The organism is Corynebacterium vitaeruminis DSM 20294 (assembly GCF_000550805.1).
GTDB lineage: Bacteria > Actinomycetota > Actinomycetes > Mycobacteriales > Mycobacteriaceae > Corynebacterium > Corynebacterium vitaeruminis.
On record NZ_CP004353.1, the window covers coordinates 1,362,337 to 1,420,007 of the forward strand.

Here is a 57,671-nt window from a genome sequence, read left to right on the forward strand (position 1 = left end):
GCAGCATCGGCACGAGCAGCTCCGCCTGGCGTCGGCCCTTGCGGTCGAGCGGGCGCTTGTTGTCATTGCCCGCCCAGCTGGCGCGCTTGTGGGCGTGCGCGTGACGGACGTAGAGGATCCGCGAGGTCGCGGGCAGGCGGAAGCGCTTCTCCGCCTTGTCTAGGACGCTGCGGTCGACGTCGTAACTTAGGAGCGAGCGGGCCTCGGAGAGCGGAAGCCAGCGGATCTCGTCGACCTCGTGGTTGGGGGTGAACTCGCCGCCTAAGACCTCGCCGGTCCAGTAGTAGACCACCTTCATGCGGTCGAGGACGGGGTAGTTGACCTTGCCCAGGAGCTTGCCCAGGCGCACGTCGTAGCCGGTCTCCTCCTTGATCTCCCTCGCGGCGGTGGTGGGCAGGGACTCGCCCGGGTCGACCTTGCCCTTGGCCAGGGACCAGTCGTCGTAGTGCGGGCGGTGGATGACGGCGACCTCGATGGAGTCGACGTCCTCGAGGCTACCGCGCCACAGGACGGCGCCGGCGGCCAGCGTGGAGCGCTTGAATTCCTTCGCCGGCTGGGCGCCGATGACCTGGTGTCGCCCCACGAGCTCGAGCTCAGAGCCCTGATCCTTGTTGTTTTCGTGAGGTTTCTTGGACATCGACGTGGCCTTTCCGTCCGCTCTACTAGTTCTTTGCTTGTTTATTGACGATAATCCACCCGGGGGCAATTTGCCCGTCGCCTCGGTGCGTGTGTCGGCCGGGAAGCGTTTTCCCCCACATGCGTGCAGTGGCTCCCCGCTGGGAGCCAGCTGAACGTAAGATGGACGAACCGGGGGTTGCCCATGCCGTAGGCGTCGAAAAGCCCCAGCAAACAAACGCGCAAGGAGTGCAGAGTGAAGGTTGCCGTGATGGGAGCGGGCTCGTGGGGGACGACCCTCGCGAAGGTTTTTTCGGACGCTGGCTGCCGCGTCACGCTCTGGGCGCGCCGGGCCGAGGTGGCAGACGCGATCAACGCCGAGCGCCACAATCCCGACTACTTGAGCGATATCACGCTGCCGGTGGCCCTGGGGGCGACCCACGACCCGGCCGAGGCGATGCGGGAGGCGGAGATCATCGTCCTCGCCGTGCCGTCGCAGACGCTGCGTGAGAACCTCGCCCGCTGGACCGACCTCATCCCGCAGGGCGCCACGCTCGTGAGCTTGGCCAAGGGCATCGAGAAGGGGTCCTTCCTGCGCATGAGCCAGGTCATCACCGAGGTGACCGGCGTCGACGAGCAACGCATCGCCGTGCTGTCCGGGCCGAACCTCGCCCGCGAGATCGCCGAGGAACAGCCCGCGGCCACCGTCATTGCGTGCAAGGACGAAAACCGCGCCAAGCTTGTCCAAGCGGCGCTGGCCTCGCCGTACTTTAGGCCGTACACCAACTCCGACGTCATCGGCTGCGAGGTCGGCGGCGCCAGCAAGAACGTCATCGCGCTCGCCTGCGGCATGGCCTCCGGCCGGGGGTTGGGGGAGAACACCATCGCCACCGTGATCACCAGGGGGCTTGCCGAGATCACCCGCCTGGGGATCGCGATGGGCGCGGACGCCCGCACCTTCTCCGGGCTCGCGGGCCTGGGCGACCTGGTGGCCACCTGTTCCTCGCCGCTGTCGCGCAACCGCTCCTTCGGCGCTCGCCTCGGCGAGGGCGGCACCTTGGAGGAGGCCAAGGCCGCCACCAACGGCCAGGTGGCCGAGGGGGTCATCAGCTCCCAGTCGATCTTCCAGCTCGCGCAGAAGCACAAGGTGGACATGCCGATCACGCAGGCCGTCTACGGCGTGTGCCACAAGGGTGCGGACGTGGGGGCGATGGTCGCGGCGCTCATGGGGCGCTCCAAGAAGGCGGAGTAAGAAGCGGGCCCGCGGCCCGCCGCCTAGGCGTTAAGTCCGCCGAGGAAAAAGGTGGGCGTCGAAAAGCAAAGCGATGAAAGCGACAAGGTAGAGTGAGCAACCGTGACTGCTAACTCGAACGCCAAAATCAAGGTCGCCGTCGTCTACGGTGGCCGCAGCTCTGAACACAACGTCTCCTGCGTGTCCGCGGGCGCGATCATGAGCCACCTCGACCCCGAGCGCTACGAGGTGTACCCCGTGGGCATCACCAAGGACGGCGCCTGGACCGTCGGCGAGTCCGACCCGGACAAGCTCAAGCTGGTCGACCGCGTCATGCCCGAGGTCGAGTTCGTGCGCGAGGTCGCGCTGTCGCTCAACCCCGCCACCAAGGGACAGTTCCGCTTCGAGGACGGCAGCCTGTACGCGCAGGTCGACGTCATCTTCCCCGTGCTCCACGGCCGCTTCGGCGAGGACGGCACCATCCAGGGCATGTTCGAGCTCTCCGGCGTGCCGTACGTGGGCACCGGCGTCTTAAGCTCCGCCTGCGGCATGGACAAGGAATACACCAAGAAGCTCCTGGCGGCCGAGGGCCTGCCGGTGGGCAAGGAGGTCATCCTCCGCGGCGCCGAGCAGCTCACCGAAGCAGACAAGAAGCTGCTGGGACTTCCGGTGTTCGTCAAGCCCGCCCGGGGCGGCTCCTCCATCGGCATCTCGCGCGTGGCCAGCTGGGACGACATCGACGCGGCCATCTCCCTTGCCCGCGAGCACGACTCCAAGGTCATCGTCGAGTCCGAGATCATTGGCGCCGAGGTCGAGTGCGGCGTGCTCGACCAGCCGGGCGTGGGGCTGGTGGCCTCGCTGCCGGCGCAGCTCATCGACACCGACGAGGGCGACGAGGGCTTCTACGGCTTCGACACCAAGTACTTGGACGACGTGGTCACCGCCCACATCCCGGCCCCGCAGCCGGAGGAGACCATCGAGCTGATCCGCTCCCTCTCGCTCGAGGCCTTCCAGGCGCTCAACTGCGAGGGGCTGGCTCGCGTGGACTTCTTCGTCACCGCCAACGGCCCCGTCATCAACGAGATCAACACCATGCCGGGCTTCACCCCGATCTCCATGTACCCGCAGGTCTTCGCCGCGACCGGCATCAAGTACGAGGAGCTTCTCGACGACCTTGTCACGAACGCCCTGAACCGGCAGTAGCCACGCATTTTGTTGTTGCCCTTCTGCGTTTGCGGGTATCCGGTTGTGGGTAGCCACCCACAACCGTAAAGGGAGCAGGCCCGCCGCGATGCGCACCACGCGCCGCGGCGGGCCAGTTGCGTTGTGGCCGGGTTGTGACCTGGTTTGTGGCGTTTCGGCGGGGTGGAAACGGGCGCTCTCCGGGCCGTGGGCGGGGTAGCCTGGCAGGTGTACACCAAGCTTGGACTGCGCCGACGAGTGCGGTTGGGCTTAGCGGAGCGAGATTCTCAAGGGAGCGATGATGAGCACTCCAGGGATGGCGAGCGGCGAACACATCTACGACGTCATCGTCGTCGGCGGCGGCCAGTCAGGCCTTGCCACCGGCTACTACCTGCGCCGGCACAAGCTGGACTTCCTCATCCTCGACGACCAGGATTCGCCAGGCGGCGGGTGGCGGCACGTGTGGGACTCGATGACGCTGTTTTCCACCGCCGAGTTCTCCAACCTGCCCGGCATCCCGATGCCGCACTACGACGGGTTCCCGCCCGCGAGCCACGTCATCGACTACCTCGCGGCCTACGAGGCCCGCTACGAGCTGCCGGTGAGAAGGCCGGTGAGGGTCGAGCGGGTCGGCCACGAGGGCGGCCTGTTCGTCGTTGAGACCGACCAAGGCGTGCTGCGCGCCCGCTGCGTCATCGCCGCCACGGGGACGTGGTCGGCGCCGTTCGTGCCCACCTACCCGGGACGCTTCCACGGCAGGCAGTGGCACTCGGCCAACTATCCGGGCCCCGCGCCCTTTAAGAGGCAGTCCGTCGCGGTAGTCGGCGGCGCGAACTCCGGGGCGCAGATCGCCGCGGAGCTGGCCAACTCGCCGGAGGTCGGGCCGGTCCTCTGGTACACGCTCGAGCCGCCGAGGTGGATGCCCGACGACATCGACGGCCGCGAGCTCTTCCGCCGCAACCGCGGGCGCGCGTTGGCGATCCTGCGCGGCGAACCCGATCCCGGCCCGGACTCGCTCCTCGGCGACATCGTCATGCTCCCGTCCGTGAAGGAGGCGAGGGATTTGGGGCGGCTGCGCGCCCGCCCGATGTTCGCATCGCTCAAGGAGGTCTACGCCGACAACCTCATCTGGTGCACGGGCTTCCGCCCGGCGCTAGGGCCCTTCCGCCGGCTCGTGCGCGGGCGCGCCCCGCTGGTTCAGGGGCTGTACTTCGTGGGCTACGGCGACTGGGTGGGGCCCGGGGCCGCGACCATCACGGGGGTCGGTCCCTACGCAAAGAAGGCAGCCGCTGACGCGGCCGCCTTCGTGAGGATGAAGCGATAAGAAGCACTGGGGCTATTCGGTCGAGGCGATCGTCTGCTCGATGGCCTTGGTGAACTCCACCAGCGCCGCGTCGCCGCTGGCCTGGGGAACCGACACGGCCACCACGTTGGTGCGGTTGACCGAGTAGTAGGTGGCCGCGGTCGTGCCGTTGCCCACCGTGGTGTCCTCGAACCACGCAACGCCGTTGATCTGCTGCAGCTTCGCGCCGGCCTGGTAGGCGGCGGGGAAGGCCACGCCGCAGCGAAGCGCCACCGGCTCGTAGCCGTCGACGGTCCACGCGGCGGTGAGGTTGCCCAGCTGGTCGCCGGTGTAGCGGGAGTACGTCGGATCGGTGCCGAATTCATCCGGCAGGGCGTCGGCCAGCGCGGAGCAGCTGCCTGACTCACCCGCGGCGAGGTCGGTCAGCGGGGTGGGCTGCGGCTGCGCCTGCGTGGTGTCGAGGTTGCTCAGCGCGTCGTTGAGCGCGGCCGAGGTGAAATCGTTGTCGCCCAAACCCTCCTCGTCGGTGGAGATGGCCACGACGGGGGAGCGGTTGACCGTGTACCACGTCTGCAGCGTCGACTGCGGGGTGGTATCGACCACGCGCAGCCACTCGGTGCCGTCGATCGTGGTCGTCGGGGACAGAGCCGTGTACTGCAGCGGGAGATTCACGCCGCAGCGCAGGGTGATCTGCTGCTGGCTGTTGGACTGCCAGGCCGCCGCGCCGTCCGGCTTCGGCTCCACGAGCTCGGCGCGCTTGTGGCCGAGGAACTTCGCCGGCAGGGCGTCGACAAGCTGCGAACACTGCTCGGAGCTGGCCAGCGGCGCGTCGATCACCGACATCCCCACCGGCTGGTTCGCCGCCTTCTGATACACGAGCTTCGCGCCGACCATCACGCCGACCACGAGAACGAGTGCCAAGATGAGCGCCAGCAGAATCGGCGTTCGTTTAAAGCTGTTGTCTTGTCGTGCATCCATGCTTTTGAGAGTACGCGGCGCCCGATTCCCCGATCAATTCACCGTTTTTTTCGTTTGCTTGTCGACGCCTGCCGCTCCGCCGCCGCCCCTCCCACGAAGGGAGGAAGCCCCCTCCTTGATTGTCCAATCCGTGCGCCGGGCATTACTCTCGGGGGTGATATGAAGCCACCGAAGAACCCCACCCTGGCCGAGGTCGGCGAGCAGGCCGCCATCAACGTCATCATCGCCCACGCCCCCAGCTCCCGCAACGGCGACGACGCGGCCGTCCTGCCGCACGCGGCCCCCAACTCGCGCATGGTGGTGACCACGGACATGCTGGTGGAAAACCGTCACTTCAGCCTCGACTGGTCCACGCCCGCGGAGATCGGGCGCAAGGCCATCACCCAGAACTTCGCCGACGTCGAGGCCATGGGCGCGCGCCCCATCGCGGCGCTCCTAGGGCTCAGCGTCCCAAGCTACACCCGCCTTGGCTTCGTCTCCGACCTGGCACGCGGCATCGCCCAGCGCGTCGGCGACTACGGCGCGGAGCTGGTCGGTGGCGACATCACCGACGGCGAGGCCATCGTCATCTCCGTGACCGCCATCGGCCAGCTCGGCGGCTCGATCCCGGCGCTCACCCTGGACGCCGCCCGCCCCGGCCAGATCCTCATCGCCTCCGGCGAGATCGGCGCCTCGGCCGCGGGCTACGCGCTGCTCAAGCGCTTCGGACGCGACGGGGTGCCCAGGGAGTTCATGCCGCTCATCCAGTCCCACTGCGCGACCAAGATCCCGCGGGGCCGCGGCTTCGTGGCACGTACCGCCGGCGTGACCGCCATGACCGACAACTCCGACGGCCTCGTCCACGACCTCGAGACCATGGCGCGCCGGTCCGGGGTGACCATCAACGTCGACTCCGCGGGCATTTCCCCCTCGCCGCTCATGCGCAAGGCCGCCGAGCTGCTTAGCGCTGACCCGTGGGAGTGGGTGCTCTCCGGCGGGGAGGACCATACCCTTCTCGCCACCACCAACTGCGCGCCGCCGGTGGGCTTCCGCAGGATCGGGCTGGTCAACAAGCAGCACTTCCACCGGCTGGTCACCGTCGACCACAAGACCCCGGACTACACCGCGGGGTGGAATAGCTTCTAGCCGCCAACCGCACCCGCCGACCGCTTCTCATAAGGACCCCCATGACCGACACCCGCCCGCTTCCCGTCCACCCCACCTGGCTAGAGCCGCTCGCCCCCGTGGCCGAGCAGATCCACCAGATGGGCGACTTCCTCCGCGCCGAGAACGCCGCCGGTCGCGGCTACCTCCCGGCGGGCACCGACGTGCTGCGGGCGTTTACCTACCCCTTCGACGAGGTCAAGGTCCTGATCGTGGGCCAGGACCCGTACCCGACCCCGGGGCACGCGATGGGCCTGAGCTTTTCCACCCAGCCGGGCGTGCGCCCGCTGCCGCGCAGCCTGGCCAACATCTTCAAGGAGCTGTCCACCGACCTGGGCATCCCGGCACCCCAGGACGGCGACCTCACCGGCTGGTCCCGCCAGGGCGTGGCACTGTTCAACCGGGTGCTCAGCGTGAGTCCGGGGCGCGCCGGGAGCCACCGGGGCAAGGGCTGGGAGATCGTCACGGAGACCGCCATCCGCGCGCTCGCCGCGCGCCCGCAGCCGCTCGTGGCTATCCTGTGGGGCCGCGACGCGCAGAACACCCAGGCCTTCTTGGGTGATACCCCGTGCATCACCTCGCCGCACCCGTCGCCGCTGTCTGCCAGCCGCGGGTTCTTTGGCTCGCACCCGTTTAGCCGCGCTAACCAGCTGTTGGTTGACCTCGGCGCGCAGCCTGTCGACTGGCGCCTGTAGAATACGTGTTCATGCCAGCCACTGACGTTCTCGACGGCGCTGGCCTGCTTTCTTGGGCGAGGCAGGCAGTCGCCGAGCTCGTGGCACGCCGAGCGGAGATCAACGCGCTCAACGTGTTCCCGGTGCCGGACTCGGACACCGGGTCCAACATGGCCCACACGATGGAGGCCGCGCTGAAAAACGCCGAGGCTCTCGTGGAGAAGAAGCCGGAGTCCGTGGACAACGCAGCCTCCATCGCGGCGGCGCTCGCGGCGGGCTCGGTCAAGGGCGCCCGCGGCAACTCCGGGGTGGTCCTCAGCCAGGTGCTGCGCGGGATCGCGCAGTCGGCGGAGAAGGGCGTGATCACCGGGGAGGGGATCACCAACTCGCTCTCGCTGGCGCTGAGCTTCGTCAACAAGGCCATCACCGATCCGGTCGAGGGCACCGTCATCACCGTCCTGCGGGCCGCCAGCATCGCCGCCGCCCAGGACGAGGAGGGCACGCTTACCTCGATCGTGGAGTCGGCCACCCAGGCGGCGCGCATCGCGCTCGCCAACACCCCCTCCCAGCTTGCGGCCCTGCGCGAGGCGGGCGTCGTCGACGCCGGGGGCCGGGGATTCGTTATCCTGCTCGACGCGCTGCTCAGCGTGGTCACCGGCGAGCCCATCGCGGGAGAGGGCGTCGAGCTGGCCGAGCGAATCGCCGGGCTGGGATCCGAGCTCTCGGAGGGGGCCAACGCAGGTGAGGCGAGCCGCCGCGAGGCGTCGGCAAGCGAAGGCGTAAGCGAACACGGCCATGGCGCGGCAGGCTACCTCGAGGTGATGTTCTACATCTCCGGGTGCTCGCTGGACGACGTGCGCGACGCGCTGGCGCCGCTGGGGGATAGCCTCAACATCGCGCAGCTCGACGGCGACGCGGGCACGGTGCACATCCACAGCCGCGAGGCGGGCACGGTCATCGAGACGGCCTTCGGGCTCGGCCAGGTCAGCGACCTGCGCCTCGAGGTGCTTCCCGACAGCCCGGCGCAGATGCCGCCGACCGCGGGTAAACGCGTCGTCGTGGCGATCACGCCGCCGGGTGCACTCGCCCAGCTCTACGCGGAGTCCGGGGCGCTCGTCGTGCCGCGCACGGGGGAGGATCAGGACATCGTCGTCGACGTGGTCTCCCAGGCGAGGCTCAGCCGCGCGAGCGAGATCATCCTCCTTCCCAACGGGATGCTCGACAAGTACGAGCTGGCCTCCATCGAGCGCTCGAGCCTCGCTTTCGAGCAGTCGATCACGATCGTTCCCGCCAGCAAGCTGGTGCGCGGGCTCGCGGCGCTGAGCGTCCACGACCCCGAGCAGCCCCTGGCCATGGACACCTACGCCATGGTGGAGGCCACCACCGCGATGCGCACCGCGCGGCTGAAGGTGGCGACCAAGGCGCGGCTGACGCCCGCCGGGCCGTGCGCGAAGGGCGACATCCTCGCCGTCGCGGGCGGGGTGACCATCGTCGTGGGAGAGGACGTGCTCGGCACCGTCATCGACGCCTGCAGGCGGATGCTGGAGGTCGGCGGCGAGCAGATCACGCTCCTGGTCGAGGGCGAGCTCATCGCAGACATCACCGCGGAGGCGGTGCAAGACGGCCTGCCCAAGCACCGTCGCGTGGACGTGGCCGTCTACCCGGCCGACAACCTGGGAAGCCTCGTCGAGATCGGGGTGGAATAACCCATGCTGGGCTGGCACGATTCGACGGCGCTGAAGAGCGTGCTCCCGACGAAGGAGGCGGCCGCCTTCAAGAAGCACTTCGGTTTCACCACCGTCGAGCAGCTCCTGCGCCAATACCCGCGCGTGCACACCCCGCACGGGGTCAACCTCAGCGCGGGGCTCGGCGTGGAGGGCGACATCATCACCGTCATCGGCACGATCATCGCCACCAACGAGCGCCTGGACCGCCGCGGCAACAAGATGTACACCATCGTCATCGAGGACCAGCCGCACTTGATCAGCGCCACCTTCTTCCGCGCCTCGTGGATCTCCAAGGTGCTCACCCAGGGCACGCGCGCGATGTTCACGGGCAAGCTCAAGTTCTTCCGCGGGGTGCCGCAGCTCCAGCACCCGGACTACCTCATCCTCCCGCGCATCGGGGAGAAGAAGCGCTCGACCGGCGCGCTCAAGGGGCTGACCACCTACGGCGACGTCGCCGAGGTCACCGAGCTGCTCAGCGAGCTCGACTACATCCCGATCTACCCGGCGAAGGCGGCCATGCCCACCTGGCGCATCTTCGGCGCCATCCACGAGGTCCTGCGCACCACCGAGCCCTACGCCGATCCGCTGGGGGGCTACGCGCCGAAGGACCTGCCCAGCTTCGACGAGGCCATCCGCGGCATCCACGAGCCCGGCCCTGAGGGACCCGGCCCCGCCATCGACCGCCTGCGCTACGACGAGGCCATGCAGATCGCGCTGGTCATGGCCGTGCGCCGCGCCGACAGCGCGCACCGGCAGGCGGTCGCCCTCGAGCCGATCCCCGGCGGCCAGCGCCAGCGGCTGCTCGATGGCTTGCGCTTTCCGCTTACCGACGGCCAAAGGCGGGTCATCGCCGAGATCTCCGAGGAGCTCAACAAGCCGCGGCCCATGCAGCGCCTCCTGCAGGGCGAGGTGGGCTCGGGCAAGACCATTGTCTCGGTCATCTCCATGCTCCAGGCCGTGGACCAGCGCAAGCAGTGCGCGCTCTTGGCCCCGACCGAGGTGCTCGCCACCCAGCACGCCCGGAGCATCCAGGAGACCCTCACTCATGCGGGCGTGGACGCCAAGGTCGTGGTGCTCACCGGTTCGCTCAACACCAAGCAGCGGAAACAGGCCCTACTCGACATCGTCTCCGGCGAGGCCGACATCATCGTGGGCACCCACGCGATCATCCAGGAGGGCGTGGACTTCTTCGACCTTGCCTTCTGCGTGGTTGACGAGCAGCACCGCTTCGGCGTCGAGCAGCGCAACCACCTGCGCGGCAAGGGGCGCGACGGCACGACCCCGCACCTTTTGGTCATGACCGCCACCCCGATCCCGCGCACCATCGCCATGACCGCCTTCGGCGACCTGTCGATGTCGGTGCTCACCGAGCTGCCCGGCGGACGGCGTCCCATCGAGAGCTTCGTCGTCGCCGAGATCAACCGCCGCTGGGTCGAGCGCGCCTTCCAGCGCATGCGCGAGGAGATCGAGGCTGGCCGCCAGGTCTACGTCGTCTGCCCGCGCATCCAGGGCGAGGGCGGCGTCGAGGAGACCTTCGCCTACTTCCGTGAGCAGGTCTTCCCGGACCTGCGGGTGGGCATGCTGCACGGCAAAATGCCCGCCGACGCCAAGGAGGAGGTCATGCTCGCCTTCGCCGCGGGTGAGCTGGACCTGCTCGTGGCCACCACGGTCATCGAGGTCGGCATCGACGTGCCCAACGCCACCATCATGATGATCCGCGAGTCGGAGCGCTTCGGCGTCTCCCAGCTGCACCAGCTGCGCGGCCGCGTGGGCCGCGGCGGCAACGCGTCGATCTGCTTCTTCCACACCGGGCTGGAGGCGGGCGAGGAGGCCGTCAAGCGCGTGCAGGCGGTCGCCGCCACGACCAACGGCTTCGACCTCGCCGAGATCGACCTCGAGCAGCGCCAGGAGGGCGACGTGCTGGGGGCGAGGCAGTCGGGCACGACCAACCTCAAGCTGCTCAGCCTCGTCCGCGATCGCGAGGTCATCGAGCGCGCCAATCGGGATGCCGCCTACCTCGTCTCCCGCGACCCGGAGCTCGCGCAGAAGCTCATCGTCGACGTGGACGACGATTCGCAGGGCTTCATCGAGAAGTCCTAACATCGGTGTGGCCCCGGCGTCCCGCGGCGGCACCCGGCTGCGATAAGGTAAGGGCATGAAAATTTGTGCGCCATTCGCGGGCATCGTCCACTTCCACGTGGCGGTCGGGGACACCGTGGAGACGGGACAGGAACTCGCCAGCGTGGAGGCGGTCAAGTTGGAGGCGCCGGTATTCGCGCCGGGGCCGGGCCGGGTGCGCGCCCTGTTGGCGGACGACTTCGCGGACTGCGTGGGCGGCGACCCGCTCATCGACCTGGCGGAGGTAAGTTAAGCCCATGGGATTGACCCGCATCATCTCCGGCGAGGCCCGCGGCCGCAAGATCAAGGTCCCGCCGTCGGGCACCCGCCCGACCTCCGACCGCGCCCGCGAGGGGCTGTTCTCCTCGCTGCAGGTGCGCTTCGGCTTCACCGACGCCAACGTGCTCGACCTCTTCGCAGGTTCTGGCGCGCTCGGCCTGGAGGCCGCCAGCCGCGGCGCCGCCCACGTGGTGCTGGTGGAGTCCAACCCGCAGGCGGCGGCCATCATCCGCCAGAACGCGCAGGTGGTGGGCCACCCGCACGTGAGCGTCGAGGAGATGAAGGCCTCCACCTACGTCGCCGGCGCCCCGCGGGAGTACTTCGACATGGTGCTCGCGGACCCGCCCTACGATCTCGCAGACGCGGCGGTCGTGGAGATGCTCGAGGCGCTCAAGCCCGCGCTCGTCGACGGCGCGGCCGTCGTGGTCGAGCGCCATGTGGATTCGCCCAACACCGCCTGGCCCCGCGGCTACGTGCCCACCACCCAGAAGCTGAAGAAGCGCACCTTCGGCATCGCGCGGATGGACATGGCCGTCTTCGATCGAGAGCTGGCCGAAGCATCCGAGGACGCTGAGGAGGCCGAGGCCACCGCGAACACCGCCGATACCTCCAACGCCGCATCCCAGCCCTAACCGATCCCGCCGCCACGACCGACGCGCTAGAATCGCACCCCATAAGCAGCCAGCAATTCAAAGAAATCAGGCAAGCATGACCATCACCGCAGTGTGCCCAGGCTCCTTCGACCCCATCACGATGGGGCACATGGACATCATCACCCGCGCCTCCTCGCAGTTCGACGAGGTGACCGTGGTCGTCACCGGCAACCCGCACAAGAGCTCCGGCATGTTCACCATCGAGGAGCGCAAGGAGCTCATCCGCGAGGCCGTGAAGTCGCTGCCCAACGTCAAGGTCGACCACTGGGCGGGCCTTCTGGTGGACTACACCACCGCGCACGGCATCAACATCCTGGTCAAGGGCCTGCGCACCTCGCTGGACTACGAGTACGAGCTGCCGATGGCGCAGATGAACCGCAGGCTCACGGGCATCGACACCGCCTTCTTCATGACCGACCCCAAGTACGGCTACATCAGCTCGACGCTGTGCAAGGAGGTCACCATCTACGGCGGCGACGTCTCCGACATGCTGCCCGAGCACGTGGCCGAGGCCATGCGCGAGAAGCTCACGGCACGGCCGAAGTAGCGCCACCTCCCACGAAGGGATCTGTGGCCGCGCAGGCCCCTTTCGTCGCCCTCAAAACAAGTTCCCTCAGCAACAGAATCCCCGAAGCCCGTGACCCTCGTCCTCATCGTCTTCTTCGTCGTCTTAATCGGCTCGCTCATGCAACGCATCTCGGGCATGGGCATGGGTCTGGTCGGCGGCCCCGTCCTGAGCATCCTCTTGGGCCCGGTCCAGGGCATCCTGGTGGTCAACGTCCTAGCCGTCATCAACGCGATCCTGACCACCTACTCGGTGCGCAAGGGCGTGGACTGGAGGAAGTTCGCCACCATCGCCTCGCCGATGATCATCGGCGCGCTGCCAGGGGCTTTGCTCATCAAGGTGATCTCCGGCTCGCTGCTGCAGGTCATCGTGGGCGGCCTGCTGCTTATCGCGCTCGCGGTGGTCACGTTCAGCCAGAACCGCATCCCGAAGGTTCACGGCACCGGCCCCGCGGTCACGGCGGGCGTGATCGGCGGCTTCATGAACACCCTCGCTGGCATCGCCGGGCCCGCGATCACCGTCTACGCGCAGGCCTCTCGCTGGGAGCAGCGCTCCTACGCGTCGACCCTGCAGCCGATCTTTATTGTTTCCGGGTCGGTGTCGATCCTCGTCAAGACGCTCACCGGCGCGGGTTCCATCTCGCACCTTAGCCCGCTCGTGTGGGTCTTCGGCATTGCTGCGATGTTCGTGGGTATCTTCGTCGGCGCGCGCATCTCGGACCGCGTCCCGCGCGACAAGGCCCGCACGATGGCGCTCATCCTCGCCAGCCTGGGCGGCGTGTCCGCGCTCGTTCGCGGCGCCATGGGGCTTTTCTAGCAGGCTTGTCGACGCCTACGGTACGCGTCGACAAGCAACAGAAAACGCACGATCCTTCGCAATCGGATCGTGCGTTTTCGCGATTCTTCGTTCCTACAGCAGGCTGGACAAGAACGCCTGCGTGCGTTCGTGCTGCGGGTTCTCGATGACCTGGCGGGCGGGGCCGCGCTCGACGATGTAGCCGTCGGCCATGAAGACGACCTCGTCGGCGACCTCGCGGGCAAAGCCCATCTCGTGGGTGACCACCATCATGGTCATGCCGTCGTTTGCCAGCTGGCGCATGACGTTCAAGACCTCGCCGACCAGCTCCGGGTCGAGGGCGGAGGTGGGCTCGTCGAAGAGCATGAGCTTCGGCTTCATCGCCACCGCGCGGGCGATCGCCACGCGCTGCTGCTGGCCGCCGGACAGCTGCGCCGGGTAGGCGTCGGCCTTGTGGGCCAGCCCCACCTGCTCGAGCAGCTTCATGCCCTCGGCGCGGGCCTCGGCGGGCTTCATCCCCTTCACGTGCACCGGGGCCTCGATGATGTTCTCGATCGCGGTGCGGTGGGGGAAGAGGTTGAAGGACTGGAACACCATGCCGATGTCCGAGCGCTGGCGGGCGGCGTCCTCCTCGGAGATCTCGTAGAGCACGCCGTTCTTCTCGCGGTAGCCGATCAGCTCGCCGTCGACGTAGAGGCGCCCGGCGGTGATCTTCTCCAGGTGGTTCACGCAGCGAAGGAAGGTGGACTTTCCGGAGCCGGACGGGCCGATCAGGCAGGTGACCTGCCCCTTTTTCACCTGGATGTCGATGCCCTTGAGCACCTCGATGGAGCCGTAGGACTTGCACACCTGCTGGGCGTCGATCATCAGATCCTGTGATTGAGTCATGATCAATTTTCTCCTTGTCTGATCCAGGACCTAGGCGTTGCGCTCGGTGGATTCGTTGACCACGTCGACGTTTCTAGGCAGCGCACCCTCGGCGTCGGCAAGCGCGGCAAGCTGGCGGGCGGTCAGCTCGCGGCGGGCGCCCTTGGCGAAGTAACGCTCGAGGTAGTACTGGCCGACCATGAGCACCGAGGTGACCACGAGGTACCAGGTGGCGGCGACCAGCAGCATCGGGATGGGCTCGAACAGGGCGTTGGCGATGTCCATCGAGCGGCCGTAGAGCTCCTCGGAGTAGGGGATGGCCACGACCAGCGAGGTGGTCTTCAGCAGCGAGATGAACTCGTTGCCGGTCGGCGGGATGATGATCCGCATCGCCTGCGGGAGCACGGTGCGGCGGATGGTCATCCACCAGCTCATGCCCAGCGCCTTGGAGGCCTCGGTCTGGCCCTCGGGCACGGCCTGGATGCCGGAGCGGACGATCTCGGCCATGTAGGCGGCCTCGTTAAGGCCTAGGCCGATGACGGCGAGGAAGAAGAGGTTTTTCAGCAGGCTCTGCAGATCGATCTCGGCGAAGCCGACGTTGATCGACTTGAAGATGGTGCCCGCCAGGCCCCAGAAGACCAGCTGGACGTAGACCGGGGTCCCGCGGAAGATCCACAGGTACGCCCAGGAGATTGCGCTGAGCACCGGGTTGGGGGACATGCGCAGGACGGCGACAATGGAACCCAAGACCACGCCGATCGTCATGGCGAGCACGGTGAGCAGGATGGTGCGCACGGTGGCCGCCGCGATGCGGGTGTCGAAGAGATACTTCATGTACGTATCCCAGCGGAAGGCCTCGTTCTGGCTCGCGGAGATGAGGAACCAAGCCAAAAGCGCGAGCAGGATGATGGCGGTGATCCACCGTCCCGGGTGAGGCAGAGATTTGGCCTCGATCGGCTTGGGAGTAGGGGTAGTACTCATAGTGTGTTCTTTCAAATTCCAAAGAGCCTCCCTCGCGCCCCTCCCGCGGCCAAGCGGAGTTGGACCGCGAGAGATTTTTTCGGCGAGGAAAGCTCTCTTTAACGGATACGAAGAATTACTTTACCGGCTGGCCGTTGATCATGGCCTCGGTGACTGCGCCCTCCTGCAGACCCCACTGGTTGAGGATCTTGGCGTAGTCGCCGGAATCGATGAGCTGCTGCAGCGCCGCGGCGACGGCCTTGCTCAGCTCGGAGCCCTTCTTGACCGGCCAACCGTAGTGGGCGGCGTCGAAGATCTCGCCGGTGGTCTCCAGGCGGTTGTTAGAGCGCTCGACGGCCCAGGCGGTGACCGGGGAGTCGGCGGAGACGGCGTCGGCGCGGCCGAGGATCACGGCGTTGGCGGCGGCGTCGGAGGAGTCGAAGGCGAGGACGTTGATGGCGGACTTGCCCTCGTCCTGGCACTTCTGGGAGCGGCCGGCGACGTCGTCGGTCTCGGAGACGGTGGTGCGCTGGACGGCGACGGTCAGGCCGCAGGCGTCATCCGGGTTGACGGACTTGCCGGTGGGCTGTGCCCACTGGATGCCGGCGTTGAAGTAGTTGACGAAGTCGTAGTTCTGGCGGCGCTCCTCGTTGTCGGTGAAGCCAGACACGCCCATCTCGTCGGTGCCGCCGGACACGGCCGGGAGGATGAGGGAGAAGTCCTGCTCGTTGACCTTGAGCTCGAGGCCCATGATGGAGGCCACGGCGCGGGCGAGGTCGATGTCGAAGCCGATGATGTTGCCCTGCGGGTCCTTGAACTCGGCGGGCGCGAACGGCGGGTTGGAACCCACGGTGAGGGTGCCGTCGGCGGCGATGTCGGCGGGGACCATCGCGGCGATGGAGTCGACCTTGGCCGGCTTGATCTCGGTCCAGCCGGACGGCAGGCCGCCCTCGTTGGACAGCTCGGAGCCGTCCGCGGAGGCGGAATCGGAGGAGGACGAGCCGCCCTCGGAGTTGGTCACGCAGCCGGTGAGCAGGGTTGCGGAGGTAAGAAGCGCGGCGAGTCCGACCGCCTGTCGCTTGGAGAGGAACTTGGGAAGAATCATGTGCATAAACCTAACATATTTCTTGCCCGATTAAGCGCCCCCGCCGCGGGTTAACGCCGATTAAATAGGTGCCCATAACGAGGGCGTTTTCGCCACAGAAAATAATATGTGCCCCGTTTCATGCTTGCCGACGCCTACGGCACCGAACCTATCCGTCGTGGGAGTCGCTGAACCGCTCGAGAATCATGATCGCGCCCGCGATGATCCCGCCGAGGACGATCATGCCCACCAGCCAGCCCACGTTGCCGCTGGGGGCTGCAAGGGTGGTGCCGTCGCCCCGCCACGGCCACAGTGCGCGCAGTGAGCCGAGCATGAGGCCCGCCATGGTGGCCATGGTCAGCGTGTGGTGCTGGTTGACCAGGTAGTCGAGGGTGCGGATAAACAGCGCGATGCCGGTGAGCGCCCCGGCGATGAACACCGCCATGACGGTGAGGTTTCGGTCGGCCACGGCCCCCATGATCGGCTGGTAGAGGCCCATCGCCAGCAGCACGAAGGAACCCGACACGCCCGGCAGCACGAGCGCGCACACGGCGACGGCGGCGGCGAGGAACACCACGACGAGCGACGGGTGAGGCTTTTCCGCGGCGGTGAACCCGGTGAGGAAGAAGATGAGGACGGCCGCGCCCACGAACAACGCCGCGGCGGGAAGCCACCGTGTGGCCAGGTCCCGCTTGTCGATCATCTTGATCGGGACGATAAGGGATACCGCTACCATTCCCAGAAACAACGCGCGGGAGGTCTCGGGCGAATTCTCAACGAAGGAGTGCATCACCTTCGACAGCGCCAGCACCGTGCCGACCATGCCCGCCCCCACGGCGGCGAGGAACCCCCACTCGACCTGCGGCGCGGCACCCTGGGCGTCGGAACGCCTCGAGAAAAGGCCGCGGACCAGATGCAAAAGCCCACGTCCGTTGTGGATCGCGCGTTCGTAGATGCCGGTGACCAGCGCCACCGTTCCGCCGGAGACCCCCGGCACCATCTCCGCCAGGCCGATGAGCCCGCCGATGATGAGGTTGATGAGTACGGACAGGGGAGTGGTCTTCGGGCGGGCGTTCATGGTGGCCGTCATGAGGAAGTGCGATGCTTTCTTTGAGCTGTGAACCGAAATGTAAAACGATAGTCGGATCCAGCATACCCAGAAAGTTTGTGGCCGCCACCCGCCACGACACGGCCGGATCAACCCCAGCCAGGCGCCACCCCCAGCGCGCGCCCGCCGCCGCACCCCGCATGAACTGGCGATTACCGGGAACCGCTCACACTGGTTTAGTATTTTTGAGGAACGCCCCAGTAGCCCAATTGGCAGAGGCAACGGATTCAAAACCCGTCCAGTGTGAGTTCGAGTCTCACCTGGGGCACCACACACCCCGTTTCTTTTCCGTCGGTTTGGCGAAGGGAAGCGGGGTTCTTGCATTTTCGAAAGTTGACACTTTTCCTTACCTCGCTACACATTGAAAAATGTGTTGCCTCCCCACAGCTTCAATTTTTTTGCGAGGAGAGTTTCATGTTTGAGGCTTTTGTTGGCGTGTGATCCGGATGCAATCAAGACCTTTCGGGGCGCTTAAGACCTTTCGTCACCCAGAGGATCCAAAATAGAAAGCAATTTCGAAGCCCCTGAACGCCGCGGGGCAGCGTCTCGATAGACTACTTTGCAGCAATTCTTTTTGAGTTTCACTAACAAATGGAGCGACTTTATGGCTAGCAGTTCCTTGTACCAAGCGGTGTGGGGCACCGCAGATACCTATTTGCGTGGCGTAGTTTCTCGCCAGAACTACGGCGACTACATTCTCCCCTTCACGGTGCTTCGCCGCATGGAGTGTTCGCTAAAAAACACGAAGCAGGGCGTGCTGGAAACGGTGAAACGCTGTCAGCACATGCCGGAACACCTCATTGACGCAATGGTCTTTTCGGAGCACGGTCTACCGTTCTACTCGTCGTCGCCTTTGTCGTTGGAGACCATTGCAGCCTCGGACGATAACGTCTTGTCTGGTCTTTTGACGTACCTCGACTCGTTCAACGACGTGGTGCGCGATGTGTGGAAGGCGTTCAAGTTCCCAGAGCTTCTTGAGACGTTGGAGGAGAACAATGTGCTGTGGGGCGTGGTCGGCCACTTCGCGGGCATTGACCTCTCGGACTCCGTGCTCGAGGTTGAGGGCAACGGTTCCGCCGAGAATGTCATGGGTGACCTCTTCGAGGACTTGATGTTCCGCTCCTTTAGCGAGAATGGGCAAGTTGCCGGTGAGTACTACACTCCGCGCGAAGTTATTCGCCTCATGGTGGACATTCTGCTCAATTCCGACGACGACGGCTTGCAGGGCGCGAACCCAGCTCGTACCGTCTACGACCCGGCTGCGGGTACGGCTGGTATGTTGCTCGTTGCGAAGAACGCCATGAAGGAACTCAACGCCAACATTGAGGTTGGCCTGTTCGGTCAAGAAAGCATGTCCAAGTCCTACGCCTTGGGTCGCTCCGACCTCATTGTTGCAGGTGCCGACCCGAACAATTTGAAGCAGGGCGACACTCTCGCCGACGACAAGTACACCGGCGAGCAGTTCGACTATGTGCTGTCGAACCCGCCGTATGGCTCGGACTGGAAGAAGTCAAAGGACGCGGTGGTCGCGGAGTCGAAGCTCGAAGGCTCACGTTTCAGCCACGGCTTGCCCGCCGTGTCGGACGGACAAATGTTGTTTCTGTGCCACGTCGTTGACAAGCTCAAGGACGCAGAACCGGGCACGACGAAGGGCGGTCGTGGCGGCGTGGTCACCAACGGCTCTCCTCTATTTACTGGTTCCGCCGGATCGGGTCCCGACTTGATTCGCGCGCGGTTGATCGAGAACGACCTCATTGACGCGATCATCGCCCTGCCAACAGACATGTTCTACAACACCGGCATTGCCACCTACATCTGGATCGTGGACAAAAACAAGGAACCTCGACGCGCGGGCAAGATACAGTTGATCGACGCAACGGCAAAGTGGTCGCCGATGCGTAAGAGCATGGGCAACAAGCGCCGGTTCTTCTCTGACGATGACCGCAAGTGGGTGTCCGACCTCTACGGGGCGTTTGAGGACGCGGACGAAGAGTTCTCCAAGGTTGTTGAGCCGGAAGACTTGAGCTTCTACGACGTACCCATGTACCGTCCGAAGCGCTACGCCACAAGTGTCACCGACGAGACAGTCGCACGGGCCATGTCACACAAGCAGGCACTCACTGGGCACGAGGCGGTCATTCGCTCCTGCGCAGGGATTGCGTGGAACGACCTGCCGAACCACCTCAAGACGCAAGCGAAGGCACATGGCCTCAAGATGGGCGTAGGGTTGCTGGGGCATGTCATGGAATGCCTTGCGGTGGACGACGCGGATGCACCGGCGGCGGTAGACCACAGGGGAAACATGGTCATAGACACTGCCTCGAAGATTGTCGAGCGCGTCCCGCGCCGCGAGGACATAGGCGCGCACATGGAGCGCGAAGTGTTTCCCTTCGCTCCTGACCTCATGTGGAACGCCGAGGACGTGAAGATCGGCTACGAGATCCCCATGACCAGGCTGTTCTACAAGCCGGAAGAAGTGGAGTCCCTAGAAGAGCTCGACGCGGCAATTGAGGAAAAGCTGGCGCTGATTCGGAGCCTGTTCGAGGAGGTGAAGAAGTAGTGAGTGCCTTCATGGGTCCGAAGGATTCATCTTTTCGGGATTCTCGTTTTCCCCTTGTCTTGGCCGGAAGCATTTTTCCCCAGAGCACGGCTAAAGGTTCGGTAGCAGATTACGAGCCACTGTCCGTTGGACAGGCTGGAGTCACGCAACAGCTCGAAGGAGTTGCGAAACAGCAAGGAGATGCCGACCGGAAGGTGGTCTTTCCCGGAGATATTGTCATTAACTCGCGCTCGGATCGGCGCGGAGCAAGCGGGCTTTCTCGATTGACCGGTCTAGTGTCGGTTGTTTACACCGTACTCAAGCCGCGCGTCGAATATGTTGAATCTCGGTTTGCTGAATACCTGTTGAAAAGTAAGGCATTTCAGGACGAATACTATCGCTGGGGCACCGGAATAGTAGATGACCTTTGGAGTACGCGGTATGACCGGTTCGCAAGTATCCGTATTCCGCTGCCCGACCTCGCCACGCAGCGTCGTATCGCTGACCGTCTCGACCGCGAGACGGGGGAGATCGACTCGTCGGTCAAAGAACTGGACGAGTATGTGGGGTTGTTGGAGAAGCGGAAAAGGTCGCTTTACTCTGGCCTTTTTGCCAAGCCGGAAACGTGTAAGAATGTTTCTCTCGGCATGATTTCCTCCATTCTCTTGGGAAAAATGCTTGACCAAGGCAAGAACTACGGCGAACAAACACCCTATCTGCGAAATACAAACGTCCGCCCCGAAGGTGTCGTGGACTTTAACGACCTCAAAGAAATGCGCATGACCGAAGGCGAGAGAGTAAAACTCGATCTACGAAAGAATGACATTCTCATGTGTGAAGGTGGAGACGCTGGTAGATGTGCATTTCTTCGGGAAGACGCACCGGGAGTTTCTTTCCAAAAGGCACTCTTGCGAATTCGCGTCAACAACCGGATTGCCCTCCCAGAGTACGTATTTCACGCATTAAGGGAGGCTCATTTTTCTGGCCGCATTGCTCTGGATTATTCGGTGTCAACAATTCCCCATTTCACGGCAGAAAAAGCCGAAAAACTCAAGATTTACTTGCCTGATCTTGAGCGCCAAAAAGAAATTGTCTTGGCGATCAATCGCTACTTGGATTTCTCACGAAGCATAATCACGGAATGCACCGCATTGAAGGAACTGTTGTTGAAGCGTCGCCAGGTGCTTATCACGGACATGGTGACCGGGAAGGTTGAGGTGTAGCGGTTATGGCTAACGAGGTGAAGAAACTGCCCTCTGACACAGCTGTCGAAGCTGCTGTGGCTGACTACCTTGAGAGCGGGTTTGAAACGTCCATTGTGGAGTCGCTGGTGTCCTCGGGCTGGCTGCATACGCCGTCCAACGAGGGCTGGGACGTGGGGCGCGCGCTCTATGTGCCAGACGTGCTTTCTTGGTTGGAGTCGCAGTTCCCCGAGGAGTTTGAGAAGGCCATTCCAGGCTCGCTGGAAGGTACTGCGCGCCAGGTGGCGGCGAACAAGCTCCTTGACCGGCTTGTCGAGCTTTTGGGCAAGACCCCGACGCTGGCTGCGAGGACGAAGAAGGTGTCCGGCGGGCTGTTGGGAGTGCTGCGCTACGGGTTCTCGCACTCCCAGCGGGGTCGCCAGAAGGCGACGTTTAAGAACTTGGTGCAGTTCTTTCCCGAGAACCCCTTGTACGAGAATGTCACGAAGGTCGCACGGGAGAACCGCTTGCGGGTGCTGCGGCAGGTGCGTTTCGATACTGGTTCCACCGAGACTCTTGACCTCGTGCTGACGGTGAACGGTATTCCCGTGGTGACTATGGAGCTGAAAACTGACAACACGCAGGCTGTACAGGATGCGAAGAGGCAGTACCGCCAAGACCGCAAGCCGTCGAAGAACCGTCCGCTGCTGGCACCGGGGCGCGCGCTCGTGCATTTCGCAGTGTCGAACCAAGAGGTCTACATGACCACTGTTCTCGCGGGAGCGGAGACAGTGTTCTTGCCGTTCAACAAGGGCAATGGTGACCACGCCGGGAATCCTGTGAACCCGAACGGTTCGGACACGTCCTACCTGTGGGAAGAAGTGTTTGCACCCGAGTTGTTCCTGCGTGTCTTGCGGGACTATGCGTTGTGGGAGCCTGCGAAAAAGGGCAACGACGGCAGGCTGGTGTTCCCGCGTTACCACCAGCTGCGGGCGACGGAGCGGGTTATCTCCTCGATGGTCGCTCATGGCTCAGGCGAGCGATTCTTGATCCAGCACTCGGCAGGTTCCGGCAAGACGAAGACGATTGCATGGTTGGCGCACCGGGCGAACCGTGCGTTCACTGCTTCGGGCGAGCCTCTGTTCAATTCGGTCATCGTGGTCACCGACCGCACGGCGTTGGACGACAATATCAAAGAGGGCCTTGACCTGTTGCGTGCCTCCGAGGGCATGGTCGTCGCGGTGGACAATGAACTGGGGTCGAAGTCGAAGAAGCTGGAAAAGGCATTGAGTGAGGGCGGGCATATTATCTCCTGCACCATTCAGACCTTCCCGGCTCTGGCACGGCTCATGGAGGCCAAGCCCGACCTTGCAGGGCGAAAGTACTGTGTCATCATCGACGAAGCGCACTCCTCACAACACGGCGAAGCGGCGAAGAAGCTGCGTGAAACCCTCGTGGACGTTGACCTCGACGAAGGGGAGGAGATCACCGGCGACGACATGCTGTTGGCGGTGGACTCTGCCGTGGCGAACTCAGCGAACATTTCCTTCGTGGCGCTCACGGCCACGCCGAAGGCGAAGACTCTTGCTGCCTATGGTGTGCCGGACGAGTTCGATCCGACGAGAAACGTCCCTTTTGACCTGTACTCCATGAGTCAGGCTATCGAAGAGGGCTTCATTCTCGATGTACTGTCGAACTACTCCACCTACACCATGTTCGCGCGTATCCGCGACGAGCTGGGGCGTACCGAAACGGTGGACGAGTCCGAAGCCGTGAATGACATGGTGCGTTTCGCTCGGATGCACCCGACCTCGATCGCCCAGAAGGTTGTCGTAGCGGTAGAGCATTTTAGGCGAAACGTGATGTCGCACTTAGGCGGAACGGCAAAGGCTATGGTCGTAGCGCCGGATCGTCGATCAGCTCTGACATGGTCGCTGAAAATGAACGAGTACATTGCGAAGAAGGGCTATGGGGACATGACGACACTTGTAGCGTTCTCCGGCTCGCTCGGCATGGGCGATGACACCGTGACGGAGTACTCGCTCAACGGAGTCAAAGACACGGCACTGCACTTCCGGGAGAGCGAGGAGTGCAAGGTGCTCATTGTCGCCAACAAGTTCCAAACTGGTTTTGACGAGCCTCGGCTGTGCGCCATGTACGTCGACAAGAAGCTCTCGGGTGTCATGGCGGTGCAGACTCTTTCCCGCCTCAACCGGACGTTCCCCGGCAAGCCGTCGCCAATGGTCGTGGATTTTGTCAATGATCCGGCAGACATCGTGGACTCGTTCAAGCCCTACTTCAAGCAGGCTCACATCGACACCGACATTCCGGCGAACGCGCTGTCGGATTTGGGCGACGAACTTGATCGGGCGGAGTTCTACACAATGGACGAACTCGACGCTCTCGGCACCGCGTTCATGGAGAAGGCGACAAGTGAAAAGCTCCAAGGGCTGATTGCCCCAATTCGCGGGCGCTGGAACGAGCACATGCGCCAGGCTCGCATGACCAACGACAAGGAAGCCTATGCGGACGGAAAGACGTTCAAGGCGAATTGCGTGAAGTACACGAACGCTTGGGAGTTCTTGAGCCAAATCGTGGACTACCAGGACGTGACGTTGCACAAGCGAGCTATTGTCGCTGGGCTGTTGGCAAGCAACTTGAATATCGAGCGCCAAGAGGATGACGACGACTACACCACAGGCATTGAGCTTGTCGGTGTCTCCGTCGAGCCGGTTGAGGTGGACGCAGATCTCGGGTTGCCCAAACAGGAAATTGACGGGGCATTGCCGTTACCCGGTTTTGACGGTCGTCCGGTTTCGGAAAACTCGCCGGTGAAGACCGCGTTTGACGAGGCGGTGGAGAAGGTCAACGCGATTCTCGCTGCGGCGGGCGTTACGGCCTCTGACGAGGCGACGGCGAGTGCGATCCGAGCCTCGTATGGCAAGCTCGCCGAAGACCCACAGATTCAGGGCATGGCAAACGAGAATGATGCAAAGCAGCTTGCTTCCACCTCGGCGTTCAAGCAGAAGGGGCTACAGGCATTGCTCGGTTCCGCTCAGGAGTCGCAGGAGGTCTACACCACCCTGTCGGCGGACATGGACAATGTGGAGACGGTCTTGCAAGCGCTCGCAGGGTTGCTCGTCGCAGCGTCGAAGGACGCGGAAGTAAAAAAGCGGCTCGGGAACCACTAGGCGGAAATGTGCTGGATACCCGAGGCTGTCAGTGGCCTCGGATATCCCTCAGAGCTCCCTTGACCGGCTAGAGCATGTTGGAATGCCTTTAGACCTCACCGTGAAGTGGGCGAGTATTTCTACTTGGATGGGAATCGAAAATCATTACTCGAGTAATGGCTGATTGACGAGGTGCACGATGCCGTAGAGTTTCGCGGGAGGATGAGGAACATTTGCGCCGAGCGCACTGTGCAAATTCCTTCGGCACAAGGGAGTTTTTTCACCAATGCGCAGGACGTGAACCATTGTCTCCACCAAACTCCGCTGATAACAGGCGCTAGCGTCGTTGGAATGTGACATGAAGTAGGCGAGATTCTCGACCGACGTAGGTGCCGCGGGTCATTCGCACGTATTCTGCACATCCAGCTTGCTTAAGGCATTGTGGCGTCCTGAGCAATGGCAAGAACGGCGGAAAAATGAAAAACCAAAGCCAAAGAATCTTCACCCCGAACAGGGACATCTGCAAGCGCCGTTGTCTCCGGTGGCCCAGGTGATTGCGAAGTTTGGTGCGGGAAGCTGGACAATGGCACCCGAACTGTGCTGTCATTGAGCCAATCGTTCGGCCCGCCTTCTCACCTGTTTAGGTCAGAAGAGTGGGCTGGATCTCTATCCGGGAACGGTGGTCAGGCAGGTGAGAAATCCCTTCGGGCCTGCCACTTTTATTGTCTTGTACGTTTTGCGGTGTCTGCATCGGGTCAATGGGCTGGCCCCGTGTGAGCGGCAGCAACGGCCATCGTCTAGCGAGACACTAGGCATCACTTCGAACGCTCAGGCCTTCGCCGCCACCTTCATCGCCGCCCGCCACTCGATTCGTAACCCACGACTGACTCTAGAAGACGCCGATGCCCAGCTAGGAGGGCATGAAGTCGGTCATAGCGACTTCAGCTCAACACACGAGGTCACGTGTGTTGAGCTGAATGGGTGTCTGGAACCTCTGGCGTGCCTTGGCCGATAGGAAGAGGACGTCTACGAGGACATGAACGGCGAGTCCTGGTATCCCAGCAGGTAGCGCTCGAGGCTGATCAACGGAAGCGCAAGGGTAGAGCTGATCCAGACCGGAACGGTAGAGGAAATGATCTGCGGCAGGTACTGGCCCTCCTCGCCGGTGTTCATGTCGGCGATGTTGGGAAAGACGAACTGCTGCCAGGCATCGGAGGAAGCGGCGAAGAACTGCCCGAACGGTCCAAGTCCGGGCTCGGACTGGGTCGGCGCGGAGGACTGGGCGTTGGCGGCCGGGGCGAGGAGGGTAAGCGCCGTGGTCACGGCGAGGGCGGCGGCAAGCTTTTTCATCATGGGGCAGAGTCTAGGTGACGCATAGGGGTTGGGAAAGGATCTTCTTCCATATTTCTTAACGGCAGCCGCAGGGTTGGGGGCGGGCGCCTTGGCCGTCGGCAAGCGAAAGTGACGCAGCGACCACCGGAAAACCATTGAAAGCGGTTGTCGCGCGGCCATACAATTCAATTGTGGTTGAATCAAGAGATTTTGAAGTAGGCGACGTGGGCGAGGCTGCGGCGCTGCTGGGCGCCGTCGCGGACCCGATCCGGTTGGGCCTGGTGCGTGAGCTTGCCGCGGTGGGCGAGGAGTGCGTGTGCAACCTCAACACCACGCCGCCGATTCCGGACAACCTGCTCAGCTATCACCTCAAGGTCCTGCGCGACGCCGGGCTGGTCACGAGCGAGCGGCGCGGGCGTTGGGTGCACTATCGCCTGGCCGAGGGAGCGTTCGAGCGGCTCCACGCGGCGCTGCCGGGGAGCCCCACACCGCAGTCGAAGGGATGCGAGTGCGATGAGTAACCTAGTTAAGGCGCGAGAGAGGGCCGTCGCCGAGGTGGGGAGAATCCCGCTTGGCGTGCGCCTCGTGCTTCTGGCGATCGCGTGGTTTACGGCCTACTTCCTCAACCGGCCGTGGTGGGACTGGCTCTACGGTACGGTCTTCAGGCTTGACCTCAACGGTCGGCTGGGGTCGGCGATCCACTTCTTTAGCTACGACACCGTCAAGATCCTGCTGCTTTTGTCCGGCCTCATGTTCGTCATCGGGGTGGCCCGGGCGAGCCTCAACCTCGAGCGGGCGCGGGCGTTTCTGGAAGACAAGGGCCTGTTCGTGGGGCTGGTGCTCGCGGTGGTGCTCGGAGTGGTCACTCCGTTTTGCAGCTGCTCGTCGATCCCGCTGTTCATCGGCTTCGTCGCGGCGGGCATCCCGCTGCCGATCACGCTCACCTTCCTCATCGCCTCGCCGCTGGTGAGCGAGACCGCGGCGATCCTCATCGGAACGCAGTTCGGGTGGGGCGTGGCAGTCGCCTACGTGGCGTCGGGAAGCATCATCGCCATCGCGATCGGCTTCCTCTTTAGCCGCTTCGACCTTAAGCCGTGGGTCGAGCCGTACGTGCTCGAGACACGCGCGCCTCTCGCCGCAGCGGCGGAAGGGGAGAAGCCGACCTTGGAGGATCGCGTGCGGGCGGGTGCCGCCGAGGCCTCCGACATCTTCCGGCGCGTGTGGAAGTGGGTCATCGTGGGCGTGGCCATCGGCGCGGCCATCCACGGCTGGATCCCGGAGGACTTCTTTACCCGCTTCGCGGGCCCCGATAACCCGTTTGCCGTGCCGATCGCGACGCTCGCCGGCATCCCGCTCTACGCCAACGGCGGCGGGGTCGTGCCCATCGGCGAGGCGCTGTGGGCCAAGGGCCTGCCGCTGGGAACGGTCATGTCGCTCATGATGGGGGCCATCGCGCTGTCGATCCCGGAGGCGATCATGCTGCGACAGGTGCTCAAGCCGCGGCTGTTGGCGGCCTTCTTCGCCGCGGTGGGCGTGGGCATCATCGTCGTCGGCTATCTGTTCAATTTCATCTATGCCTAGTTGCCTTTTCTCGGCCTAGGCACTCGAACTCTCAAGGAGGAAGTCATGCTCACCATCAAGATCCTCGGACCGGGCTGTGCCAACTGCAAGAACCTGGAGAAGAACACGCGCGCGGCGCTTAAGTCGCTGGGAAAGGAGGCGGAGGTGGTCAAGGTGACGGCCTTTCCCGAGATCGCGGCGTACGGGATCATGGCCACGCCGGGGCTCGTCATCAACGAAGAGGTCGTGGCGTCCGGGCGCGTGGCCACGCCGGCGGAGATCGCGGAGCTGATCAAAGCGCGCGCCTAGCGCGGGCGATCGGTGGTGGCCGTTCGCGTCGGGTGCCTCCGCTAGACTGGCCAACGTGACTGAAGCGAACCCGAACAAGCGTCTCATGTTGGTCGATGGCCATTCGATGGCCTTCCGCGCGTTCTACGCCCTGCCCGCGGAGAACTTTGCCACCTCCGGCGGCCAGGCGACCAACGCCGTGTACGGTTTCCTTTCCATGCTGTCGTCTTTGCTTATCGACGAACAACCCAGCCACATCGCGGTGGCCTTCGACGTGGGGCGAACCACCTTCCGCACGGAGATGTTCCCGGAGTACAAGGCGCAGCGCGAGGCCGCACCCCCGGAGTTCAAGGGGCAGGTGCCGCTCATCCAGGAGGTGCTGGAGGCGCTCGGGATCACCACCATAGAAAAGGACAACTACGAGGCGGACGACATCATCGCCACGCTTGCGACCGCGGCCAAGCCGCTGGGGTTTGAGACGCTGATCGTCACCGGCGACCGCGACTCCTTCCAGCTGGTCAACGACACCACCACGGTGCTCTACCCGATGCGGGGCGTGTCCGTGCTGCACCGGTTCACGCCCGAGGCGGTGGAGGAGAAGTACGGGCTGACCCCGGCTCAGTACCCGGACTTCGCGGCGCTGCGCGGCGATCCGTCCGACAACCTGCCCTCGATCCCGAAGGTGGGCGAGAAGACGGCGACCAAGTGGATCGTCGAGTACGGGACGCTGGATAACCTCCTAGCTAACGCCGACAAGGTCAAGGGCAAGGTGGGCGAGAGCTTCCGCGAACGCCTCGACCAGGTGCGCATGAACCGCACCTTGACGGAGATGGTCAAGGACCTGGAACTGCCGTATACCCCGGAGCAGCTGGGCCTGCGTGAGGCCGACGTGACCGACGTGGCCGCCAAGTTCGACGCGCTCGAGTTCGGCACCACGCTGCGCGAGAAGGTATTGGGCGCCATCCACGCCGACGCCGCCTTCGAGGAGGACCGCGACGAGGTGGAGGTCACCTCCCACGACCTGGTCACCTGGCTCAAGGAGCACAAGGAGAACACCCCGCACGCGGGCATGGCGCTCTTCGTGGAGGGAACCGGCCGCCCGGCCGCGGGGGATGCCACACGCCTCGCGATCGTCAACCAGCAGCGCGAGGCCATCGCCGTGGACCTAGGCGAGCTGTCGCCGGAGGAGGAGAAGGCGCTGGGCGAGTGGCTCGCCAGCGACTCGCCCAAGTACCTCCACGAGGGCAAGGCCGCCTACCACATGCTCAAGGGGCGCGGTTTTGAGCTGGGCGGCATCGCTCACGACACCGCGATCGCGGCCTATCTGCTGCGTCCGGGCCAGCGCACCTACGAGCTGAAGGACGTCTACCAGCGCCACCTGCAGCGCCAGCTCGACGCCGAGCCCGCCTCGGGTCAGATGACGCTGCTCGACGTCGCCGACGCCGATTCGCTCATCAACTCCGCGGTGGCCATCCTCGAGCTGGTCGAGGAGCTCGTCGGCGCTCTCCAGGCCATCGACGCCTACGAGCTGTACGCGGACCTGGAGATCCCGCTGCTCAGCATCCTCGCGCACATGGAGGACGCCGGCATCGCCGTGGACATCGACACGCTGCAGGAGCAGCTCGACACCTTTATCGAGCAGGTCCAGGAGGAAGAAGCCCAGGCGCGCGCGCTGGCGGGGGACGATTCCCTCAACCTGTCAAGCCCGAAGCAGCTGCAGGTGGTGCTCTTCGAGACTCTCGGGCTGCCAAAGACCAAGAAGACCAAGACCGGCTACTCCACGGCGGCGAAGGAGATCGAGGCGCTCGCGGTCAATCACCCGCACCCGTTCCTCGACCACCTGCTCGCGCACCGCGAGTACCAGAAGATGAAGACCACCCTGGAGGGGCTCATCAAGTCGGTGTCCTCCGACGGGCGCATCCACACCACCTTCAACCAGACGGTGGCCTCCACCGGCCGCCTGTCGTCGACGGAGCCGAACCTGCAAAACATCCCGGTGCGCACCCCCGCAGGGCGCAAGATCCGCTCCGCATTCGTCGTGGGCCCCGGTTACGAGACCCTGCTCACGGCCGACTACTCCCAGATCGAGATGCGCGTCATGGCGCACTTGTCCGAGGACCCGGGGCTCATCGAGGCCTACCGCGAGGGCGAGGACCTGCACAACTACGTGGGCTCCAAGGTCTTCGACGTCCCGGTCGACGAGGTCACCCCGGAGCTGCGCCGCCGCGTGAAGGCCATGTCTTACGGCCTGGTCTACGGGCTGTCCGCCTTCGGCCTGTCCCAGCAGCTGGGCATCCCGGCGGGCGAGGCGCGCCAGATCATGGAGAGCTACTTCGAGCGCTTCGGCGGCGTGAAGCGCTACCTCGACGAGGTCGTGGCCCAGGCCCGCAAGGACGGCTACACCTCCACGCTCTTCGGCCGCCGCCGCTACCTGCCGGAGCTCAACTCCGACAACCGCGTTGCCCGCGAGAACGCCGAGCGCGCCGCGCTCAACGCCCCGATTCAGGGCACGGCCGCCGACATCATCAAGGTTGCCATGATCCGCGTCGACCGCGAGCTGAAGAAGGCCAAGGTCGCATCCCGGGTCCTGCTCCAGGTGCACGACGAACTCGTGGTCGAGGTCGCCCCGGGCGAGCTGGGCAAGGTCCGAGAGATCCTCGAGCGCGAGATGGACTCGGCCATCAAGCTGCGCGTCCCGCTGGAGGTCTCCGCGGGCGTGGGCACCGACTGGAACGAGGCCGGACACTAGTGTAGGACAAGTCTCTGGCCCTGACCAGGCTGGTCGCGCAGGGGCTGGTCGATCGCCCTTACGCCGGCGGCGCGGAGGCCGTCGCGGCTTTCGGGGTCATGCAGGGCCAGGACCTGGGTGTCCTCAGTTCGGTGGCGCTGCGCACGGCGTCGGGAAGCATCGACGAGGTGCTGGACCTCCTGCGGGAGCGCAGGCTCGTGCGTGGCTACCCGATGCGCGGCACGGTGTTCCTCGGCGCGGCGCGCGACCTGAGGTGGATCACCGAGCTGTGCTCGACAGGGATCGTGGCTCAGGGCCGCGCCGCCGCGGAGAAGTCCTACGGCGTGGGCGCCCGCGAGCTCGACAGCCTGCGCGAGGCGCTGCACGCCCACCCCGCCGCGCGCGGGGACGGACTCACCCGGGCCGAGTACAAGGAGCTCGCCCGGAAGGCGCTCCCGCACCTCGACCACTCGCAGACCGGGGTGATCTACCGGTCGCTCTTCCAGCTCATCATCGAGCACGACGTGGTCTACTCCGGCTGGGACGGCCGCGACCAGCGCGTGGCCTTGGCCGAGGGCATCCTCGGGCCCGGCCTCGAGGAGCTCTTCGAGGATCGAACGGCGGCCACGGCGGAGCTCATGTCCCGCTACTTCCGCACCCGCGGCCCGGCCACGCTCGCCGACTTCCGCTGGTGGAGCAAGCTCAAGGTCTCAGAGATCAAGAAGGCGCTCCCGCTCCTAGCCGATGACGTCGACGCCGTCGAGCGGGACGGCGACACCGTCTACGTGGACACCCTGCTCGCCGAGCGCCTGCCCGGGATGCTCAAGGAGGCGGAGCGCCCGCGGCTGCTGCCCGCCTTCGACGAGTTCATCCTCGGCTACCAGGACCGGCTCTTTGCCATGACGCCGAAGGTCCACGACGTTCTCGTCCCGCGGAATCGGGGAGTGTTCCGCAAGGCGGTCGTGGTCGGCGGCACCGTGCGCGGGGCGTGGACGCGCTCGGGCTCTGCGGGCAGGCGCCAGCTCTCGATGGAGGCGGTGGCCACGATCCCGAAGTCGGCCGCGGTCCCGCTGCGCAAGCGGTTCGAGGCCTACCCGTTTGCCGTCGCCTAGCCGCGGCGCGCCTGGAAGATGATGGTGCCGGGGAAGATCCTCCCGCGCAGCGGCGACCACTGCCCCCACGTCTCCTCGAGGTCCTCGGGCCACTCGGGCTCGAGCACCCGCTCGATGCGCAGGCCCGCGCCCGCAAGTGCTGCGACGTGGTCGCCGATCGTGTGCTGGAACTCGGCGTAGGTCACCTTCCCGCCGGATTCCTCCACGTAGGAGCGCTCGAAGTAGGGGATGGCGGCCACCAGCCCCTCCTCGCCGGGGTCGTCGGGGAAGACCCAGCGCATGGGGTGGTTGCACGAATAGGTCAGCGTCCCGCCAGGAGCTAGCACGCGGGCGACCTCGCGGAAGAGCGCGGGCAGGCCCTCGATGAACGGGATCGCGCCGAAGGCGGAAAATACCTGGTCGAAGGCACCGTCGCGGTAGGGAAGCGCGAGCGCGTCGGCCTGGATCAACGGCACGCCGGGGTCGGCGGCGGCCAGCATGCCGCGCGAGAGATCCATCCCCGTCACCAGCCGCGCCCCCGGGTATGCGGAGCTCAGCCAGGTTGAGCACGGGGCGCTCCCGCAGCCGATCTCTAGCACGCGCTGCCCGGTCACGTCGCCGAGCAGCCGTGCCTCGGCCTCCGCCAGCATCTCCGGGCACCAGTAGAAGCCGTCGAGGTAGTGTGCGTGCCGCGCGTGATAGTCCGCGGCGTCGTCGTCCCAGAATCGGCGGTTGGCGGCCGTCGCCGCGCGGTGAAAGTCCTCACTCATGATGCTTGGATTCTAGCTTCGCTTGTCGACGCCTTCGGTTACCGCTCCAGCGCCAAGTGGGGCTCGTGAGACTGGTGTGAAAGCCGCAGGTGGCTTCGGCGGCGACGGCGGAAGCTCAAGGGCCGGAAAAATTGCTCTGCCAGCGCAAATGCACTACTATTGAGCGGGCGTGTCTATGCCTCCATCGAATTTCTCCTCATGTAGGAGGGGAGAAACCCCTTGGAAGCGGGATCCAAGAGCGCGGTGACCTGCGTTTTTAGAGAGACACCGCCACATATTCTGTCCATTTACTATTCCTACGTTTTCGGAGCATTTAATGCCAACCAACAACGTCCCTCAGGTAGCCGTCAACGACTTCGGCTCCACTGAGGAATTCCTCGCAGCCGTCGACGCCACCATCAAGTACTTCAACGATGGTGACATCGTCGAGGGCACCGTGGTCAAGGTCGACCACGACGAGGTTCTGCTCGACATCGGATACAAGACCGAGGGTGTCATCCCGTCCCGCGAGCTTTCCATCAAGCACGACGTCGACCCCGATGAGGTCGTCGAGGTCGGCGATCAGATCGACGCACTCGTCCTCACCAAGGAGGACAAGGAAGGTCGCCTGATCCTTTCCAAGAAGCGTGCTCAGTACGAGCGCGCATGGGGCGCCATCGAGGAGCTCCAGCGCAACGAGGAGCCGGTCACCGGTACCGTCATCGAGGTCGTCAAGGGCGGCCTGATCCTGGACATCGGCCTGCGCGGCTTCCTGCCTGCTTCCCTCGTTGAGATGCGTCGCGTTCGCGATCTCGATCCGTACATCGGTCAGCAGATCGAGGCCAAGATCATCGAGCTCGACAAGCAGCGCAACAACGTTGTCCTGTCCCGCCGTGCTTGGCTCGAGCAGACCCAGTCTGAGGTCCGCTCCGAGTTCCTGCACCAGCTGCAGAAGGGCCAGGTCCGCAAGGGCGTCGTGTCCTCCATCGTCAACTTCGGCGCCTTCGTCGATCTCGGCGGTGTCGACGGCCTGGTTCACGTTTCCGAGCTGTCTTGGAAGCACATCGACCACCCGTCCGAGGTTGTCACCGTGGGTGACGAGGTCACCGTCGAGGTTCTCGACGTCGATCTCGACCGCGAGCGCGTGTCCCTGTCCCTGAAGGCTACCCAGGAAGATCCGTGGCGCGTCTTCGCCCGCACCCACGCTGTGGGCCAGATCGTTCCGGGTAAGGTCACCAAGCTCGTCCCGTTTGGCGCGTTCGTTCGCGTCGAGGAGGGCATCGAGGGCCTCGTCCACATCTCCGAGCTGGCTCAGCGCCACGTCGAGGTCCCGGACCAGGTCGTCAACGTTGGCGAGGAGGCCCTGGTCAAGGTCATCGACATCGACCTCGAGCGTCGTCGCATCTCCCTGTCCCTGAAGCAGGCCGACGAGGACTACACCGAGGAGTTCGACCCGTCGAAGTACGGCATGGCCGATTCCTACGACGAGAAGGGCAACTACATCTTCCCCGAGGGCTTCGACCCCGAGACCAACGAGTGGCTCGAGGGCTTCGAGGAGCAGCGTGCGGAGTGGGAGGCTCGCTACGCCGAGTCCGAGCGCCGCTTCAACCTGCACACCGCCCAGATCGAGCGCAACCGCGCCTCTGCAGCCGCCGCTGCAGAGGCTGGCGAGGGCGCTACCAACTACTCCTCCGAGTCCGCTGAGGCAGCTCCGGCCGCGGCGAACGAGGTCGAGGGTGGCTCCCTGGCTTCCGACGAGCAGCTCGCTGCTCTGCGCGAGAAGCTGGCTGGCAACTAGTAGCTAGCGCGGGCTTGCCGCGCACTGCGTGAGCCCTAAACCCGGCGAGAGCGTTCCCCTTCGGGGGTTCGTCCTCGCCGGGTTTATTTTTTTGTGGGGGGCCGGGTTGCCTTTTTTCGGGGCCTGTCGACGCCGAAGGTGGGCGTCGACAAAGCGAAAAAGAAAACCGGACATAATTGGGGCACGACTCTAAGGGGCTGCGGGGAAGTGAGAGAGGAAATCGGGGCACAAAACTCACTTCCGGAAACGAACTTGTGTAAAACCTTGGAGGAAAACTGTGGAATCGTTTCCACTCTCAGGTTTGTTTACGTGGGGAAGTGAAATAAAACGCAGTTTTTGTTTGCTTGGGTTTTAGCTTGGAATTTCGTACGAGTCGGAATAGGATTGTGACAGGCTGCCAAGTGGGTGTCCGAGTGTGACTGTATCCACATAGGCACAAACAAATACAGATTTTTTACGAGAAAGGTTGACTCATGGCGACTAACGTCGCGCAAACCTCTGAGTTTATCTTGGACAAGGTCGGCGGTGCATCCAACGTCGCATCGCTGACCCACTGCGCAACTCGACTTCGTTTCCAGCTCCACGATCAGTCCAAGGCTGATCAGAGCGCACTGGACAGCAACACCGACGTGCTCGGTGTCGTCCCGCAGGGCTCCACCGGCCTCCAGGTGGTTATGGGCGGCGGCGTCGCCAACTACTACCAGGAGATCGTCAAGCTGCCCGGCATGGGCGACAAGGCCGGCGCCGATGATGCCGCGCCGAAGACCAACAAGAAGGACTACGGCGGAGTCCGCGGCAAGTACTCCTGGGTGGATTACTCCTTCGAGTTCCTGTCCGACACCTTCCGCCCGATCCTGTGGGCCCTGCTCGGTGCCTCGCTGATCATCACCATGCTGGTGCTGGCAGATACCTTCGGCTGGCAGGACTTCCGTGCCCCGATGGCGGAGCAACCCCCGACGTACCAGCTGCTGCACGCCATGTGGCGCTCGGTGTTCTACTTCCTGCCCGTCATGATCGGTGCTACTGCATCGAGGAAGCTGGGCGCTAACGAGTGGGTGGGTGCCGCCATCCCGGCCGCACTGCTTACCCCTGAGTTCCTCGCCATGGGTAAGGCGGGCGACGTGGTCCACGTCTTCGGCCTCCCGCTGGTGCTGAACGACTACGGCGCACAGGTCTTCCCGCCGCTGCTGGCCGCCATCGGCCTGTACTGGGTGGAAAAGGGCCTCAAGCGCATCATTCCTGAGGCAGTCCAGATGGTCTTCGTGCCGTTCTTCTCGCTGCTTATCATGATCCCGCTGACCGCCTTCCTGCTCGGCCCCTTCGGCATCGGCATCGGTAACGGCATCTCCGACTTCCTCAAGGCAGTCAACGGCTTCTCGCCCTTCATCCTCGCGATCATCATCCCGATGCTCTACCCGTTCCTGGTCCCGCTGGGTCTGCACTGGCCGCTCAACGCCATCATGGTCCAGAACCTGGCCGTCCTCGGCTACGACTTCATTCAGGGCCCGATGGGTGCATGGAACTTCGCCTGCTTCGGCGTCGTCGCCGGCGTCATGTTCGTCTCCATGCGTGAGAAGAACGTCCAGATGCGGCAGGTCGCGCTCGGTGGCCTGCTAGCAGGTCTCCTGGGTGGTATTTCCGAACCCTCCCTCTACGGTGTCCTGCTCCGATTTAAGAAGACCTACATGCGCCTGCTGCCCGGCTGTTTCGCAGGCGGTGTCGTGATGGGCATCTTCAACGTCAAGGCTTCCGCATTCGTCTTCACCTCGCTTCTGACCATCCCGGCCATGAGCCCGATGGGTGGCTACGCCATCGGCGTGGCCGTGGCTTTCTTCACCTCCTTCTTCCTCGTGGTCTTCTTCGACTACCGCGGCAAGGAGGAAAAGGCCGAGGTTCTCGCTAACCTCGCCGCCGCCCGCGAGACCGAGGAGGAGGCTGCGCCCGCCGCAGTCGAGTCCGCCGCTCCCGCAGCCGCTGCTGCCACCGCCGCTGCTGGCGGGGTCGCAACCGCCGTCGCCGCACCGGTCAAGACCGCCCTCGAGGCCGGCGCCGTGACCACCCTGACCAGCCCGGTCGAGGGCAAGGCCGTCGCCCTGTCCGAGGTCCCGGATCCGATTTTCGCCACCGCGAAGCTGGGCGAGGGCGTAGCCATCGAGCCGACCGGCAACGTGGTCGTCGCGCCCGCCGCCGCCACCGTGCTCACCGTCCAGAAGTCCGGCCACGCCGTTGGCCTGCGCCTGGACAACGGCATCGAGCTGCTCGTCCACATCGGCATCGACACCGTCCAGCTGGGCGGCGAGGGCTTCGAGGTTCACGTGGCCAAGAAGCAGCACGTGGAGAAGGGCGACAAGCTCATCACCTTCGACCCGAGCTTCATCAAGTCCAAGGGCTACAACCTCATCACCCCGGTCCTTGTGACCAACACCCCGAAGTTCGCCTCCGTCGTCGGCCACCCGGCCGCGCAGGCTGGCTTCGACACCGAGGTCATCACCACCACCGCCAACTAATCACGGCGGTTGCGCCCCTTGCGGATTCCTTCCGCGAGGGGCATTTTGCTTTTCGACGCGTACCGCCGATCACCCGTATACGATCGTGGCTATGAAGAAGATTGGACTGACTGGCGGGATCGGAAGCGGCAAGTCGACGGTGGCGAAGCTGCTACGGGAGAAGGGGGCGCCGGTCATCGACGCGGATCAGATCGCCCGGGAGATCGTGGAGCCGGGCCAGCCCGCGCTCGCCGAGCTCGCCGAGGCGTTCGGCGAGGACATCCTCGACGCCGACGGCCGGCTCATCCGCCCCGCGCTGGCAGCGAAGGCCTTCGCGAGCGACGAGGCCCGGGCGCTGCTCAATTCCATCACCCACCCGCGCATCGAGGCGCGTACCGCGGAGCTGTTCGCGAAGGCCGAGGCCGAGGGACACCCGTTTGCAGTGTGGGACATGCCTCTGCTGGTCGACAACGGCCACGACAAGAAGATGGACTTCGTCGTCGTCGTCGACGTCGACAAGGAGACCCGCGTCGAGCGGCTGGTGAAGTTCCGGGGCCTTGACGAGCAGGACGCCCGCCGCCGCATCGCGGCCCAGGTCCCGGACGAGGTGCGGCTCGCCGCGGCAGACTTCGTCGTGGACAATAACGGAAATCTCCCAGAGCTTGTCCCGCAGGTGGACAAGCTCTGGGAGATCCTGTGCGATCTGTGAGGGGTTACTGCCCCGCGTAGTTGATCGTGTCGACGACCGTCAGGCCATCGTCGGTGGTCGGGTCGTAGGCTGCGCCCGCAGGAGAGGCCGCCGTGACGCCCGGGACCTGGGTGAGGTAGGACTCGAGCGCCACTTACGTGTTTAAGCCCGGATCGAAGGTGGCTGAGCGCTCGGAGGACGTGCCGCCGAGCATCGGCACAACCCTGTGCTTAATCTTTGTCCAGCCGGTGCCGTCCAAGTACTCGAAGACGTTGGCCTTGGCAGGCGGCCGAGAGTCGCCGAGCCGAAGGCGTCGACAAGCGAAAGCAGAAGCCACGGTGTCGTGTCGGGCGGTGTTAGTAGGATGGGCACCATGGCATTTGCGGCAGAACATCCAGAACTCCCGGAGTCCGAGTTTCGCCCGGTCGGCGAGATCGAGCGCACCGAGGGAACCTTCGAGGTCATCTCCGAGTACGAGCCCGCGGGCGACCAGCCGCAGGCGATCAAGGAGCTCGACGAGCGCCTCAACAGGGGGGAGCGTGACATCGTGCTGCTTGGTGCTACCGGCACCGGCAAGTCGGCCACGGCCGCCTGGCTGATCGAGAAGCAGCAGCGCCCCACGCTAGTCATGGCGCCGAACAAGACGCTGGCCGCGCAGCTGGCCAACGAGCTGCGCCAGCTGCTGCCCAACAACGCGGTGGAGTACTTCGTCTCGTACTACGACTACTACCAGCCGGAGGCCTACATCGCGCAGACGGATACGTACATCGAGAAGGATTCCTCGATCAACGACGACGTTGAGCGCCTTCGCCACCGCGCGACCAGCTCGCTGCTCTCAAGGCGCGACGTCGTGGTGGTCAGCTCGGTGTCCTGCATCTACGGCCTGGGTACGCCGCAGTCCTATCTCGACCGCTCCGTGCTGCTGCGGGTGGGCGAGGAGATCGAGCGCGACCGCTTCCTGCGCCTGCTCGTGGACATCCAGTACGACCGCAACGACATCGGGTTCACCCGCGGCGCCTTCCGCGTTAAGGGGGACACGGTGGACATCATCCCCGCCTACGAGGAGCTGGCCGTGCGGGTGGAGTTCTTCGGTGACGAGGTCGACGCCCTCTACTACATTCACCCGCTCACCGGCGACGTCGTGCGCCAGGTGGACGAGATCCGCATCTTCCCGGCCACCCACTACGTGGCGGGCCCCGAGCGCATGGCCAAGGCGATCGAGGCGATCAAGGAGGAGCTGGCCGAGCGGCTGGCGGACCTGGAAAACCGCGGTAAGTTGCTCGAAGCCCAGCGCCTGCGCATGCGCACCGAGTACGACCTCGAGATGATCGAGCAGGTGGGATTCTGCTCCGGCATCGAGAACTACTCCCGCCACCTAGACGGGCGCCCGGCGGGCAGCGCGCCGGCGACCCTGCTCGACTACTTCCCGGAGGACTTCCTCACCATCATCGACGAGTCCCACGTGACCGTGCCGCAGATCGGCGGCATGTTCGAAGGCGACATGTCGCGCAAGCGCAACCTCGTCGAGTTCGGCTTCCGCCTGCCCTCGGCGCTCGACAACCGCCCGCTGACCTGGGAGGAGTTCGAGCAGCGCGTGGGGCAGACCATCTACCTGTCCGCCACCCCTGGTAACTACGAGCTGGCCGCCTCCGGCGGGGAGTTCGTCGAGCAGGTTATTCGCCCCACCGGCCTGGTCGACCCGAAGGTCACGGTCAAGCCCACCAAGGGCCAGATCGACGATCTCATCGAGGAGATCCGCCAGCGCACCGCCAAGCAGGAGCGCGTCCTCGTGACCACCCTGACCAAGAAGATGGCCGAGGACCTGACCGACTACCTCCTCGACAACGGCATCCGGGTGCGCTACCTGCACTCCGATATCGACACCCTCCAGCGCGTCGAGCTGCTGCGCCAGCTGCGCCTGGGCGAGTACGACGTGCTGGTGGGCATCAACCTCCTGCGCGAGGGCCTCGACCTGCCCGAGGTCTCGCTCGTGGCCATCCTCGACGCGGACAAGGAGGGCTTCCTGCGCTCGACCACCTCGCTCATCCAGACCATCGGCCGCGCGGCCCGCAACGTCTCCGGCGAGGTCATCATGTACGCGGACAAGATCACCGACTCCATGGCGTATGCCATCGACGAGACCGAGCGCCGCCGCGAGAAGCAGATCGCGTACAACAAGGAGCACGGCATCGACCCGCAGCCGCTGCGCAAGAAGATCGCAGACATCCTCGACCAAGTCAACGAGGAGGGAGCCGAGGCCGCGACCGCCTCCCTGCGTTCGGACGCAGCGGTGGCCGAGCGCCGCGACACCTCCAGCATGCCCGCCAAGGAGCTGCAGTCGCTTATCGACGACCTGACGGCACAGATGGGCGAGGCCGCCCGCGACCTGAAGTTCGAGCTCGCCGGGCGCCTGCGCGACGAGATCATCGAGCTGAAAAAGGAGCTGCGCGGGGTGAAAGAGGCGGGCATCTAATTGCTCGCGATCCATGACCACCTGTGCAATTGCGGGTGGGTGTGACCGAGCTAAAACAATTTTCGGCTGCGTTCCAATTACACAGGCTGTATTTAGTGAACTCGCCCGTTTTAGTTGTTAGACTTGCCGGTACATGCTTTTTCGAGCATCCGGCATTCCGGCATTCGGCGCCGCGCGCGGAATGGTTGTGGGGCGGCGCCTTCTGCCCGCTTTCGCCGGTGCACTCCTTAATTCTTTTCCACCATTGTTTCGTCTACACGGAAGGTTCTCATGAGCGACTACTCCACCATCGTCGTCGGCACCGACGGTTCCAAGTCTTCTCTGCTTGCAGTCGAGCGCGCTGCAAAGATCGCAGCTGCATTCGATGCAACCCTGGTGGTTGGTTGCGCCTACTACGAGACCAAGGAGGACGCCTCCAAGACCCTGCGTCAGGATTCCGTCACCGTCCTCGGCACCGACCCCGCCCAGCAGAACCTGGACAAGGCCGCCGAGCACGCTCGCGCCGTTGGTGCCACCAAGATCGAGACCCTGGTTCGCCCGGGCACCCCGGTCGAGGCGCTCATGCACATCGTCAACGAGACCAACGCCGACCTGCTCGTGGTGGGCAATCGCGGCATCAACTCGCTGACCGGCCGCCTGCTCGGCTCCGTGCCGGCGGACGTCGCCCGCCAGTCCGACTGCGACGTGATGATCGTCCACACCGTCGACTAATAACTTCGGTTTTCAGAGCTCCCCTTCGACGCCTTCGCTGGTGTCCAAGGGAAGCTTTTTGCGCTGGCCTAGGCCAGCGCGGTGACGAAGCTGAATCCGATGGCGAACAGCAGGGCGGGCAAGGGGTTGGCCACGTTGACGGTTCTGGGACGCACGAGGTTGAGCCCCACGCAGGCGATGAGCACGTTGCCCACCAGCGAGATGTTCCCGATCACGGTATCGGTCATGATCGGCTCGACGAGCTTGGCGAGGATGGTGACGCTGCCCTGGAGCAGCAGGACGGGCAGTGCCGCGAACCCCGCGCCGCGCCCCATCGAGGCGGCCATCATGAGGATGATGAAGAAGTCCAGCAGGGACTTCGCTGCGAGCACCGAGATGTCCCCGCGCAGCCCGTCCTCGATGGCGCCGATGATGGCCATGGCGCCTACGCAGACGGTGAGCGAGGCGGTGACGAAGGCGTCGACGAACCGCGGGTCCTTGGAACTTCCCGACTTGCGCTTGAGCCACACCCCGAATCGCGTGAACCCGCGGTCGATGTCGATGATCTCGCCCGTGAGCGCCCCGAGGATCAGCGACAGGATCATGAGCAGCGCGCCGTGGACCTCAAGCCCGGCTCCGTCAGGCGACATCTGGAGCATCTTCGCCAACGTCCCGGCCGCGCCGAGGAAGGCCACCGCCACGCCGGAGGCGGTGATGATGGACTCCTGGTAGCGCTGGTGCAGCACCCGGCGCAGCATGAGGCCGAGGACGCCGGCGACGGCGATGGCAAGGGTGTTGATGAGCGTGCCAAGGCCAGGCATCGGTTCCCCCACGTAGAGACTTCAAGGTACGAGCAAGTTTTCCAAGAAGACTATTGTGCCCTACGCCCGGTTCGACTAGGGCAACGCGGGGTGGAGTTTTACGCGACGGGCAGCTCGCCGATCACGGTGAGGGTCTGCGTCGCGCGGGTGAGCGCCACGAAGAGGTCCTGCCAGCCCTGGGGGGAGTCGTCGACGATCGCGCGGGGATTGTCCACGATGACGTGGTCGAACTCCAGGCCCTTGATCTCGCCGACGCCGAAGAAGCCCTTCTCGTCGGCGTGCGCGGCGGCGAGGGAGTCGGCGGTGATGACGGCCGCGAGGCGCTCGGGGTCCTTATTTCGCAGCTCGGCGAGGAGGTCGCCCGCCTTGGCGTCGGAAAGCAGGCGAACGCCGATCCCCGTGGAGCGCAACGAGGTCGACGGCGTGACGTCTGGGGCGAAGACGGCCTGCACGCGGTTGGCCACCTCCATGACCTCGGCGGGGGTGCGGTAGTTGATGGTGAGCTGGCGCGTGCGGAAGCGGGTGCCCACGAAGGGCGAGAGCGTCTCCGACCACGAGTCGACGCCCGCGGGCGAGGAAGTCTGGGAGGTGTCGCCGACGATCGTCATCCAGCGCGACGGGCAGCGGCGCATCACCATGCGCCACTCCATCGGGGTGAGCTCCTGGGCCTCGTCGATGATGACGTGGCCGTATGCCCAGGTGTAGTCCTCGCGGGCGCGCTGCGCGGTCGAGCGATTGTCGCGGACCTGCTGGCGCTGGGCGAGCGACTCCGCGTCGATGACGTCGAAGGCGGAGAGGATCTCGGCGTCGGTCTCGTCGTCGAGGTCGGTGTTCTCGGAGCTCGAGAGCACGTCGAGGGCGTCCTGGGCCTCCTCGATCTGCTCTCGCCACCGCTTGCGCTCCGCCTCCTGCTCGGACTCGGGGTCGGCGAGCCCGATGAGCACGGCGAGCTCGTCCAAGAGGGCGGCGTCGGCGGCGGAGAAGGGGTGGCGCTCAGGGTCTGCGAGGCTGATCGTTTCCTCCCGGAAGAGCGCGGCCTGGGTCTCCTCGTCGTAGTCGTACGCCGCCTGGGCGATGGCATCCTCGCTGGTGAGGAGGTCGTGGAGGACCTCCTCGGGGTCGAGCAGCGGCCAGAACTCGTCGATGAGCTCGTCCACGAGGGGGTCGGCGGCGAGCTCGTCGTGGAGCTGGGCGATGTCGCCCTGCCCCAGAAGGTTCGCCCCGCCGAGTGGGTCCGCGCCGATGATCGCCGCCATCTGGCGGGCGAGCTGGTCGACGAGGGACTCGCGGAAGAGCGGCCTCGCGAGGTTGTGGGGGCGGCGCGCGCGGCGGGCGCGGGTGCGGCCGGACTTCACGATCTTCTCGTCGAGCGTGAGCTTGATGCCGTCGACGGTGATCTCCCGCGACTGCTCCGGGAGCGTTTGGTAGGCCTTCACCGCGCGGTCGAGGATGGTGACCATCTCTTCGCTGCCCTTGATCTCCCGGGTGACCAGTGCCTCCGGCAGGGTCGCGTGGACGCCGGGGAAGAGGTCGCCGACGGTGGAGAGGACCACGCCGGTCTCGCCGAGCTCGGGGAGCACGTGGGAGATGTACTCGAGGAAGGTGCGGTTCGGGCCGATGATGAGCACGCCCGTGCGCGCGAGCTGCTCGCGCCAGGTGTAGAGGAGGTAGGCGATCCGGTGCAGCGCGACGGCGGTTTTTCCGGTTCCCGGGCCGCCCTCGACGACCATGACGCCGCGGGTCTCGTCGCGGATGATCTCGTCCTGCTCGCGTTGGATGGTCTCCACGATGGAGCCCATGTGCCCGGTGCGGGCCGCGTTGAGGGCGGTAAGCAGGGCGCCCTCGCCGGCCACGCCTGCGGACTGTGCGGCGTCGTTGGCGTCTTCCGGGTCGAGGACGGTGTCGGTAAGCCGCTCGTCGTCGACGCCGGTGACGGTGCGGCCCTTGGTGCGGATGTGCCGGCGTATGACCACGCCCTCCGGCTGCGCGGTGGTGGCGAGGTAGAAGGGGCGGGCGAGCGGCGCGCGCCAGTCGAGCAGCAGCGTGCGGTAGTCGTCGTCGCGGTCGTCGAGGCCCATGCGGCCGATGTAGCGGCGGTCGACGTTCGGGTGCCCGGGCACCGGGTTGTCGATGATGGCCGGGTTGTCCGTCTCGACGTCGATGCGCCCGAAGACGAGCCCCAGCTGGGCGATGTTGAGCCGGTCGATCTTCTCGTTGAGTCCGTGGTACTCGGTCTCGCGCTCGACGAGGGCCTCCGCGTCGGGGTTGGCGGGGTCCACGCGCAGCATGACCTGCCGCAGCCGCTCCTGGGCGGCGGATACTTCCTCGTCCAGCTTGTCGAAGAGCCCGTCGACGTAGGCCTGCTCAAGCTCTATTTGCTTTCCGACGTTCGCCTTCGGCGCCGCATCGCGCGGGTTCGTGGTGGGAGGAGTCATTCGAAGCCGTTCCTTCCGTAGGGGGTGTCGGATAGATGTGCCTCCGCGGGGTGCCGCGGTCACAAGGCAAGACGGCTCATTGTACTCGCGTTTGGTGGGGAGGGTTAATGGCGCTCTCTCGCGGAAAACTTAGCTGCCTCCCGTTTCCTTTGCGGATGGAAGGTCGGTTCGGAAGCTCTTCGTGGGCGGGCAGGGCGCGCACAAAAGCGGCCCCACGCTGCTGCGCGGGACCGCCTCGGGTTTCCCTATGCCTGGGCTGCTGGAATATAGATCTTAGAGGGCGTCCTTGACCTTCTTCTGTGCCTTTTCGATGGCCTTGCGGGCGCGATCCTCGAGCTTGGAGGCCCTCTTAGCAGCCTTCTTCGCCTGGCAGCCGCCCTTCGACTGGGCCTCGGCGAGCGCCGCGTCGGCGCGATCCTGGGCCTTGGCGGCGGCCTTGACCACGCCTTGGCGCGCGACCTTGGAGTTCTCGCGGGCCTTTTCCAGCCACTCGGCGCTGTTGTCCTTGATCAGGGCGGAAGCGCTCTCGGCCGCCTGGGTGAAGGACTTGCGGGCGCTCTCGGCGGACTCGCGCCAGTCGTCGCGGTTGTCCTCGACGAAGTCGGAGACGCGGTCGGCGTAGTCGGCGACCTTCTCGGAGGCGTCATCGAACCAGTCTTTGGCGGTCGCGGCGAAGGCCTGCGCGTTCTCGGTGGCGGCGGCCGCGAACTTGTCCTGCTCAGAGCGGGTGGGCAGTGCGGCCTGCAGCTGCTTGTTGGCCTTCTGCGCGGCCTTCTCCGCGCGCCACTTCACGCCCGGCTTGCCCGCGGTGTCCACGGAGGTGATGGCCAGGCCGCCAAGCAGGGCAACCGAGGTGAGGAAGCCCTGCTTGCGGGCGACCTTTTCCTCCTTGTCCTGGGTCTCCCAGAACGCGTGGCGGGCGAGGATGGTGGGCACGCTGACCACGGCGAGGGTGGCCGCGGACAGCCGCGAGGCCTTGCCGAGGGCGAGCATGGAACCCGCGCCGACCTTGGTGGCGCCCAGCGCGCGGGTGACCTGCTCGGCGTCCTGCGGGATCTTGCGGGCGTACTTGCGGGGGAGGACGGTGCGGATCTTCTTCAGCACCGCCTGGGTCCCCTCCACGTGGGCCTGGGAATTAATGACCGTGTCGGCTCCGTCGGCGATGTAGACGGAGGCCAGCATGGGGCGAGCCAGCTTGCGAATCATGACAATCACTCCTCGTGAGTTTTAGTTGCGTATGTAATGTGTACCGGCCAACGCTGGCGGGGGAAAGGTCTCCCTCACCAGTGCCAGTCACCAACGCGGCGTCCATGAATGGAACCCGGCTGTGCCGCGGCTGCCTTGGATGCGACCGAGGCCGCAGCGCCACATGTACCTATTAATCGTACCTGTGTTTCTATCCGGGGGTCCGGCGCTTGGCGGTAGCGGTGGCAGCGTCACCCTAGGCTTGGGCTACCACTTCCGCTCCCACCACTCGCGCAGGTGTGGGCGCTCGGCGCCGAGCGTGGTCGGCTTGCCGTGGCCCGGCCAGACGATGGTCTCATCGGGATAAACGTCGAAGACGTACTGGGTGACGTCGTTGAAAAGCCGCTCGAAATCGCCCTCGGTGTTGGTCTTGCCCACCCCGCCCGGGAAGAGGCTGTCGCCGATGAATAGGTTGGTCATCCCGTCTATCTCCGCGACGAGGCAGGCGCCGCCGGGAGTGTGCCCGCGGAGGATGATGACGGGCAGGTCGTGGCCCGCGAAGGGGATGCTGTCGCCGTACTTGAGCTCCACGTCAACCGGCGCTGGCAGCGCAGGGGCGTCGAGGTAGGGTGCGAAGTGGGTGGCGCCGGTCTGGTGCAGGACGTCTTTCAGTGCGCGGACGTGGTCGTGGTGGCGGTGGGTCGTGAGCACGCCCGTGATGGTCACGCCCTCCCGCTCCGCCATGTCCAGGAGGCCGAGGGCGTCGTCCGCGGCGTCGACAAGCAAACCCTGCTCGCCGCAACATAACAGGTAACAGTTGTTATCGAAGCTGGAGACGGAGGTGTGTGCCAACCGCAAGGGGAGCGGCTTTGCTGTACCGGTGGTGTTTTCGCTCATGCCACCTAGGGTAGCCAACTTTCTTTGTTCGCTGCTATGTTCGAATGTGAACAACGGCAGACAAAGGGTGCGCGCACGGCCAAAAGGGAAGTTGCGCGCATCAACTAAGCTGTATCCGTTAAGCAATGGCGTATTGAAAAGAAATGAGTCTCGGTGGCTGATCGTCTAGTGGTCCGCGGTGCTCGCGAGCACAACCTCAAAGGGGTAGATATTGACCTGCCCCGCGACGCGATGGTGGTCTTTACCGGCCTGTCCGGCTCGGGCAAGTCCTCGCTCGCCTTCGACACCATCTTCGCGGAGGGCCAGCGCCGGTACGTGGAGTCGCTGAGCTCCTACGCGCGCATGTTCTTGGGGCAGATGGACAAGCCGGACGTGGACTTCATCGACGGGCTTTCGCCCGCGGTGTCCATCGACCAGAAGTCGACCAACCGCAACCCGCGCTCGACCGTGGGTACCATCACCGAGGTCTACGACTACCTGCGCCTGCTGTACTCCCGCGCGGGTACCGCGCACTGCCCGGTATGTGACGCCACGATCGAGCGCCAGACCCCGCAGCAGATCGTCGACCAGGTGCTCTCCATGGAGGAGGGGCTTAAGTTCCAGGTGCTGGCACCCGTCGTGCGCAAGCGCAAGGGTGAGTTCGTCGATCTCTTCCAGGACCTGTCCGCTCAGGGATACTCACGCGTCCGGGTCGACGGGGAGGTCTACCAGCTCACCGAGCCGCCGACGCTGAAGAAGCAGGTCAAGCACGACATCGAGGTCGTGGTCGACCGCCTCCAGGTCAAGCCCTCACAGAAGCAGCGCCTGACCGACTCGGTGGAGACCGCGCTCAAGCTGGCCGACGGCGTCGTGGCGCTGGAGTTCGTGAGCCTGCCCGAGGACGACCCGGAACGCATCCGCCGCTTCTCCGAAAAGCTGTCCTGCCCGAACGGGCACACTCTGGGCGTCGAGGAGCTGGAGCCGCGCGCTTTCTCCTTCAACTCGCCGTTCGGCGCCTGCCCCGAGTGCGACGGCCTGGGGACCAAGACGGAACCCGACGTCGACCTGCTCATCCCAGACCCCGAGGCGCCCATCAACGACTGCGTGCAGCCGTGGACGTCGAGCCCGAACCACCGTTACTTTGAGAAGCTTGTTGACGGCTTCGCGGCCGCCATGGGGATCGAGCCGACCACCCCGTTCCAGGAGCTCAGCAACGAGCACCGCGAGGCCTTCCTCTACGGAAGCGACGAGGTCGTCACCGTCCGGTACAAGAACCGCTACGGCCGAATCCGCAACTGGAGCGCCCCCTTCGAGGGAGTGATGGGCTACCTCAAGCGCAAGCTCGAGGCCACCGACTCCGACTGGTCGAAGGAGCGCCTGCTCGCCTACACCCGCGAGGTCCCGTGCCCCGCCTGCCACGGCACCCGCCTGCGCCCGGAGATCCTCTCCGTGCGCCTAGCCTCCGAGAGCCACGGCGAGCTGTCCATCGCCGGGCTGTCCGCCCTGTCCGTGGACGAGGCGGCGCAGTTCTTGGGCAGCCTCACCTTGGGCAAGCGCGAGGCCATGATCGCCGGCGCGGTGCTCAAGGAGATCCAGGCCCGCCTCCAGTTCCTCCTCGACGTGGGGCTCAACTACCTCACGCTCAACCGCGCGGCCGGGACGCTCTCCGGCGGCGAGGCCCAGCGTATCCGCCTGGCCACCCAGATCGGCTCGGGACTGGCAGGCGTGCTCTACGTCCTCGACGAGCCGTCGATCGGCCTCCACCAGCGCGACAACCAGCGGCTCATCGCGACACTTGAGCGGCTGCGCGACATCGGAAACACGCTCATCGTGGTCGAACACGACGAGGACACCATCCGGTCCGCCGACTGGCTGGTGGACATCGGCCCGCGCGCGGGCGAGTTCGGCGGCGAGGTGGTCTACCAGGGCGAGCCGAAGGGCATCGTCGACTGCGAGGAGTCCATCACCGGCGCCTACCTGTCCGGCCGCCAGGTGCTCGGCGTGCCCGAGTCCCGGCGCCCGATCGACAAGGAGCGCCAGCTCACCATCGTCGGCGCGAAGGAGAACAACCTCCAAGACATCGACGTCACCATCCCACTCGGTGTGCTGTGCTGCGTGACGGGCGTGTCCGGCTCCGGCAAGTCGACCGTGGTCAACCAGATTCTCGCCAAGACGCTGGCCAACAAGCTCAACCGCGCTCGCCAGGTGCCCGGTCGCGCCAAGCGCGTCGAGGGCGTCGAGCACCTCGACAAGCTGGTCCAAGTGGACCAGTCGCCGATCGGGCGCACCCCGCGCTCCAACCCGGCCACCTACACCGGCGTCTTCGACAAGATCCGCAACCTCTTCGCCGAGACCACCGAGGCGAAGGTGCGCGGCTACAAGCCGGGGCGCTTCTCCTTCAACGTCAAGGGCGGGCGCTGCGAGGCATGCCAGGGTGACGGCACCCTCAAGATCGAGATGAACTTTCTGCCGGACGTCTACGTCCCCTGCGAGGTCTGCCACGGTGCCCGCTACAACCGCGAGACCCTGGAGGTGAAGTACAAGGGCAAGAGCATCGCCGAGGTCCTCGACATGCCCATCTCGGAGGCCGCCCAGTTCTTCGAGCCGATCAAGTCCATCCACCGTTACCTCAACACGCTCACGGAGGTCGGGCTCGGCTACGTCCGCCTCGGCCAGGCGGCGACCACCCTGTCCGGCGGCGAGGCCCAGCGCGTGAAGCTGGCCTCCGAGCTGCATAAGCGCTCCAACGGCCGAACCATCTACATCCTCGACGAGCCGACCACAGGCCTGCACTTCGAGGACATCCGCAAGCTCATGCTCGTCATCCAGGGGCTGGTGGACAAGGGCAATTCCGTGGTCATTATCGAGCACAATCTCGACGTGATCAAGGCCGCGGACTGGATCGTGGACATGGGCCCGGAGGGTGGTTCCGGCGGTGGTACGGTCGTGGCCCAGGGCACGCCGGAGGAGGTGGCCACGGTCGAGGGATCGTACACTGGCCAGTTCCTCAAGGAGATCCTGGCCAAGGCCTAGGGCGGGCGGCCCCATGGCTGCCCGCGTCTTGGGGCGCCAGCGTCCTAGGGGCGCGGCGGCTTCCTGCGAGGTCACCTCGCGTGGCGGCGGCAGGACCCGATTTGTGTTTGCGCCGGGCAGTGGTCTAAAGTATTTAGCACTACCGCCCGAAGGCGTTTTACGCTTGAGGGTCGCAAGTGGAGATCTTCCCACCCGAAGCCGCCTGTCACGGTTGGACAAGGGTCAAAGAAAAGGTATTGCTTACACTCTGATTGAGTTGGCAGCAGTATGGCACGTAGATCTCCCGTTCATTCCCTTCGGATGAACGGGCTTTTTCTGTGCCAATCTAGCAGGGGAATCAAGCTTTCGATTTACGGTACGTCACATTTTTCCAACCGCTACTTGAGGAGTCCCCATCAGCGCTGAAGCTCGCATCAATGAGCGCATCCGAGTCCCCGAGGTCCGCCTTGTCGGTCCTAACGGGGAACAGGTGGGCATCGTGCGTATCGATGACGCACGCAAGCTCGCTTACGACGCGGACCTCGATCTCGTTGAGGTCGCGCCGAATGCCAAGCCGCCAGTCTGCAAGATCATGGACTACGGAAAGTTCAAGTACGAGCAGGCGCAAAAGGCACGCGAAGCTCGGAAGAACCAGCAGCAGACTGTGGTCAAGGAGCAGAAGTTCCGTCCCAAGATCGATGATCACGATTACGAGACGAAGAAGAACAATGTGATCCGGTTCCTCGAAAAGGGTTCCAAGGTCAAGGTGACCATCATGTTCCGCGGCCGCGAGCAGTCGCGCCCGGAGCTCGGTTTCCGCCTTCTGGAGCGCCTCGCCGAGGATGTAGCCGAGTTTGGCGTCGTTGAGGCGAAGCCAAAGCAGGATGGCCGCAACATGACCATGGTCTTCGGCCCGGCTCGCAAGGCTAAGAAGTAAACACTTAAGAAGAAGTCAAAGGACGTACATTCCATGAAGCAGAAGACCCACAAGGGCACCGCTAAGCGAATCAAGATCACCGGCTCCGGCAAGCTGCGCCGCGAGCAGACCAACCGTCGCCACCTCCTCGAGGGCAAGCCGTCCACCCGCACCCGTCGCCTGAAGGGCACCGAGGACGTCGACAAGGCTGACGTCAAGCGCGTCAAGCGTCTTCTGGGCAAGGCTTAATCTCTTAAGCCTCTTCCCCCAACATTTCAATCATCAGAGTTTTTAATTAGTTAAGGAAGTATCACAGTGGCACGTGTCAAGCGCTCCCTGAATGCCAAGAAGAAGCGTCGCGCAATCCTCAATTCCGCCAAGGGTTACCGCGGCCAGCGCTCCCGCCTGTACCGTAAGGCCAAGGAGCAGTGGGTCCACTCCATGACCTACGCGTACCGCGATCGTCGCGCTCGCAAGTCTGAGTTCCGCAAGCTGTGGATCACCCGCATCAACGCTGCCGCTCGCATGAACGACATCACCTACAACCGCCTCATCCAGGGCCTGCGCCTTGCTGAGATCGAGGTCGACCGCAAGATCCTCGCCGAGCTGGCCGTCAACGACTTCGCCGCCTTCTCCGCGATCTGCGAGGCCGCCAAGGCTGCTCTGCCGGAGGACGTCAACGCTCCTAAGGCTGCCTAGTTTTCGAAGGTTGCTCTTCGCCCGGATTCCCCTGTGGAATCCGGGTTTTTTACTTGTCGACGGCCATGTGGGGAGGCTCGAGGGCAGGGGGGCAACTAGTCTGTTTGGTCGCGGTCGCGTAGCTCGTCCGGTGTGCGGAGGGTGAAGGCCTCTTGCACTTCGCTGACGACATCGCGCATGGCTACGGTGGCGGTCTCGGGATCACCTCTATAGATGGCCTTGGCTATTTCCTCATGATTTTTCATGGCGCGGGGTTCGGGGACAGGGGGCATGAGGTTGATCTTTGTGCGCCAGGTGAGTACCGCTTCGATCACCGGAGCGAGCGCCGCAAACATCTCGTTTCCCGAGGCCTCCAAGATCAGGGTGTGGAAGCGGATATCCCATTTCATGAATTCCTCGCCGGAGCTGATTGCTCCAAGTTCGACTACTTTCAGTCCTGCGTCGAGGATCTCCTTGCGCTGTTCGCGGGTGGCGAATCGGGCCGCGAGCGCAACGGCACGGGGTTCGATCGCTTGGCGAAGCTCATTCAAGGATTCCATCTGTCGATCACGCCCAGGGACTGTGAGCCGCCATCGGATGACGTTGGGATTGAAAACATCCCAATTGTCCATCGGTTGAACCACGAGCCCGCGGCGCCGTTGTGCGATGGTGAGTCCGCTTTCTTCCAGGCTTCGTTGGACTTCGCGGGCAACTGTGCGCGAACAGCCGAACTCCTCCTCGATATCAGCGAGAGTGAGCGTGTCTCCGACGGGAAGCTCGCCCGTGACGATGCGTGAGCCGACAACTTCGACGATGGCCTTGTACTGCACAGGAGAGGATTGCATAGCCCCTCGATCGTAACACGCGAATGATTTACGGCATGGTGGAAGTGTTATCTACGACACCCTACTTGCGTGCGTGTGAATGGTGATACCATTAGCTTAATATAGTAATCAACCAACAATCCGTGTCCGTTAGTCCCATGGGAGATCTCATGAGTGTTTCCTTCCTGGCCGAGGACAAGTGAGTGCAGACGATGGGCGCAGGCCCGCTGCTCACTATTGCTCTCGTTGCCATCGCAGTTATCCTTATTGCCGTCATTCGATTCAGGCTGCACGCCTTTATCACCTTGATCGTCGTCAGCCTCTTGACAGCAATCGCCGCGGGGATCCCGGCTGCCGACCTGATGACGACATTGCAACAGGGTTTTTCATCAACCCTCGGCTCGGTCGCGCTGCTCGTTGGCATCGGTGCAATGCTGGGCAAGCTAGTTGAGGCATCCGGCGGGGCCAAAGTTCTAGCCGATGGCATGGTTCGCGCCTTCGGCGAGGACAAGGCCCCATTGGCCTTAGGGCTTGCATCGCTCATCATGGGGTTTCCCATCTTCTTCGATGCGGGATTTGTGGTGATGCTGCCGGTAATTCTCGCGGTTGCATCCCGCCTCGGCAGCAGTGTGTTGCTGTACAGCATTCCCTCGGCGGCGGCGTTTTCCGTCATGCACGCCTTCGTGCCGCCACACCCCGGCCCAGTGGGCGCCGGCGCGATCGTTGACGCGAACATGGGTATTGTGCTGCTGCTTGGATTGGTACTTGCCATTCCCACCTTGGACCTGACCCCTGGGGAGTGGACACGTTGAAGCCAGCATCTGGCTGGCGGAAAGGTATCGTCTGCTTATGCCCGCAAAGACTTACACCGAGCAGTTCCGGCGTGACGCTGTCGCACTCTACGAGAACACTCCTTAGGCGACGTATAACCAGATCGCCGCGGATCTCGGTATCAACCGCAACACCCTGAAAAATTGGGTGATCGCCCTGGGAACAGGGACAAAGACCCGCAAAGATGGCACGACAGTTACCAAGCCTGAAAAGGATGACCCTGCGGGCGAGGTCACGACTGCAAAGCGTTTACGACAGTTGGAAGTCGAAAATGCGAAACTCCGCGAAGAGCGCGACATCTTGCGCAGGGCCGCGAAGTATTTCGCGGAAGAGACGAACTGATAATCCGCTTCCGGTTCGTTGATGACACCCGCACCGATTACCCGGTCAAGCGGATCTGCGAGGTCCTCGACGTCAATCGAGCCTCGTACTACAAGTGGCGACAAGCCAAGCCCACCCGCGACAAGGCGGTCATCGACGACGCTGTTCTGTGCGCGATGATTACAACGATCTTTGAGGAAGAGAACGGCTGTTGCGGTGCTAAACGCATCGCGATTGTCCTCACCAGGAGGCTGCGTGAAACTGATCCGGATCATCCGGGGATCAATCACAAGAAGGTTGCCAGGCTGATGCGCATGCTAGGCATCGCCGGCTACAGCAAAGCCCGCGCCGTCACCACAACAAGGTCCAAGCGTGGAGGATCGACATTTGCGGATCTTGTGTGCCGGAAATTTGACTCTGACCAGGCCAATAAGGTCTACGTTGGGGATATTACGTATCTCCCCATCGCTGGTGGGGCGAATATGTACCTCGCTACCGTCATTGACTGTTTCTCCCGGAAACTGGTCGGGTTTGCTATCGCCGACCATATGCGCACCAGTTTGGTGGAAGAGGTCTTGACCATGGCCAAAGGTATCCGCGGAAACCTTAAAGGGGCGATATTCCACTCCGACCACGGCAGCGTCTATACATCGGCGGCATACAGGCAGTTGTGCGAGAAATTCGGCGTGACCCAATCGATGGGAGCTGTGTCAGTGACGGTGGAAAAGTAGCCCAAGAATGACGGTGGAAAAGTAGCCCATCCGAGAAGAATTGGATGGGTGATTTCCATGGATGATTGGGCGCAGATCAGGATTTTGCGCAAAGATGGCATGTCGATTCGCAAGATCGCAGCAACAGTCGGCTGCGCGAAAAAGACGGTAGAGCGGGCCTTAGCCAGCAACACACCTCCGTCGTATTCCAAACGAGCTCCACAAAAGACCGCGTTTGACGAGGTGGAACTGGACGTTAGGGCCTTGCTCGACGAGGTCCCTGATATGAAAGCCACGGTTATCGCACAGCGCGTCGCCTGGCAGGGCTCGATGTCGTGGTTTAGGGAAAACATCCGACGAATCCGCCCCGAGTATCTCCCCCACGACCCAGTCGATACCCTCGACCATAAGCCAGGTGTGCAGATTCAATGTGACCTCATGTTCCCCGATGACGGTATCCCCGATACGCATGGTCACGCGGGGGTGTTCCCGGTGTTGGTGATGGTGGCATCGTATTCCAGGTTCATGGCCGCGTGTGTTCTTCCCACTAGGACAACCGGTGATCTGGTGTCTGGGATGTGGCTGTTGCTTCAGCAACGTTTTGGCGTAGTACCCAAGCAACTGTTGTGGGATCACGAATCCGGCATCGGCCAGAAACGCCTCGTCGATCAGGTCGTCGGGTTTTCCGGCACGTTGGGTGTGCGCATCAAACAAGCCCCGCCGAGGGATCCGGAAACGAAAGGCATTGTCGAACGCCACAACGAGTACCTGAAAACATCGTTTTTCCCCGGCCGGCACTTTGCCGATCATCAGGACGCGCAAGCACAGCTTGATGGGTGGATTGACACGATTGCGAACACTCGTGTGCACGCCAGCTTGGCGCAACGCCCGGTAGACCGATGGGTAGTCGACAAGGCTGCTATGAATCCGCTTCCCCCGTATCCACCGCAGACCGGTTTGACCAGGCAGGTACGGTTACCGAGGAACTACTACGTGTCTGTGGATGCTAATCGGTACTCGGTATCGCCTTCAGCCATCGGCAAGATTGTCACCATCTTTGTACAACTCGATCGGGTACTAGTTACCGATGGCACCGGGTTGATTGTTGCCGACCACGAAAGGGTGTGGGGCAAAAACCACACGGTCACCGACCCGCAGCATCAGAGGTTGGCGAAACAGATGCGCCAACAGCTTGCACAACCCACACCGCGTCTAGGAGACATTGTCGTAGAAACGGCGGACTTAAACGTCTATGACCGACTGACCGGCTGGCAGGAGTACTCGGCATGAGCGCCATCAATTACAAGCAAATCGATGCCGAGCTAGCCCACATCGCCACAGTGCTCAAAGCCCCACGCATCCGCAGCACCTACCATGACACGGCCGAACAAGCCCGTGACGGTGGGTGGACCTATGAAGAGTACCTAGCCGCTGTCTTGTCTGTTGAGGCTTCAGCCCGTCAGGCATCAGGGGCGCAGGCACGGATTAAGCGTGCAGGCTTTCCCCACATCAAGACTATTGAAGACTTTGACTTTATGGTTCAGCCAGCCATCGACCGGGCCAAAATCGCCCGGTTGGAGACATCTGCGTGGATTGCTCAAGGCTGCAATGTCATCTTCCTCGGCCCACCCGGGACAGGGAAAACCCACCTGGCCATCGGGCTAGGGGTCATCGCTGCACGGCACGGCCACCGAGTCCTGTTCGATACCGCAGCCGGCTGGGTGCAGCAACTCACCCACGCCCACTCCACAGGTAGTCTGCCGAAACTCTTAGCCAAGCTGGGCCGTTATGACCTCATCATCGTCGACGAGGTGGGCTACATCCCCATAGAAGCCGAAGCCGCCAACCTGTTCTTCCAGCTAGTGTCGACCAGATACGAGAAAGCCTCGCTCATCATGACATCTAACCTGCCGTTTTCCAGGTGGGGTGAATGCTTCGGTGACGCGACTATCGCAGCGGCAATGATTGACCGAATAGTCCACCACGCGGAAATCTTCACCCACAAAGGAAACAGCTTCCGCATCACAGGACATGAAGACATACTCCCCTCGATCGCCGCCGAGCGAGAACACCAGATAAACTAACCACACACAAAAACTGGGCTACATTTCAACCGTCGAAACTGGGCTACATTTCAACCGCCGCTGACAGAGCTGTGGGAACAAGTGCGGATAACGCCCTAGCGGAGTCGTTTAACTCAGCGCTCAAGCGTGAAGTGCTTCAAGACCGGAAAGTGTTTGACAATCACCTAGTATGTCGAAGGGAGGTTTTCTACTGGTGTACCCGCTACAACACGCACCGACTCCACACCTGGTGCGGCTACCTTAGTCCCGATGATTACGAGGCCGCCGCCTAAGATAGAACCCAACCAAATTTGCTACAAACCCCGTGTCCACAATCCGGGGTGAGGGTCCCCCTAGCGGAGTCGTTTAACTCAGCGCTCAAGCGTGAAGTGCTTCAAGACCGGAAAGTGTTTGACAATCACCTAGTATGTCGAAGGGAGGTTTTCTACTGGTGTACCCGCTACAACACGCACCGACTCCACACCTGGTGCGGCTACCTTAGTCCCGATGATTACGAGGCCGCCGCCTAAGATAGAACCCAACCAAATTTGCTACAAACCCCGTGTCCACAATCCGGGGTGAGGGTCCCGGCGTGTTGTGGGGCAGGGCGTGCGCCAAGCGCTTCAATGTCGAGATGCCAAAGTTCTTCGGGACCGTCGATGACAGTGATCTATCTCAAGAGCTTCCAAGCATGGGAAAGGTACTGTCGTGCCTCGTTCTGCCAGCACTCCTGATCTTCCTAAACACCGGCCTGAACGCGCTTGTGCAGTCAGGCGTGATCGCCGGGACAGTGACGGATCAAGCAAAAAACGTGAGAACTGCAGATTCCCCCTGGGTGGTCGCCCTCATTCAGCTGGGTCAAACCCCGATCGCTTTGCTCATCTCGGTCCTTGTCGCAATGGTGGTCTTGGGAAGGCACATTAGATCCGACAAAACGGGAATTGAGAAGATCATGGACTCGTCGCTTGGACCAGTTTGCTCGGTCATCCTGGTCACCGGCGCAGGTGGCATGTTCGGCGGCATTCTTCGTGCTTCCGGAATTGGCGACGCTCTCGCGGATGTGATGCGTGATCTTGGTGTCCCGCTGTTGTTAGCAACGTATCTCGTCGCCGTGGCGCTGCGAATTGCCCAAGGGTCTGCCACCGTTGCGCTCATTACCTCCATCTCCCTCATGGCCCCGGCAGTGGCGGCGGCCTCATTGTCGCAGCTTGGAGTGGCGTGCATCGTCTTGGCGGCCTCTGCCGGTTCGGTCATGGCCTCGCATGTCAACGACTCAGGATTCTGGCTGGTCGGACGATTGCTTGGGATGGATGTCAAGACAACGTTGCGGGCCTGGACAGTGCAGCAAACCATTGAGTCACTGATGGGGTTTGCGTTGGTGTCCGTGGTCTACGTCGTGTTCGCATAGGGGGATAAGGATAATGATCAACGAAGAGCCACAAACCGAGTATCCGTTGCAAGTCGTGTTGATGGGGGTTTCCGGTTGTGGAAAAACTACAGTCGCTGGGCTCCTTTCAGAGCGCTTGGGCTGGGAGGTGGCTGAGGCCGATGACTTCCATCCGAGGGTAAACATAGAGAAGATGGAGTCGGGTCATCCGCTTACCGACGAAGACCGGTGGCCGTGGCTGCGTCGATTGCGCGATTGGATGCACGACCATGAGGAATCAACGATCGTGACGTGCTCAGCGCTCAAGCGCAGCTACCGCGACGTCCTGCGCGAATCCAACCCACACGTGGTGTTCTTTCACCTTGACGGAGACCGCGAAGTTCTGGAATCACGATTGCGCACCCGTTCCGGGCACTTCTTTCCAGTGCACCTGCTCGATTCCCAGCTGGACACGCTGGAACCGCTAGAGCTTGATGAACAAGGCTTTGTCCTTGACATTTCCAAGGAGCCGCAGGAGCTGGTGGACAGCATCATCTCTGCGATCGTGCGCGAGGATGAAGGATATGCGAGATTGACTTACGAGACTCAAGGGGAGTGAGTGCCGGTCTCCGAACAGTCTGGACTCTTGGGCCGAAATACCAAAGTGTTACGGGGAATGCTCCTTAGCAAAAGGCACAATTTGTGTAAACAGGCACAATCCGCGAACTCGGTTCGAGGGGGGGCTCACACAATTGAGTCCCTAGAGGGGAGAACTGCATCAAATCTGTAGGGATTAAATTCCCAGAATCACCCGCGGGTCCCTACATCGTGTGACACCCTCAATTCATGGGAATACAAAAACGCAACGCCGAAGAGTTCCGTTTTAGGCGATTTGAACTGCGGGGAGCGACGTCCTTGGCGTCGATCCTCGAGGGCGGCCATACCGGAATTTATATTCTCGAGTTTGCAAACGGAGAGCGTTACGTAGGGCAAAGTGTCGACGTTCGTTCTCGATTTACTCAGCATGTGCACGGGTCAGGTCATAAGCCTTGGACGGATGTCACCGCATTTGCGTTCTTAGACGTCCCAGCTGCTGACCTCAATCGGGTTGAGAGGCTGATAATTGAAACCCAACGGGGCCTGCGGAGGTTTTGTTGGAGTCTTTAGGCGGCCTGGGTTTGCCGTGAGTATTCCTCGCGGTTTTGTTTGATGGTCTTGTAGCCTAGCCCGGCTTTGACTCTGCGGTTATTGTACCAATCGATGTATTGATCTATTTTCCGGATTAGCTCAGCGATGGTGTAGTTTTCGCAGGCTCTGGCGGTGGGGAATAGATCGCGTTTGAGCATCCCGAAGAAGCCCTCTGCCACGGCATTGTCACCGCTTGTGGCTTTTCGTGACATCGATGGGATAAACCGTGGGGTGTCCTTGTCGCCGGCCGCGTTGCACCAGGCTTGGCTTCGGTATTGGCCGCCACGATCGGTGTGGACGATCGGGCAGGACTTTTCTTCTAGTGTGGCAAGTCCTTCTTCTAGCATGACAACGGCTAGTTCCGTGGTGGGGTGACAACCAGCAGTCGCG

Annotated in this window: 48 protein-coding genes, 1 tRNA gene and 4 pseudogenes (2 of these 53 only partly in view); 38 read left to right on the forward strand and 15 right to left on the reverse strand. The window is 63.7% G+C overall.

The genetic code is table 11. The features are described from left to right. Window positions 1-637: the 5' portion of an NUDIX hydrolase gene (locus B843_RS06315; protein WP_025252671.1), read on the reverse strand. 362 nt of this gene lie to the left of the window's left edge; 637 of the gene's 999 nt are visible here — the first part of the coding sequence; it begins with the start codon at window positions 635-637; its stop codon lies beyond the left edge, outside the window. A 234-nt stretch (window positions 638-871) separates the two neighbouring features. Between B843_RS06315 and B843_RS06320 the strand changes: the two genes are divergently transcribed. From B843_RS06320 to B843_RS06330, 3 genes are all read left to right on the forward strand, one after another. After that, window positions 872-1,867 (forward strand): NAD(P)H-dependent glycerol-3-phosphate dehydrogenase, encoded by a 996-nt coding sequence (locus tag B843_RS06320; protein WP_025252672.1) that lies wholly within the window; start codon window positions 872-874, stop codon window positions 1,865-1,867. Between the two features lie 102 nt (window positions 1,868-1,969). After that, a complete protein-coding gene (locus tag B843_RS06325; RefSeq protein WP_025252673.1) occupies window positions 1,970-3,049 on the forward strand; it encodes a D-alanine--D-alanine ligase family protein in 1,080 nt (359 codons plus the stop codon). A gap of 277 nt (window positions 3,050-3,326) precedes the next feature. Further along, the gene (locus B843_RS06330) at window positions 3,327-4,352 is read left to right on the forward strand and encodes an NAD(P)-binding domain-containing protein (RefSeq protein WP_025252674.1); all 1,026 of its coding nucleotides are present in this window, start codon (window positions 3,327-3,329) and stop codon (window positions 4,350-4,352) included. Window positions 4,353-4,364: 12 nt separating this feature from the next. Here B843_RS06330 and B843_RS06335 read toward each other — a convergent pair whose 3' ends face one another. Further along, on the reverse strand, window positions 4,365-5,309 hold the full coding sequence (locus B843_RS06335) for a DUF3515 domain-containing protein (RefSeq protein WP_025252675.1): 945 nt from the start codon (window positions 5,307-5,309) through the stop codon (window positions 4,365-4,367). 159 nt (window positions 5,310-5,468) lie between these two features. Between B843_RS06335 and B843_RS06340 the strand changes: the two genes are divergently transcribed. The 8 genes from B843_RS06340 (at window position 5,469) to B843_RS06375 (ending at window position 13,284) form a co-directional block, all read left to right on the forward strand. After that, on the forward strand, window positions 5,469-6,434 hold the full coding sequence (locus B843_RS06340) for a thiamine-phosphate kinase (protein WP_025252676.1): 966 nt from the start codon (window positions 5,469-5,471) through the stop codon (window positions 6,432-6,434). 41 nt (window positions 6,435-6,475) lie between these two features. Further along, window positions 6,476-7,147: a uracil-DNA glycosylase gene (locus B843_RS06345; protein ID WP_025252677.1), complete on the forward strand. Its 672-nt coding sequence runs from the start codon at window positions 6,476-6,478 to the stop codon at window positions 7,145-7,147. 11 nt (window positions 7,148-7,158) lie between these two features. Then, the gene (locus B843_RS06350) at window positions 7,159-8,832 is read left to right on the forward strand and encodes a DAK2 domain-containing protein (RefSeq protein WP_025252678.1); all 1,674 of its coding nucleotides are present in this window, start codon (window positions 7,159-7,161) and stop codon (window positions 8,830-8,832) included. A 3-nt stretch (window positions 8,833-8,835) separates the two neighbouring features. Further along, window positions 8,836-10,953, forward strand: a complete 2,118-nt coding sequence (locus tag B843_RS06355; RefSeq protein WP_025252679.1) for an ATP-dependent DNA helicase RecG — start codon at window positions 8,836-8,838, stop codon at window positions 10,951-10,953. A 55-nt stretch (window positions 10,954-11,008) separates the two neighbouring features. Further along, window positions 11,009-11,224, forward strand: coding sequence for an acetyl-CoA carboxylase biotin carboxyl carrier protein subunit (locus B843_RS06360; RefSeq protein WP_025252680.1), 216 nt, complete (start codon window positions 11,009-11,011; stop codon window positions 11,222-11,224). A 10-nt stretch (window positions 11,225-11,234) separates the two neighbouring features. Further along, window positions 11,235-11,882 (forward strand): 16S rRNA (guanine(966)-N(2))-methyltransferase RsmD, encoded by a 648-nt coding sequence (gene rsmD, locus B843_RS06365; protein WP_025252681.1) that lies wholly within the window; start codon window positions 11,235-11,237, stop codon window positions 11,880-11,882. An 82-nt stretch (window positions 11,883-11,964) separates the two neighbouring features. Continuing rightward, entirely contained in the window at window positions 11,965-12,450 is a 486-nt protein-coding gene (gene coaD, locus B843_RS06370; protein WP_210766212.1) for a pantetheine-phosphate adenylyltransferase, read from the forward strand. A 90-nt stretch (window positions 12,451-12,540) separates the two neighbouring features. Further along, window positions 12,541-13,284: a sulfite exporter TauE/SafE family protein gene (locus tag B843_RS06375; protein WP_025252683.1), complete on the forward strand. Its 744-nt coding sequence runs from the start codon at window positions 12,541-12,543 to the stop codon at window positions 13,282-13,284. A gap of 93 nt (window positions 13,285-13,377) precedes the next feature. On the opposite strand, the gene B843_RS06380 is transcribed toward B843_RS06375, so the two are convergent. The 4 genes from B843_RS06380 to B843_RS06395 all read right to left on the reverse strand — a co-directional run bounded on the left by B843_RS06380 (window position 13,378) and on the right by B843_RS06395 (window position 17,264). Then, complete coding sequence (locus B843_RS06380; protein WP_038595358.1) at window positions 13,378-14,151, reverse strand: amino acid ABC transporter ATP-binding protein; 774 nt, start codon at window positions 14,149-14,151, stop codon at window positions 13,378-13,380. A 30-nt stretch (window positions 14,152-14,181) separates the two neighbouring features. Beyond that, the gene (locus B843_RS06385) at window positions 14,182-15,111 is read right to left on the reverse strand and encodes an amino acid ABC transporter permease (RefSeq protein ID WP_025252685.1); all 930 of its coding nucleotides are present in this window, start codon (window positions 15,109-15,111) and stop codon (window positions 14,182-14,184) included. A 115-nt stretch (window positions 15,112-15,226) separates the two neighbouring features. Next, the gene (locus B843_RS06390; protein ID WP_038595968.1) at window positions 15,227-16,195 is read right to left on the reverse strand and encodes an ABC transporter substrate-binding protein; all 969 of its coding nucleotides are present in this window, start codon (window positions 16,193-16,195) and stop codon (window positions 15,227-15,229) included. Window positions 16,196-16,343: 148 nt separating this feature from the next. After that, a complete protein-coding gene (locus tag B843_RS06395) occupies window positions 16,344-17,264 on the reverse strand; it encodes a DUF368 domain-containing protein (RefSeq protein ID WP_025252687.1) in 921 nt (306 codons plus the stop codon). Between the two features lie 212 nt (window positions 17,265-17,476). On the opposite strand from B843_RS06395, the gene B843_RS06400 reads away from it, so the two are divergent. From B843_RS06400 to B843_RS06415, 4 genes are all read left to right on the forward strand, one after another. Beyond that, a tRNA-Leu gene (locus B843_RS06400) sits at window positions 17,477-17,553 on the forward strand. Between the two features lie 333 nt (window positions 17,554-17,886). Continuing rightward, window positions 17,887-19,842, forward strand: coding sequence for a type I restriction-modification system subunit M (locus tag B843_RS06405; RefSeq protein ID WP_025252688.1), 1,956 nt, complete (start codon window positions 17,887-17,889; stop codon window positions 19,840-19,842). Then, window positions 19,842-21,044, forward strand: a complete 1,203-nt coding sequence (locus B843_RS13245; RefSeq protein WP_081751513.1) for a restriction endonuclease subunit S — start codon at window positions 19,842-19,844, stop codon at window positions 21,042-21,044. The genes B843_RS06405 and B843_RS13245 overlap by 1 nt, the downstream gene beginning before the upstream one ends. A 5-nt stretch (window positions 21,045-21,049) precedes the next feature. Beyond that, entirely contained in the window at window positions 21,050-24,193 is a 3,144-nt protein-coding gene (locus B843_RS06415) for a type I restriction endonuclease subunit R (RefSeq protein WP_081751514.1), read from the forward strand. Window positions 24,194-25,198: 1,005 nt separating this feature from the next. Here B843_RS06415 and B843_RS06420 read toward each other — a convergent pair. After that, complete coding sequence (locus B843_RS06420; RefSeq protein ID WP_025252691.1) at window positions 25,199-25,525, reverse strand: hypothetical protein; 327 nt, start codon at window positions 25,523-25,525, stop codon at window positions 25,199-25,201. Window positions 25,526-25,695: 170 nt separating this feature from the next. On the opposite strand from B843_RS06420, the gene B843_RS06425 reads away from it, so the two are divergent. From B843_RS06425 to B843_RS06445, 5 genes are all read left to right on the forward strand, one after another. After that, complete coding sequence (locus B843_RS06425; protein WP_025252692.1) at window positions 25,696-26,025, forward strand: ArsR/SmtB family transcription factor; 330 nt, start codon at window positions 25,696-25,698, stop codon at window positions 26,023-26,025. After that, window positions 26,018-27,085, forward strand: coding sequence for a permease (locus B843_RS06430; protein ID WP_081751515.1), 1,068 nt, complete (start codon window positions 26,018-26,020; stop codon window positions 27,083-27,085). The genes B843_RS06425 and B843_RS06430 overlap by 8 nt, the downstream gene beginning before the upstream one ends. 45 nt (window positions 27,086-27,130) lie before the next feature. After that, window positions 27,131-27,373, forward strand: a complete 243-nt coding sequence (locus B843_RS06435; protein ID WP_025252694.1) for a thioredoxin family protein — start codon at window positions 27,131-27,133, stop codon at window positions 27,371-27,373. Between the two features lie 85 nt (window positions 27,374-27,458). Further along, window positions 27,459-30,101, forward strand: a complete 2,643-nt coding sequence (gene polA, locus B843_RS06440; protein ID WP_025252695.1) for a DNA polymerase I — start codon at window positions 27,459-27,461, stop codon at window positions 30,099-30,101. A 44-nt stretch (window positions 30,102-30,145) separates the two neighbouring features. Further along, complete coding sequence (locus tag B843_RS06445; protein ID WP_269319746.1) at window positions 30,146-31,192, forward strand: winged helix DNA-binding domain-containing protein; 1,047 nt, start codon at window positions 30,146-30,148, stop codon at window positions 31,190-31,192. Here the strand turns inward: B843_RS06445 and B843_RS06450 are convergent. Continuing rightward, complete coding sequence (locus B843_RS06450) at window positions 31,189-31,941, reverse strand: class I SAM-dependent methyltransferase (protein ID WP_025252697.1); 753 nt, start codon at window positions 31,939-31,941, stop codon at window positions 31,189-31,191. The two genes, B843_RS06445 and B843_RS06450, sit on opposite strands and share 4 nt — an antisense overlap. Before the next feature lie 316 nt (window positions 31,942-32,257). Between B843_RS06450 and rpsA the strand changes: the two genes are divergently transcribed. The 3 genes from rpsA to coaE all read left to right on the forward strand — a co-directional run bounded on the left by rpsA (window position 32,258) and on the right by coaE (window position 36,913). Beyond that, entirely contained in the window at window positions 32,258-33,718 is a 1,461-nt protein-coding gene (gene rpsA, locus B843_RS06455) for a 30S ribosomal protein S1 (RefSeq protein ID WP_025252698.1), read from the forward strand. A 473-nt stretch (window positions 33,719-34,191) separates the two neighbouring features. Beyond that, window positions 34,192-36,225 carry a glucose PTS transporter subunit IIA gene (locus tag B843_RS06460; RefSeq protein ID WP_025252699.1) on the forward strand — a complete coding sequence of 678 codons (2,034 nt, stop codon included), beginning with the start codon at window positions 34,192-34,194 and terminating at the stop codon, window positions 36,223-36,225. Between the two features lie 91 nt (window positions 36,226-36,316). After that, complete coding sequence (gene coaE / locus B843_RS06465; protein WP_025252700.1) at window positions 36,317-36,913, forward strand: dephospho-CoA kinase; 597 nt, start codon at window positions 36,317-36,319, stop codon at window positions 36,911-36,913. A gap of 4 nt (window positions 36,914-36,917) precedes the next feature. Here the strand turns inward: coaE and B843_RS14190 are convergent, their stop codons facing one another. After that, complete coding sequence (locus B843_RS14190; RefSeq protein WP_280512670.1) at window positions 36,918-37,046, reverse strand: hypothetical protein; 129 nt, start codon at window positions 37,044-37,046, stop codon at window positions 36,918-36,920. A gap of 219 nt (window positions 37,047-37,265) precedes the next feature. On the opposite strand from B843_RS14190, the gene uvrB reads away from it, so the two are divergent. Both uvrB and B843_RS06475 read left to right on the forward strand, forming a co-directional pair. Continuing rightward, window positions 37,266-39,365: an excinuclease ABC subunit UvrB gene (gene uvrB, locus B843_RS06470; RefSeq protein WP_025252701.1), complete on the forward strand. Its 2,100-nt coding sequence runs from the start codon at window positions 37,266-37,268 to the stop codon at window positions 39,363-39,365. Window positions 39,366-39,635: 270 nt separating this feature from the next. Beyond that, window positions 39,636-40,076, forward strand: coding sequence for a universal stress protein (locus B843_RS06475; RefSeq protein WP_025252702.1), 441 nt, complete (start codon window positions 39,636-39,638; stop codon window positions 40,074-40,076). A gap of 68 nt (window positions 40,077-40,144) precedes the next feature. Here the strand turns inward: B843_RS06475 and B843_RS06480 are convergent, their stop codons facing one another. The 4 genes from B843_RS06480 to B843_RS06495 form a co-directional block, all read right to left on the reverse strand. Further along, entirely contained in the window at window positions 40,145-40,888 is a 744-nt protein-coding gene (locus B843_RS06480; protein WP_210766201.1) for a DUF554 domain-containing protein, read from the reverse strand. Between the two features lie 86 nt (window positions 40,889-40,974). Further along, complete coding sequence (locus tag B843_RS06485; protein ID WP_025252704.1) at window positions 40,975-43,311, reverse strand: HelD family protein; 2,337 nt, start codon at window positions 43,309-43,311, stop codon at window positions 40,975-40,977. 273 nt (window positions 43,312-43,584) lie between these two features. Further along, window positions 43,585-44,517, reverse strand: a complete 933-nt coding sequence (locus B843_RS06490; RefSeq protein WP_025252705.1) for a DoxX family protein — start codon at window positions 44,515-44,517, stop codon at window positions 43,585-43,587. Between the two features lie 246 nt (window positions 44,518-44,763). Further along, window positions 44,764-45,393 carry an MBL fold metallo-hydrolase gene (locus B843_RS06495; protein WP_025252706.1) on the reverse strand — a complete coding sequence of 210 codons (630 nt, stop codon included), beginning with the start codon at window positions 45,391-45,393 and terminating at the stop codon, window positions 44,764-44,766. 153 nt (window positions 45,394-45,546) lie between these two features. Here B843_RS06495 and uvrA point away from each other — a divergent pair, with 153 nt between their 5' ends. The 4 genes from uvrA (at window position 45,547) to rplT (ending at window position 49,999) form a co-directional block, all read left to right on the forward strand. Further along, window positions 45,547-48,405: an excinuclease ABC subunit UvrA gene (gene uvrA / locus B843_RS06500; protein ID WP_025252707.1), complete on the forward strand. Its 2,859-nt coding sequence runs from the start codon at window positions 45,547-45,549 to the stop codon at window positions 48,403-48,405. 394 nt (window positions 48,406-48,799) lie between these two features. Next, a complete protein-coding gene (infC, locus tag B843_RS06505; RefSeq protein WP_081751516.1) occupies window positions 48,800-49,321 on the forward strand; it encodes a translation initiation factor IF-3 in 522 nt (173 codons plus the stop codon). Between the two features lie 33 nt (window positions 49,322-49,354). Then, complete coding sequence (rpmI, locus tag B843_RS06510) at window positions 49,355-49,549, forward strand: 50S ribosomal protein L35 (RefSeq protein WP_025252709.1); 195 nt, start codon at window positions 49,355-49,357, stop codon at window positions 49,547-49,549. A 66-nt stretch (window positions 49,550-49,615) separates the two neighbouring features. Continuing rightward, complete coding sequence (rplT, locus tag B843_RS06515) at window positions 49,616-49,999, forward strand: 50S ribosomal protein L20 (protein WP_025252710.1); 384 nt, start codon at window positions 49,616-49,618, stop codon at window positions 49,997-49,999. A 95-nt stretch (window positions 50,000-50,094) separates the two neighbouring features. Here the strand turns inward: rplT and B843_RS06520 are convergent, their stop codons facing one another. Continuing rightward, a complete protein-coding gene (locus B843_RS06520; RefSeq protein WP_210766202.1) occupies window positions 50,095-50,808 on the reverse strand; it encodes a FadR/GntR family transcriptional regulator in 714 nt (237 codons plus the stop codon). 206 nt (window positions 50,809-51,014) lie between these two features. On the opposite strand from B843_RS06520, the pseudogene B843_RS06525 reads away from it, so the two are divergent. The 9 genes and pseudogenes from B843_RS06525 to B843_RS14275 all read left to right on the forward strand — a co-directional run. Then, window positions 51,015-51,581: pseudogene (locus B843_RS06525) on the forward strand (GntP family permease); the annotation flags it as partial. A 70-nt stretch (window positions 51,582-51,651) separates the two neighbouring features. Continuing rightward, window positions 51,652-52,679: pseudogene (locus B843_RS06535) on the forward strand (IS3 family transposase); the annotation flags it as partial. Window positions 52,680-52,742: 63 nt separating this feature from the next. Continuing rightward, entirely contained in the window at window positions 52,743-53,954 is a 1,212-nt protein-coding gene (gene istA / locus B843_RS06540; protein ID WP_081751634.1) for an IS21 family transposase, read from the forward strand. Continuing rightward, window positions 53,951-54,748, forward strand: coding sequence for an IS21-like element helper ATPase IstB (istB, locus tag B843_RS06545; protein WP_025252288.1), 798 nt, complete (start codon window positions 53,951-53,953; stop codon window positions 54,746-54,748). The genes istA and istB overlap by 4 nt, the downstream gene beginning before the upstream one ends. Before the next feature lie 68 nt (window positions 54,749-54,816). Next, window positions 54,817-55,020: pseudogene (locus B843_RS13485) on the forward strand (integrase core domain-containing protein); the annotation flags it as partial. A gap of 60 nt (window positions 55,021-55,080) precedes the next feature. Then, window positions 55,081-55,257: pseudogene (locus B843_RS13800) on the forward strand (integrase core domain-containing protein); the annotation flags it as partial. Between the two features lie 32 nt (window positions 55,258-55,289). Continuing rightward, the gene (locus B843_RS06550; RefSeq protein ID WP_025252715.1) at window positions 55,290-56,135 is read left to right on the forward strand and encodes a GntP family permease; all 846 of its coding nucleotides are present in this window, start codon (window positions 55,290-55,292) and stop codon (window positions 56,133-56,135) included. A 13-nt stretch (window positions 56,136-56,148) separates the two neighbouring features. Then, window positions 56,149-56,712, forward strand: coding sequence for a gluconokinase (locus B843_RS06555; protein ID WP_051483467.1), 564 nt, complete (start codon window positions 56,149-56,151; stop codon window positions 56,710-56,712). A 227-nt stretch (window positions 56,713-56,939) separates the two neighbouring features. Beyond that, window positions 56,940-57,260 (forward strand): GIY-YIG nuclease family protein, encoded by a 321-nt coding sequence (locus B843_RS14275; RefSeq protein ID WP_081751520.1) that lies wholly within the window; start codon window positions 56,940-56,942, stop codon window positions 57,258-57,260. Here B843_RS14275 and B843_RS13500 read toward each other — a convergent pair. Then, a protein-coding gene (locus B843_RS13500; RefSeq protein ID WP_155895114.1) for an IS3 family transposase crosses the window boundary here: on the reverse strand, window positions 57,257-57,671 show its 3' portion. It continues 311 nt past the right edge of the window; the window shows 415 of its 726 coding nt (coding positions 312-726); the start codon falls outside the window, past its right edge; the stop codon is at window positions 57,257-57,259. The genes B843_RS14275 and B843_RS13500 overlap by 4 nt on opposite strands.

Coding starts and splice junctions, on each gene's coding strand:
- B843_RS06330 (WP_025252674.1), top strand. CDS start 3,327: ATGATGAGCACTCCAGGGATGGCGAGCGGCGAACACATCTACGACGTC.
- B843_RS06335 (WP_025252675.1), bottom strand. CDS start 5,309: ATGGATGCACGACAAGACAACAGCTTTAAACGAACGCCGATTCTGCTG.
- B843_RS06340 (WP_025252676.1), top strand. CDS start 5,469: ATGAAGCCACCGAAGAACCCCACCCTGGCCGAGGTCGGCGAGCAGGCC.
- B843_RS06345 (WP_025252677.1), top strand. CDS start 6,476: ATGACCGACACCCGCCCGCTTCCCGTCCACCCCACCTGGCTAGAGCCG.
- B843_RS06350 (WP_025252678.1), top strand. CDS start 7,159: ATGCCAGCCACTGACGTTCTCGACGGCGCTGGCCTGCTTTCTTGGGCG.
- B843_RS06355 (WP_025252679.1), top strand. CDS start 8,836: ATGCTGGGCTGGCACGATTCGACGGCGCTGAAGAGCGTGCTCCCGACG.
- B843_RS06360 (WP_025252680.1), top strand. CDS start 11,009: ATGAAAATTTGTGCGCCATTCGCGGGCATCGTCCACTTCCACGTGGCG.
- B843_RS06380 (WP_038595358.1), bottom strand. CDS start 14,151: ATGACTCAATCACAGGATCTGATGATCGACGCCCAGCAGGTGTGCAAG.
- B843_RS06385 (WP_025252685.1), bottom strand. CDS start 15,111: ATGAGTACTACCCCTACTCCCAAGCCGATCGAGGCCAAATCTCTGCCT.
- B843_RS06390 (WP_038595968.1), bottom strand. CDS start 16,195: ATGATTCTTCCCAAGTTCCTCTCCAAGCGACAGGCGGTCGGACTCGCC.
- B843_RS06395 (WP_025252687.1), bottom strand. CDS start 17,264: ATGACGGCCACCATGAACGCCCGCCCGAAGACCACTCCCCTGTCCGTA.
- B843_RS06405 (WP_025252688.1), top strand. CDS start 17,887: ATGGCTAGCAGTTCCTTGTACCAAGCGGTGTGGGGCACCGCAGATACC.
- B843_RS06415 (WP_081751514.1), top strand. CDS start 21,050: ATGGCTAACGAGGTGAAGAAACTGCCCTCTGACACAGCTGTCGAAGCT.
- B843_RS06420 (WP_025252691.1), bottom strand. CDS start 25,525: ATGATGAAAAAGCTTGCCGCCGCCCTCGCCGTGACCACGGCGCTTACC.
- B843_RS06430 (WP_081751515.1), top strand. CDS start 26,018: ATGAGTAACCTAGTTAAGGCGCGAGAGAGGGCCGTCGCCGAGGTGGGG.
- B843_RS06435 (WP_025252694.1), top strand. CDS start 27,131: ATGCTCACCATCAAGATCCTCGGACCGGGCTGTGCCAACTGCAAGAAC.
- polA (WP_025252695.1), top strand. CDS start 27,459: ATGTTGGTCGATGGCCATTCGATGGCCTTCCGCGCGTTCTACGCCCTG.
- B843_RS06450 (WP_025252697.1), bottom strand. CDS start 31,941: ATGAGTGAGGACTTTCACCGCGCGGCGACGGCCGCCAACCGCCGATTC.
- rpsA (WP_025252698.1), top strand. CDS start 32,258: ATGCCAACCAACAACGTCCCTCAGGTAGCCGTCAACGACTTCGGCTCC.
- B843_RS06460 (WP_025252699.1), top strand. CDS start 34,192: ATGGCGACTAACGTCGCGCAAACCTCTGAGTTTATCTTGGACAAGGTC.
- coaE (WP_025252700.1), top strand. CDS start 36,317: ATGAAGAAGATTGGACTGACTGGCGGGATCGGAAGCGGCAAGTCGACG.
- uvrB (WP_025252701.1), top strand. CDS start 37,266: ATGGCATTTGCGGCAGAACATCCAGAACTCCCGGAGTCCGAGTTTCGC.
- B843_RS06475 (WP_025252702.1), top strand. CDS start 39,636: ATGAGCGACTACTCCACCATCGTCGTCGGCACCGACGGTTCCAAGTCT.
- B843_RS06485 (WP_025252704.1), bottom strand. CDS start 43,311: ATGACTCCTCCCACCACGAACCCGCGCGATGCGGCGCCGAAGGCGAAC.
- B843_RS06490 (WP_025252705.1), bottom strand. CDS start 44,517: ATGATTCGCAAGCTGGCTCGCCCCATGCTGGCCTCCGTCTACATCGCC.
- B843_RS06495 (WP_025252706.1), bottom strand. CDS start 45,393: ATGAGCGAAAACACCACCGGTACAGCAAAGCCGCTCCCCTTGCGGTTG.
- rpmI (WP_025252709.1), top strand. CDS start 49,355: ATGAAGCAGAAGACCCACAAGGGCACCGCTAAGCGAATCAAGATCACC.
- istA (WP_081751634.1), top strand. CDS start 52,743: ATGGATGATTGGGCGCAGATCAGGATTTTGCGCAAAGATGGCATGTCG.
- istB (WP_025252288.1), top strand. CDS start 53,951: ATGAGCGCCATCAATTACAAGCAAATCGATGCCGAGCTAGCCCACATC.
- B843_RS06555 (WP_051483467.1), top strand. CDS start 56,149: ATGATCAACGAAGAGCCACAAACCGAGTATCCGTTGCAAGTCGTGTTG.
- B843_RS14275 (WP_081751520.1), top strand. CDS start 56,940: ATGGGAATACAAAAACGCAACGCCGAAGAGTTCCGTTTTAGGCGATTT.